Source organism: Roseibium sp. R5 (genome assembly GCF_055755305.1).
In genome coordinates this window covers 57,672-113,150 of record NZ_CM146910.1, presented here as the reverse complement: position 1 = coordinate 113,150, position 55,479 = coordinate 57,672, and the positions used below count along the sequence as shown (strand labels likewise).

At 58.2% G+C, this 55,479-nt stretch carries 55 protein-coding genes and 1 riboswitch (2 of these 56 running past the window's edge); of the genes, 31 read left to right on the top strand and 24 right to left on the bottom strand.

All coding sequences use genetic code 11. The features are described 5' to 3' along the window. On the top strand, nt 1-200 hold the final stretch of the coding sequence (locus tag AC0J4F_RS00555; protein WP_133948347.1) for a DUF983 domain-containing protein. It extends 202 nt beyond the left edge of the window; only the last 200 of its 402 coding nucleotides appear in the window; its start codon lies off the left edge, out of view; it ends in the stop codon at nt 198-200. A 15-nt stretch (nt 201-215) separates the two neighbouring features. After that, a complete protein-coding gene (locus AC0J4F_RS00550; RefSeq protein ID WP_473025107.1) occupies nt 216-980 on the top strand; it encodes an SURF1 family protein in 765 nt (254 codons plus the stop codon). On the opposite strand, the gene AC0J4F_RS00545 is transcribed toward AC0J4F_RS00550, so the two are convergent. Together AC0J4F_RS00545 and AC0J4F_RS00540 are read right to left on the bottom strand one after the other, a co-directional pair. Beyond that, nucleotides 977-1,459, bottom strand: coding sequence for a peroxiredoxin family protein (locus AC0J4F_RS00545; protein WP_133948343.1), 483 nt, complete (start codon nt 1,457-1,459; stop codon nt 977-979). The genes AC0J4F_RS00550 and AC0J4F_RS00545 overlap by 4 nt on opposite strands. A gap of 112 nt (nt 1,460-1,571) precedes the next feature. Further along, a complete protein-coding gene (locus AC0J4F_RS00540; protein ID WP_473025106.1) occupies nt 1,572-2,396 on the bottom strand; it encodes a protein-disulfide reductase DsbD domain-containing protein in 825 nt (274 codons plus the stop codon). Between the two features lie 173 nt (nt 2,397-2,569). Here AC0J4F_RS00540 and AC0J4F_RS00535 point away from each other — a divergent pair, with 173 nt between their 5' ends. The 5 genes from AC0J4F_RS00535 to AC0J4F_RS00515 all read left to right on the top strand — a co-directional run bounded on the left by AC0J4F_RS00535 (nt 2,570) and on the right by AC0J4F_RS00515 (nt 9,669). Beyond that, nucleotides 2,570-3,166, top strand: coding sequence for a YqgE/AlgH family protein (locus AC0J4F_RS00535; RefSeq protein WP_133948339.1), 597 nt, complete (start codon nt 2,570-2,572; stop codon nt 3,164-3,166). A gap of 203 nt (nt 3,167-3,369) precedes the next feature. Beyond that, complete coding sequence (thrC, locus tag AC0J4F_RS00530; protein ID WP_473025105.1) at nt 3,370-4,776, top strand: threonine synthase; 1,407 nt, start codon at nt 3,370-3,372, stop codon at nt 4,774-4,776. Nucleotides 4,777-4,780: 4 nt separating this feature from the next. Continuing rightward, on the top strand, nt 4,781-6,070 hold the full coding sequence (locus tag AC0J4F_RS00525) for a M16 family metallopeptidase (RefSeq protein ID WP_473025104.1): 1,290 nt from the start codon (nt 4,781-4,783) through the stop codon (nt 6,068-6,070). A gap of 16 nt (nt 6,071-6,086) precedes the next feature. After that, nucleotides 6,087-6,725 carry a GNAT family N-acetyltransferase gene (locus tag AC0J4F_RS00520; protein ID WP_133948333.1) on the top strand — a complete coding sequence of 213 codons (639 nt, stop codon included), beginning with the start codon at nt 6,087-6,089 and terminating at the stop codon, nt 6,723-6,725. A 97-nt stretch (nt 6,726-6,822) separates the two neighbouring features. After that, nucleotides 6,823-9,669, top strand: a complete 2,847-nt coding sequence (locus tag AC0J4F_RS00515) for an EAL domain-containing protein (protein WP_473025103.1) — start codon at nt 6,823-6,825, stop codon at nt 9,667-9,669. A 13-nt stretch (nt 9,670-9,682) separates the two neighbouring features. On the opposite strand, the gene AC0J4F_RS00510 is transcribed toward AC0J4F_RS00515, so the two are convergent. The 4 genes from AC0J4F_RS00510 to ispH are packed head-to-tail and all read right to left on the bottom strand — an operon-like array spanning nt 9,683 to nt 13,067. Then, nucleotides 9,683-10,609, bottom strand: coding sequence for a YegS/Rv2252/BmrU family lipid kinase (locus tag AC0J4F_RS00510; protein WP_133948329.1), 927 nt, complete (start codon nt 10,607-10,609; stop codon nt 9,683-9,685). A gap of 36 nt (nt 10,610-10,645) precedes the next feature. Continuing rightward, nucleotides 10,646-11,098: a ribonuclease HI gene (rnhA, locus tag AC0J4F_RS00505; protein ID WP_055671991.1), complete on the bottom strand. Its 453-nt coding sequence runs from the start codon at nt 11,096-11,098 to the stop codon at nt 10,646-10,648. Next, nucleotides 11,095-12,060: a homoserine kinase gene (thrB, locus tag AC0J4F_RS00500; RefSeq protein WP_133948327.1), complete on the bottom strand. Its 966-nt coding sequence runs from the start codon at nt 12,058-12,060 to the stop codon at nt 11,095-11,097. Before thrB ends, rnhA begins: the two co-directional genes overlap by 4 nt. Before the next feature lie 5 nt (nt 12,061-12,065). After that, nucleotides 12,066-13,067, bottom strand: a complete 1,002-nt coding sequence (ispH, locus tag AC0J4F_RS00495) for a 4-hydroxy-3-methylbut-2-enyl diphosphate reductase (protein WP_133949621.1) — start codon at nt 13,065-13,067, stop codon at nt 12,066-12,068. Between the two features lie 178 nt (nt 13,068-13,245). Between ispH and AC0J4F_RS00490 the strand changes: the two genes are divergently transcribed. The 6 genes from AC0J4F_RS00490 (at nt 13,246) to gcvPB (ending at nt 19,244) form a co-directional block, all read left to right on the top strand. Next, nucleotides 13,246-13,830: a hypothetical protein gene (locus AC0J4F_RS00490; RefSeq protein WP_133948325.1), complete on the top strand. Its 585-nt coding sequence runs from the start codon at nt 13,246-13,248 to the stop codon at nt 13,828-13,830. Between the two features lie 144 nt (nt 13,831-13,974). Beyond that, nucleotides 13,975-14,067: riboswitch (glycine riboswitch) on the top strand. A gap of 184 nt (nt 14,068-14,251) precedes the next feature. Continuing rightward, nucleotides 14,252-15,403, top strand: a complete 1,152-nt coding sequence (gene gcvT, locus AC0J4F_RS00485; RefSeq protein WP_473025102.1) for a glycine cleavage system aminomethyltransferase GcvT — start codon at nt 14,252-14,254, stop codon at nt 15,401-15,403. Nucleotides 15,404-15,430: 27 nt separating this feature from the next. Further along, complete coding sequence (gcvH, locus tag AC0J4F_RS00480; RefSeq protein WP_133948321.1) at nt 15,431-15,802, top strand: glycine cleavage system protein GcvH; 372 nt, start codon at nt 15,431-15,433, stop codon at nt 15,800-15,802. Nucleotides 15,803-15,805: 3 nt separating this feature from the next. Then, nucleotides 15,806-16,291 (top strand): OsmC family protein, encoded by a 486-nt coding sequence (locus tag AC0J4F_RS00475; protein ID WP_008196197.1) that lies wholly within the window; start codon nt 15,806-15,808, stop codon nt 16,289-16,291. A 17-nt stretch (nt 16,292-16,308) separates the two neighbouring features. Next, nucleotides 16,309-17,655 (top strand): aminomethyl-transferring glycine dehydrogenase subunit GcvPA, encoded by a 1,347-nt coding sequence (gcvPA, locus tag AC0J4F_RS00470; RefSeq protein ID WP_473025101.1) that lies wholly within the window; start codon nt 16,309-16,311, stop codon nt 17,653-17,655. Continuing rightward, nucleotides 17,652-19,244, top strand: coding sequence for an aminomethyl-transferring glycine dehydrogenase subunit GcvPB (gene gcvPB / locus AC0J4F_RS00465; RefSeq protein ID WP_133948317.1), 1,593 nt, complete (start codon nt 17,652-17,654; stop codon nt 19,242-19,244). Before gcvPA ends, gcvPB begins: the two co-directional genes overlap by 4 nt. Before the next feature lie 67 nt (nt 19,245-19,311). On the opposite strand, the gene AC0J4F_RS00460 is transcribed toward gcvPB, so the two are convergent. Then, the gene (locus tag AC0J4F_RS00460; protein ID WP_473025100.1) at nt 19,312-20,226 is read right to left on the bottom strand and encodes a hypothetical protein; all 915 of its coding nucleotides are present in this window, start codon (nt 20,224-20,226) and stop codon (nt 19,312-19,314) included. 194 nt (nt 20,227-20,420) lie between these two features. Next, complete coding sequence (locus AC0J4F_RS00455; protein WP_133948314.1) at nt 20,421-22,427, bottom strand: hydantoinase/oxoprolinase family protein; 2,007 nt, start codon at nt 22,425-22,427, stop codon at nt 20,421-20,423. 304 nt (nt 22,428-22,731) lie between these two features. Here AC0J4F_RS00455 and AC0J4F_RS00450 point away from each other — a divergent pair, with 304 nt between their 5' ends. Then, nucleotides 22,732-24,273 carry an acetolactate synthase large subunit gene (locus AC0J4F_RS00450; protein ID WP_133948312.1) on the top strand — a complete coding sequence of 514 codons (1,542 nt, stop codon included), beginning with the start codon at nt 22,732-22,734 and terminating at the stop codon, nt 24,271-24,273. Between the two features lie 23 nt (nt 24,274-24,296). On the opposite strand, the gene AC0J4F_RS00445 is transcribed toward AC0J4F_RS00450, so the two are convergent. Further along, nucleotides 24,297-25,169 carry a LysR family transcriptional regulator gene (locus AC0J4F_RS00445; RefSeq protein WP_133948310.1) on the bottom strand — a complete coding sequence of 291 codons (873 nt, stop codon included), beginning with the start codon at nt 25,167-25,169 and terminating at the stop codon, nt 24,297-24,299. Between the two features lie 134 nt (nt 25,170-25,303). Between AC0J4F_RS00445 and AC0J4F_RS00440 the strand changes: the two genes are divergently transcribed. The 5 genes from AC0J4F_RS00440 (at nt 25,304) to folE (ending at nt 30,053) form a co-directional block, all read left to right on the top strand. After that, nucleotides 25,304-26,371 (top strand): sodium-dependent bicarbonate transport family permease, encoded by a 1,068-nt coding sequence (locus AC0J4F_RS00440; RefSeq protein WP_473025099.1) that lies wholly within the window; start codon nt 25,304-25,306, stop codon nt 26,369-26,371. Nucleotides 26,372-26,496: 125 nt separating this feature from the next. Continuing rightward, nucleotides 26,497-26,979, top strand: coding sequence for a MarR family winged helix-turn-helix transcriptional regulator (locus tag AC0J4F_RS00435; protein WP_473025098.1), 483 nt, complete (start codon nt 26,497-26,499; stop codon nt 26,977-26,979). A gap of 19 nt (nt 26,980-26,998) precedes the next feature. Then, nucleotides 26,999-27,670, top strand: coding sequence for a cysteine hydrolase family protein (locus AC0J4F_RS00430; protein WP_473025097.1), 672 nt, complete (start codon nt 26,999-27,001; stop codon nt 27,668-27,670). Nucleotides 27,671-27,879: 209 nt separating this feature from the next. After that, complete coding sequence (gene tyrS, locus AC0J4F_RS00425) at nt 27,880-29,157, top strand: tyrosine--tRNA ligase (RefSeq protein WP_473025096.1); 1,278 nt, start codon at nt 27,880-27,882, stop codon at nt 29,155-29,157. A 353-nt stretch (nt 29,158-29,510) separates the two neighbouring features. Continuing rightward, on the top strand, nt 29,511-30,053 hold the full coding sequence (folE, locus tag AC0J4F_RS00420) for a GTP cyclohydrolase I FolE (protein ID WP_473026470.1): 543 nt from the start codon (nt 29,511-29,513) through the stop codon (nt 30,051-30,053). Between the two features lie 56 nt (nt 30,054-30,109). Here folE and AC0J4F_RS00415 read toward each other — a convergent pair whose 3' ends face one another. Genes AC0J4F_RS00415 through AC0J4F_RS00405 form a run of 3 tightly spaced genes read right to left on the bottom strand, consistent with a single transcriptional unit; the run spans nt 30,110 to nt 31,319 of the window. Then, a complete protein-coding gene (locus AC0J4F_RS00415) occupies nt 30,110-30,319 on the bottom strand; it encodes a tautomerase family protein (RefSeq protein ID WP_473025095.1) in 210 nt (69 codons plus the stop codon). Nucleotides 30,320-30,321: 2 nt separating this feature from the next. Further along, entirely contained in the window at nt 30,322-30,708 is a 387-nt protein-coding gene (locus AC0J4F_RS00410; RefSeq protein WP_133948298.1) for a nuclear transport factor 2 family protein, read from the bottom strand. Further along, entirely contained in the window at nt 30,705-31,319 is a 615-nt protein-coding gene (locus AC0J4F_RS00405; RefSeq protein WP_473025094.1) for a glutathione binding-like protein, read from the bottom strand. The genes AC0J4F_RS00410 and AC0J4F_RS00405 overlap by 4 nt, the downstream gene beginning before the upstream one ends. Nucleotides 31,320-31,461: 142 nt before the next feature. Between AC0J4F_RS00405 and AC0J4F_RS00400 the strand changes: the two genes are divergently transcribed. Continuing rightward, nucleotides 31,462-31,866, top strand: coding sequence for a winged helix-turn-helix transcriptional regulator (locus tag AC0J4F_RS00400; protein WP_473025093.1), 405 nt, complete (start codon nt 31,462-31,464; stop codon nt 31,864-31,866). A gap of 37 nt (nt 31,867-31,903) precedes the next feature. Here AC0J4F_RS00400 and AC0J4F_RS00395 read toward each other — a convergent pair whose 3' ends face one another. The 4 genes from AC0J4F_RS00395 to AC0J4F_RS00380 all read right to left on the bottom strand — a co-directional run bounded on the left by AC0J4F_RS00395 (nt 31,904) and on the right by AC0J4F_RS00380 (nt 35,641). Then, nucleotides 31,904-32,119 carry a hypothetical protein gene (locus AC0J4F_RS00395; protein ID WP_473025092.1) on the bottom strand — a complete coding sequence of 72 codons (216 nt, stop codon included), beginning with the start codon at nt 32,117-32,119 and terminating at the stop codon, nt 31,904-31,906. A gap of 382 nt (nt 32,120-32,501) precedes the next feature. Then, the gene (locus AC0J4F_RS00390; RefSeq protein WP_473025091.1) at nt 32,502-33,524 is read right to left on the bottom strand and encodes an adenylate/guanylate cyclase domain-containing protein; all 1,023 of its coding nucleotides are present in this window, start codon (nt 33,522-33,524) and stop codon (nt 32,502-32,504) included. Nucleotides 33,525-33,680: 156 nt separating this feature from the next. Beyond that, complete coding sequence (locus tag AC0J4F_RS00385) at nt 33,681-34,823, bottom strand: DNA methyltransferase (RefSeq protein ID WP_473025090.1); 1,143 nt, start codon at nt 34,821-34,823, stop codon at nt 33,681-33,683. Between the two features lie 140 nt (nt 34,824-34,963). Further along, nucleotides 34,964-35,641 (bottom strand): DNA-3-methyladenine glycosylase I, encoded by a 678-nt coding sequence (locus AC0J4F_RS00380; RefSeq protein WP_473025089.1) that lies wholly within the window; start codon nt 35,639-35,641, stop codon nt 34,964-34,966. Between the two features lie 188 nt (nt 35,642-35,829). Here AC0J4F_RS00380 and AC0J4F_RS00375 point away from each other — a divergent pair, with 188 nt between their 5' ends. Then, the gene (locus tag AC0J4F_RS00375) at nt 35,830-37,341 is read left to right on the top strand and encodes an AMP nucleosidase (RefSeq protein ID WP_473025088.1); all 1,512 of its coding nucleotides are present in this window, start codon (nt 35,830-35,832) and stop codon (nt 37,339-37,341) included. 232 nt (nt 37,342-37,573) lie between these two features. On the opposite strand, the gene bcmE is transcribed toward AC0J4F_RS00375, so the two are convergent. From bcmE to mutY, 4 genes are all read right to left on the bottom strand, one after another. Further along, nucleotides 37,574-39,088, bottom strand: a complete 1,515-nt coding sequence (bcmE, locus tag AC0J4F_RS00370) for a thiamine pyridinylase (RefSeq protein WP_473025087.1) — start codon at nt 39,086-39,088, stop codon at nt 37,574-37,576. Nucleotides 39,089-39,253: 165 nt separating this feature from the next. Beyond that, nucleotides 39,254-39,739 carry a bacterioferritin gene (gene bfr / locus AC0J4F_RS00365; protein ID WP_040451567.1) on the bottom strand — a complete coding sequence of 162 codons (486 nt, stop codon included), beginning with the start codon at nt 39,737-39,739 and terminating at the stop codon, nt 39,254-39,256. 247 nt (nt 39,740-39,986) lie between these two features. Further along, the gene (locus tag AC0J4F_RS00360) at nt 39,987-40,469 is read right to left on the bottom strand and encodes a fasciclin domain-containing protein (RefSeq protein ID WP_473025086.1); all 483 of its coding nucleotides are present in this window, start codon (nt 40,467-40,469) and stop codon (nt 39,987-39,989) included. Nucleotides 40,470-40,686: 217 nt separating this feature from the next. Further along, on the bottom strand, nt 40,687-41,769 hold the full coding sequence (gene mutY / locus AC0J4F_RS00355) for an A/G-specific adenine glycosylase (protein WP_473025085.1): 1,083 nt from the start codon (nt 41,767-41,769) through the stop codon (nt 40,687-40,689). 276 nt (nt 41,770-42,045) lie between these two features. On the opposite strand from mutY, the gene AC0J4F_RS00350 reads away from it, so the two are divergent. The 8 genes from AC0J4F_RS00350 (at nt 42,046) to AC0J4F_RS00315 (ending at nt 49,695) form a co-directional block, all read left to right on the top strand. Continuing rightward, complete coding sequence (locus AC0J4F_RS00350; protein WP_473025084.1) at nt 42,046-42,504, top strand: DUF721 domain-containing protein; 459 nt, start codon at nt 42,046-42,048, stop codon at nt 42,502-42,504. 169 nt (nt 42,505-42,673) lie between these two features. Next, nucleotides 42,674-43,309: a thioredoxin domain-containing protein gene (locus AC0J4F_RS00345; RefSeq protein ID WP_133948280.1), complete on the top strand. Its 636-nt coding sequence runs from the start codon at nt 42,674-42,676 to the stop codon at nt 43,307-43,309. A gap of 87 nt (nt 43,310-43,396) precedes the next feature. After that, nucleotides 43,397-46,855, top strand: coding sequence for a chromosome segregation protein SMC (gene smc, locus AC0J4F_RS00340; protein ID WP_133948279.1), 3,459 nt, complete (start codon nt 43,397-43,399; stop codon nt 46,853-46,855). Nucleotides 46,856-47,062: 207 nt separating this feature from the next. Continuing rightward, nucleotides 47,063-47,452, top strand: coding sequence for an AtpZ/AtpI family protein (locus AC0J4F_RS00335; RefSeq protein WP_209179418.1), 390 nt, complete (start codon nt 47,063-47,065; stop codon nt 47,450-47,452). 65 nt (nt 47,453-47,517) lie between these two features. Beyond that, nucleotides 47,518-48,267 carry a F0F1 ATP synthase subunit A gene (locus AC0J4F_RS00330; protein ID WP_133948274.1) on the top strand — a complete coding sequence of 250 codons (750 nt, stop codon included), beginning with the start codon at nt 47,518-47,520 and terminating at the stop codon, nt 48,265-48,267. Nucleotides 48,268-48,352: 85 nt separating this feature from the next. Next, nucleotides 48,353-48,580 carry a F0F1 ATP synthase subunit C gene (locus tag AC0J4F_RS00325; RefSeq protein ID WP_008191441.1) on the top strand — a complete coding sequence of 76 codons (228 nt, stop codon included), beginning with the start codon at nt 48,353-48,355 and terminating at the stop codon, nt 48,578-48,580. A 79-nt stretch (nt 48,581-48,659) separates the two neighbouring features. Further along, nucleotides 48,660-49,205, top strand: coding sequence for a F0F1 ATP synthase subunit B (locus AC0J4F_RS00320; RefSeq protein WP_133948272.1), 546 nt, complete (start codon nt 48,660-48,662; stop codon nt 49,203-49,205). Between the two features lie 10 nt (nt 49,206-49,215). Further along, nucleotides 49,216-49,695, top strand: coding sequence for a F0F1 ATP synthase subunit B (locus AC0J4F_RS00315; protein ID WP_133948270.1), 480 nt, complete (start codon nt 49,216-49,218; stop codon nt 49,693-49,695). A gap of 242 nt (nt 49,696-49,937) precedes the next feature. Here AC0J4F_RS00315 and AC0J4F_RS00310 read toward each other — a convergent pair whose 3' ends face one another. After that, nucleotides 49,938-50,399 carry a GNAT family N-acetyltransferase gene (locus AC0J4F_RS00310; RefSeq protein WP_473025083.1) on the bottom strand — a complete coding sequence of 154 codons (462 nt, stop codon included), beginning with the start codon at nt 50,397-50,399 and terminating at the stop codon, nt 49,938-49,940. 197 nt (nt 50,400-50,596) lie between these two features. Here AC0J4F_RS00310 and AC0J4F_RS00305 point away from each other — a divergent pair, with 197 nt between their 5' ends. Then, complete coding sequence (locus AC0J4F_RS00305) at nt 50,597-51,982, top strand: DUF3179 domain-containing (seleno)protein (RefSeq protein ID WP_473025082.1); 1,386 nt, start codon at nt 50,597-50,599, stop codon at nt 51,980-51,982. Between the two features lie 6 nt (nt 51,983-51,988). Here the strand turns inward: AC0J4F_RS00305 and AC0J4F_RS00300 are convergent, their stop codons facing one another. Next, nucleotides 51,989-52,666, bottom strand: a complete 678-nt coding sequence (locus AC0J4F_RS00300) for a ribonuclease HII (protein WP_473026469.1) — start codon at nt 52,664-52,666, stop codon at nt 51,989-51,991. Nucleotides 52,667-52,915: 249 nt separating this feature from the next. Continuing rightward, nucleotides 52,916-53,980, bottom strand: coding sequence for a PA0069 family radical SAM protein (locus tag AC0J4F_RS00295; RefSeq protein WP_473026468.1), 1,065 nt, complete (start codon nt 53,978-53,980; stop codon nt 52,916-52,918). Between the two features lie 176 nt (nt 53,981-54,156). Between AC0J4F_RS00295 and AC0J4F_RS00290 the strand changes: the two genes are divergently transcribed. Further along, a complete protein-coding gene (locus AC0J4F_RS00290) occupies nt 54,157-54,849 on the top strand; it encodes a glycosyltransferase (protein WP_133948262.1) in 693 nt (230 codons plus the stop codon). A gap of 325 nt (nt 54,850-55,174) precedes the next feature. Here AC0J4F_RS00290 and AC0J4F_RS00285 read toward each other — a convergent pair whose 3' ends face one another. After that, a protein-coding gene (locus AC0J4F_RS00285; protein ID WP_473025081.1) for a saccharopine dehydrogenase family protein crosses the window boundary here: on the bottom strand, nt 55,175-55,479 show its final stretch. 754 nt of this gene lie beyond the right edge of the window; the window shows 305 of its 1,059 coding nt (coding positions 755-1,059); its start codon lies off the right edge, out of view; the stop codon is at nt 55,175-55,177.

Sequence of the window (55,479 nt, the reverse complement as noted above, 5' to 3'; positions counted from 1 at the left end):
TCGTCGGCTTGGTGCTCTTTGTTGAGTTATCATTTCAGCCTCCCATTTGGCTCCATCTGATCCTTTGGCTGCCCCTGACCGTAGTGCTTGCGGGTGGCATTTTGCGCCCCCTGAAAGGCTTGATGATTGCCGTGCAATACCGGCATAAGGCAGAAGAAGGCCGTCTGGACACCGATGGCGATCAAACCGACCAGTTGTAAGAAAGAAACTTGCTAATGGGCCGCGCCCGTAAACTCATCATTCCCGCCGTTGCTGCTTTGATTGGATTGGCGATCCTGTTGAATCTTGGTTTCTGGCAAGTTCGGCGGTTGGCTGAAAAAGAAACGCTGATAGAACAAGTTGAAACTGGTTTGAAATCGGCCCCGGTGGCCGCGCCCGGCATAGCCGATTGGGAGGGGCTCGGTGATGAGGACGATTACCGCCGGGTCTCGGTCACGGGCCGTTTCCTGGACCAAACCGTTTTCTACTACATTTCGCTCACCGATCCGGTCGGCAAGTATGGCGGGCCGGGCGAACTCGTCTACAGTCCATTCGAAACGGCAGAGGGATGGACGGTCTTGATCAATCGGGGGTTTTTGCCCGACGGCGTTCCGGACGATATCAAGCGTGAAGCTCTCACTCCGCCACCAGGAGGCCTGACTCTGGTTGGTCTTTTACGGCTGAGTGAGACACCTGTCTGGACCACGCCGGCGCCGGACCTGAATGCGAAACTCTGGTTTGCCCGCGACACAGATGCCATGGCGGAGGCAATGAACGTCGGCGGAAACCTTGCGCCCTACAGCATCGACCTGGAAGCCGGGCATACGCCGGAAGGTGGTCTACCGCAGGCCGGTGAAACCCTTGTGCGTTTCAAGAACGATCATTTAGGATATGCGCTGACCTGGTTTGGTCTTGCAGCAACCCTCGTTGGGGTATTCTTGGCTTACGCGGCCGCCGTATTGTGGCCGCGTAAGCAGGAGCATTCAGCGAACGTGGATTAAAGCGCTTCCAGGATTGCTGCGGCGCCAGTCTTGGTCGCATCGCCCGGGCTGTCTTCGACGGCGATGAAGCTCACTTCGCCGTCTTTTACAATCAAAGCAAACCGCTGGGACCGCAGGTGGCCAAAGATCGGTGCCGGGCCGAGGCCGAGACCGGCCGCTTCCACAAACTCTGCCCCGGTGTCAGCGAGAAAAGTGATCGCATTGGCATTGGAGGCTTTCTGCCACGCGTCCATGACAAACACGTCGTTGACGGAAACGACAGCAATCGCGTCCACACCTTTGGATTTCAGTGTATCGGCATGCTCGACAAAGCCGGGCAGGTGGTTCATGTGGCACGTCGGCGTGAAGGCACCTGGAACACCAAACAGGACAACTGTTTTGCCGGACGTCAGGTCTGCTGTTGAAATTTCACCAGGACCATCGGAAGTCATGGTCTTGAATGTTGCATCCGGCAGCTTGTCGCCCACCTTGAGTGTCATGTCTAAATCCCCTTGTTAAAAAAACGCTGCCATTTATTCCGCAGCCCGCTGGAGAGATAGGGCTTCCAGAGCAGACCGTCGAGGGAGAGCTGAGAAATCTTTGCGAAAGAAGTTAGTTCAACCAATCCGGTTGGATCGGTGCAAGGTGTTCCAGCGCGTTTTCGCCGTCGGACAGAACCAAGCGCAGGCTCGTATCGGAGGCTGTTGTTTTCAGGCCCTTTGTCGACAAGTGCCAAACAGGGTTGCCTGTTTCACCTTCGGCCAGTTTCGGCAAAGCGATGTAAGAGCCTTCAGGCCCCGCCGCAAAAAGATCCGGAGTGCCCGCTGATCCGGTTTCAGCTTCGATCCTCAAACGCTTGCCATCGCTTTCAACAAGCATGACAGAGACGATATTCAGCCCGCCAGTTGGGGCGATGCCGGGCACGGCCTGCAAATCGCGTTTGATCAGTTTCGCAGAGAGGCTATCCGGTCGGGCATCCGGTTCAAGTTGAAGGGACAAAGTGGCTTCTCCCGGCACGCAAATGTCCTTGCAAACGCCAAAAAACAGCTCCAGCGAAATCTGCGCGGGCTTGGAGGCATCTTCCGGCGAGATCTTTAGCGGCAGGATAATGCCGTCGTGGTAGACGATGGAGTCTGAGAACCCATCGCTGTATCGCTCCGGAACCGGGTAAAGAACTTTTTTGTCCTGTATGTTGGACGTGTTCGTCCAGGTTATTTGCGGCGGTATGCCAGCTTCGCCCGGATAGCGCCAATAGGTGTGCCAGCCTGGTTCCAGTTGAAACTCCAGTCCCGCCCAGTAAGTGCCGTTTTCAGGTGGTCCTGCCGTGATCAACCGAACGGCACCACCTTTGACGATGACCCATTCGCTGGCCGCAGCAAAAGCTGCGGTTGGGAGTGTGGTTGCCAGAAGAAAGACGAGTGCCAGTGCTGATTTCATGGACTAACAGCTACACCAAAGCAGAAGGCGCGTCAGCATCGCACAACGCTCGAATGGTCATATCCTCGTGACGCGATTGTGAGCATGCGACTCAATCAGTCATTAACATGAAGTCCTATTGGGGCTATGCTGAGGAATGAAGGCGGTGGGCGTTGAACAGTAACGAGGTGCGTATGTCCGAAATCGGAGCAGCAGACACCCTGGAGGGTCAATTCCTGATCGCCATGCCCAGCATGGCGGACAGCCGCTTCGAGCATTCGGTCATCTATGTGTGCTCTCACTCCGAACAAGGCGCGATGGGCCTGATCGTCAATCAGGTGGCAAAACATCTGTCTCTTGAAGAGTTGCTGATCCAATTGGACATCGTGAATGACGATGATGCGATCCGCTTGCCATCTCAGGTGCGGGGCATGAGCGTTCATAAGGGCGGACCGGTTGAGGTTGAGCGCGGCTTCGTCCTGCACAGCGATGACTTTCAGCTCAATCAATCGACCCTTGCGATCGACAACGGGATCTGCCTGACAGCGACGCTGGAGATTTTGAGAGCCTTGGCCGAAGGCACCGGGCCGCGGCAGGCGATGCTTGCGCTCGGTTATGCTGGCTGGGCCCCCGGTCAGCTGGAAAATGAAATCCAGTCAAATGGGTGGCTGACTGCCCCGGCGGATCGAGACATCCTGTTTGATGCGAATTCGGAACAAAAATGGCACCGGGCCCTCGGCAGTCTCGGGATTGATCCAGCCATGTTGTTTTCAGACGCCGGACACGCCTAAGGCGTCACCGGTCAGCAGGATTGCCGGAAATCGGACACTTTTTTACCGACCTGTGGCTTGCGTCCGATTAGGATGGCGCGTAAGTCGCTAGACTGGCTTGCTTTGTTCCAAAGTTGACAAAATTCGGGTAGGGTTGAGGCTTACGGTCAGTGAAGGGCTCTAATGCCTCTAACCCGGCTGGAAACACTAGAGGAAGTGACGCGGTGAAATACAGCAGTACGCGCGGTGATGCACCTGTATTGGAGTTTTCGGACGTTTTGCTCCAGGGACTTGCCCGCGATGGCGGTCTTTATCTTCCAGAATCATGGCCGCAGTTCGATGCTGAGACCATCGCTTCTTTCGCTGGGAAATCCTATGAGGATGTCGCGTTTGCGGTGATCAACCCGTTTGTCGACGGGGCCATCCCGGATGCGGACCTAAAGTCGATGATCGCGGAATCCTATTCCGGTTTCCGGCACCCGGCGGTCACGCCCTTGGTTCAGACAGGCTCCAACACATTTATCCTTGAGCTTTTCCATGGCCCGACCCTGGCGTTCAAGGATGTCGCCATGCAGCTGCTTGGCCGGATGATGGATTATGTGCTGACGCAGCGGGGCTTGCGCGCAACCATCGTCGGGGCAACCTCGGGTGACACCGGCGGGGCTGCCATCGAAGCCTTCCGCGGCCGGGACCGGACGGACATTTTCATCCTCTTCCCGGATGGCCGGGTGTCAAATGTTCAACGCCGTCAGATGACAACGCCGACTGAAGCGAACGTGCACGCCTTGGCCTTGACCGGCAACTTTGATGACTGCCAGGCAATCGTCAAAGGCATGTTCAACCATTTCAATTTCCGCGACCGCGTGGCCCTGTCCGGGGTCAATTCGATCAACTGGGCGCGGATTTTGGCTCAGATCGTCTACTACTTCGTGGCTGGTGCCGCACTGGGCGCACCGCATCGCAAAGTGTCCTTCACCGTGCCGACCGGCAACTTCGGGGACATCTTCGCCGGCTATGCCGCCATGAAAATGGGCCTGCCGGTCGACAAGCTGGTGGTGGCAACCAACGTCAACGACATCCTGGCCCGCACGCTCGAGACGGGGCGCTATGAGAAAAAGGGTGTTCACCCAACGATTTCTCCGTCGATGGACATCCAGGTGTCGTCCAACTTTGAGCGTCTGCTCTCAGAGGTGAACGGACGTGACGGAGATGTCGTACGCCGGATGATGAACCAGCTGAACCAGTCCGGCAGCTTTACGATCGAAGACCGCCCGCTCGCTGAGATGCGTCAGCATTTCGCTGCCGGCCGGTGTGATGAAGAGGCGACCTCGGCAACCATTGCTGAGCTCTGGAAAGAGGCGGGTTATCTGCTTGATCCGCACACGGCAATCGGTGTGCATGTTGCCAAAGCGCACTCGAGCGGTGAAACGCCGATGGTTGTCTTGGGCACCGCCCATCCGGCCAAGTTCCCGGATGCTGTCGAAGCAGCAAGCGGCGTCCGTCCGGATCTGCCGGAAAACCTTAAAGACATGATGTTTGCCGAGGAGCGCCAGCAGGTTCTGGCGGCCGAGCAGGGCGCGGTCGAACAATATATTGAAAAACACGCCCGTGCCGTGGGGGCAGGGGTGTAACTGAATGAAAGTAGAAACAACAGTCCTCGAAAATGGCCTAACCGTTGTCACCGACCAGATGCCGCACCTGAAGACGGCAGCACTTGGTGTGTGGGTCCGCACCGGATCACGAGCAGAAAGCGCGGATCAAAACGGCATTACGCATCTTCTTGAACACATGGCGTTCAAGGGAACGAAGAGCCGGTCGGCACGCGGAATCGCGGAAGAAATCGAGGCTGTTGGAGGCGAACTGAACGCGTCTACGAGCATAGAACACACTAACTACTATGCGCGGATCCTGGCGGAAGACCTTCCGCTCGCGGTGGATATACTGGCGGACATTCTGCAGAACTCGACCTTTGAGGCGGAAGAGCTCGTGCGCGAGCAACACGTGATCTTGCAGGAGATCGGTGCATCCAACGATGCTCCGGAAGACCAGGCATTTGATTTGTTCCAGGCGACAGCCTGGCCGGAACAGGCAATTGGCCGTCCGATCCTGGGCACACCGGAAACCGTGCAAGGCTTCGGCCGCGACAGCCTCAACGACTATTTGGCAAGCCGTTACCGGGCACCGGACATGGTCCTGTCGGCTGCCGGCGCGGTGGATCATGATGAGCTTGTTTCACTTGCGCGCCAAAAATTTGGCGCTATCAACAGCGAACCGGCCGCCCCGGATCCTGATGCCCGGTATTCAGGTGGTGAAAAGCTTCTCAACAAGGACCTAATGGAAGCGCAGGTCCTGATTGGCTTTGAGGGCCGCCCTTACAAGGCCAAGGACTACTACGCCATCCAGATCCTAGCGTCCGTGCTGGGCGGGGGCATGTCGTCGCGCTTGTTCCAGGAAATTCGTGAAAAGCATGGCCTGTGCTATGCGATTTATAGCTTCCACTGGGCGTTTTCCGACACAGGGCTCTTCGGTATTCACGCCGCAACGAGCCACGAGGACCTCGGCGCCTTGATGCCGATGATTGCAGATGAGCTGGTGTCTGCCGCCCATACGATCACCGAGGACGAAGTGGCGCGCTCCCGGGCGCAGATCCGTGCCGGTTTGATGATGGCTCTGGAAAGCCCGGCGGCCCGGGCCGGTCAGATTGCTCGCCAGATCCTGGTGCACGGCCGAGTTCTGGCTCCGGATGAGATTTCGGCCAAGATCGAGGCCGTCACTGCGGCAGACATTCGCGAGGCAGCTTACAACACCTTCGTCGGCACAACGCCGACACTGACGGCAATCGGCCCGATCAACGGCATTATGACTGCCGATGAGCTGGCGGCGCGGCTTCAGCAGGCGCCGGTCCCGCAGGCTGCATCAATGTAATAGGGCGAGGACCGGCATGTCTCTCCTTCGCCCAGGTCCGCCTCCCGACGCCGAGCTTCTCATAGAGGCCGGCGCGCATTATCTGCGCCCTCCGATCATGAGCGACTTCAAGGCCTGGTGCTTGCTTCGCAGCGATAGCCGGGCCTTTTTGACGCCTTGGGAACCGTTGTGGCCGTCTGATGATCTGTCCAAATCCGGTTTCCGCCGCCGCCTGCGCCGCTATGCGCGCGATCGCAAGGAAGGGCGCAGCCTGACATTCCTCCTTTTCAACGCGCGCAATGACGATTTGCTGGGTGGACTGACGCTCAGCAACATCCGGCGCGGTGTCAGCCAGTCGGCAACACTTGGCTACTGGATGGGGGAGCGCCACGCGGGCAAAGGGCACATGTCGGCGGCCGTCGCCATGTTCTTGCCGTTTTGTTTCGACGTTCTGAACCTTCATCGCATTGAGGCTGCTTGCATTCCAACCAACACCCCGTCCATCCGGCTTTTGGAAAAGGCGGGGTTCAACCGGGAAGGATATGCGCGTAACTATCTGTTAATAAACGGAACTTGGCAGGACCATCTTTTGCTCTCCTGTTTGGCGGAAGACCACGCGGCGCGCCCGGATGCGGTGTCTCCGCTCGTCGAAGGAATTTTGAAAGACTTCTTGTGACATGTGCTCCAAACCGGTAGTTCTTCGCCCCATGTCGATTTCTGTGCCGGTCCATATTTTCAATCTGATCCGAAGCGCCATTTTAGTGGCCGCCGCAATGATGCTTTTCGTTGCGCCGCAGGCCGCCCGTGCGCTCGAGCCGATTTCGGTGCCCTTGGATATTGAGGCGCTGGACATCACCAACGCGATTGATATGCACCGGGACGCCGGAACCCGTTTGCAGGTGTCAACCGCGCCGGGTGCGGACGGAATTGTTCGGCGGATCGAAGTGCCATCGCGCAGCGGGGAAAACACCAACTGGGCTGTCTTCGCACTTGCCAACACCAGTGATGAACAGGTCGACCGCCTGATCGTTGCACCGAACTACAAGTTTGTGGGGTCCGATCTCTTCTGGCCGGATCTCGGATCCTCACGGATTGCAAGCATTACCCCGAGCCAGGGGATCGCGCCATCCCGCCAGAAGAGCCTAGAAGCCGATATCTTCCTGGTTACTTTGGACCCCGGTTCTGTCGTCACCTTCGTGGCTGAACTGACAACGCCGAACTTGCCGGAAATCCGGGTTTGGGAACCGGATGTCTACAAGGAAACGGTCAACGCCTATTCATTGTATCGCGGCATCATTCTTGGCATCTCGGGCCTGCTCGCCCTCTTCCTGACGATCTTGTTCGTGGTCAAGGGCACGGTCATGTTTCCGGCGACGGCGGCTTTGGCCTGGTCGGTCCTCGCTTATCTCTGCATTGATTTCGGCTTCTGGGGCATGGTCTTCAAGCTGGAAGGCGGCAGCAGCCAGCTGGCCCGGGCCTCGGCGGAAGTCATGCTGGCCGCAAGCTTGATCATCTTTCTCTACGCCTATTTGAACCTGAACCGCTGGAACATCCACTATTCCCACCTGGCGCTGACGACCTTGATCCTACTATTGGGGCTGCTTGGTGTTGCGGTGTGGGATCCGTCGATTGCAGCCGGTATTGCCCGTCTGTCTCTGGGCATCATCGGTGTTCTGGGGTTCGTCACAATAGCTGTGCTGGCGTATCAACACTATGACCGCGCGATCTTGTTGATCCCGACATGGTGTTTGCTGATCGCCTGGCTGATTGGTGCGGCCATGACGGTGACAGGCCGTCTGTCGAACGACATCGTCCAGCCGGCGCTGGGTGGTGGACTGGTTCTGATTGTTCTGCTGATCGGTTTCACGGTCATGCAGCATGCCTTTGCAGGTGGTGCAATTGCTCAAGGGCTCATCTCTGATGTCGAGCGCAAGGCGCTGGCGCTCACCGGTGCTGGAGACATCATCTGGGATTGGGACATCGACCGCGATAAGATCTACACGGGCAACGAAGTCGAAGATCTTTTGAATCTCAAGCACGGCACCTTGGAGGGACCTGCGCGGGACTGGCTGGAGATCTTGCACCCGCAAGACAGGGACAGGTTCCGGGCAACGCTCGACGCGGTTATTGATCAGCGACGCGGCAAGATCCAGCAGACGTTCCGCTTGCGGTCTGAGGACGGTCACTTCCGGTGGTTCCGCCTGCGCGCGCGGCCGATTGTGGGCGCGGATGGCGAAGTTATCCGCTGCGTCGGCACGATGCTCGATGTCACCGAAGAACGTACCGCTGAAGAGCGCCTGTTGCACGATGCTGTCCACGACAATCTGACCGGCCTTCCAAACCGCGAATTGTTTGTTGATCGCTTGCAAACCAGCGCGGTGCGGGCTCAGGCGGAAGAGACAACCAAACCAACCGTGCTCGTCATCAACCTGGACCGCTTCAAGCAGGTCAATGACAGTATTGGCCTTTCCGCCGGCGACAGCATTTTGTTGACCGTGGCACGGCGCCTGGGCCGTTTGATTGGCCAGCAGGACACGTTGGGACGCCTGTCCAGTGACCAGTACGGTCTGGTGCTCTTGTCAGAGAATGAGCCGGACCGGATCGTTGCCTTGGCCGATGCGCTGCGCAAGGCTGTGCGCGCGCCCATCACCTTTAGCGACCGCGAAATCTTCCTGACCTGCTCTGTTGGCATTGCCTTCTTTGAAGGCGGCAAGCAGGCGGTTGAGGACATGCTGACTAACGCCGAAATAGCGCTGAACCACGCCAAGCGCCTCGGGGGTGACCGCCAGGAAGTTTACCGGCCGATCCTGCGTCCACTGGGTAAAAACATTGTGGACCTGGAAGCAGACCTGCGCGAAGCGATAAAAAAGGAGACACTCGGTGTCTTCTTCCAACCGATCATACGGCTGGAAGATCAGGCGATTGCCGGGTTTGAAGTGTTGGCGCGCTGGAACCATCCGAAGCGTGGCAAGATTTCACCAGCCGAGTTTATTCCGATTGCCGAGCAATCGGGTCTGATCAACGACCTTGGCATGTACATGCTCGACAAGGGCGCCAGTCAGCTGGCCTTCTGGCAGCGCGAATTTCCGATGCCGCGTCCTTTGTTTACGTCCGTGAACCTGTCTTCCCGGCAGCTTTTGAAGCAGGATCTGATCAATGATGTGAAGGCGATCCTTTCCCGGAACTCGCTGGAGGTCGGGACGCTGAAGCTGGAGCTGACGGAATCACTCGTCATGTCCAATCCGGAGTATTCGGCAAAGGTTCTGGAGCGGTTGCGCAGCCTGGGTGCCGGCTTGTCCCTAGACGATTTTGGCACGGGCCATTCATCGCTGTCCTATCTGCAGCGGTTCCCGTTCGACACGATCAAGATCGACCAGGCCTTCGTCAAACCCGATGGGTCTGCCGCGCGTCCGGTACTGTTGCGCACGATCGTCGCCATGGGTCACGACCTCGGCATGTCTGTGGTCGCCGAGGGCGCGGAGAGCGAAAACGACGCGCTGGAGCTGTTCCAGCTTGGCTGCCAATACGCACAAGGGTTCTATTTCGGCGAAGCCGTATCAGCCGCGGAGGCCACGAAGATGCTGCGGAAAATGCCGGTGGCGGAGGCCGCTTCGGCGTAAACAGCCTCAGCCGTTAGGGAACAAGAATCGGAACCGAATTTGCCGCGGCCTGAATGTGCAGCGGGGTCACCGCGTACGGATCACCATCCACTTGCGCGGCAACTTGTCCCGGACTGGAAATAATCGCTTCCTGGAAGGCTTGAACAGTCGCGCCCTTGGCTTTGGAGATCCTGCCCAGCATCAACGCGATGCTGTATCGGATCGAGGACCAGGGGTCGTCGCGCTCCAATATCAGCATATGCAAACCAGGATCTGTCGCACCGCCTGGGCAGATGACAAACGGGCCGCCGTAATGCCGGGCATTGCTGGCAACGGCAAAGCGCCCGTCAACCGGCGCAGCGCCGTCCAGGGAGATCGTCAGCGGCGTCGCCTTGCGTGTCAGCCCGATCCGGATCGCGGTGATCACATAGGCAAATTTCTTCAAGCGCCGCTTCAGGTCCAGCGGGACCGCGTGGACAACTTCGGCGTCAAATCCGGCCGATGCCATCAGAACAAACGGACGATCATTGGCCAGACCATAGTGCAGCGGTTTGGTGCGCTTGTTCAGGATCATCCGGGCAATCTCTTTAGCGCCTTTCGGCAGGCCAAGCTCGAGTGCCAGAACGTTCGCGGTCCCAAAGGGGATGATCGCCAGGTTGGGGACGCGTTTTTTGTGCTGCAGCCCCGTAAGGGCTTCGTTGACCGATCCGTCGCCACCGGCAATGATCAACGTTTCCGCAGCCAATCCGGGTGCGGCACACACCTCGCCGATCTCACCGGCATGGGTTGTCAAACGCAGATCAACCCGGCAGCCGGCAGCTTCGAGATGGCCTTTGACATCCTGCAATTTTTGGCTGTTGTAGCCGCCCGATGTCGGGTTGGCCATGATAAGCACGAGGCCAGCCGTCTCCGGGGCCTCAACTCCGGATAAAACCGGAGCGGTCTGCAGCGAATCGATCACCCGAAATCCTTGCTCTTTGGCAGCGACGCTGAGTGCTTAACTGTTTTTCTTGAACGGTTCCATACCGCCGCGCGCCAATTCGTCTGCGCGCTCGTTGTCCGGGTGGCCCGCATGGCCTTTGACCCAGTGCCAGGTGACATCATGGCGTTCGCGGGCTGCGTCCAAAGCCTGCCACAAATCCGCATTCTTGACGGGCTTGTTCGCGGCCGTCTTCCAGTTCTTCCGCTTCCAGCCGTACATCCACTCGCTGATACCGCTGCGCACATAGGTGCTGTCGGTATAAAGATCGACGGCGCACGGGCGCTTCAGGGCGTTCAGCGCTTCGATCGCCGCTGTCAGTTCCATGCGGTTGTTGGTGGTCTCAGCCTCGCCACCCTTCAGTTCACGCTCATGTTCGCCGAAGCGCATGATGACACCCCAGCCGCCCGGGCCGGGATTTCCAGAACAGGCACCATCCGTGTAAATCGTCACGCGATTTTCCTGGCTCATCCTTCAAGCCCGTATGCGTTGGCGCTGTCGACGGTTTGGTGGAACCGCAGTTTTTTCAGGTATTCCATTGGGTCCTTCGGGGTAACAAGCGCGCCTTCAGGAACACTCAGCCAATCATAAAGACGTGTCAGCAGGAATCGCAGCGCAGCTCCACGGCAAAGTACGGGCAATGCGTCAAACTCGGCAGCAGTCAGCGGACGCACGGATGTGTACCCTTTGAGCATGGCCTTGGCCTTGGTGACATTGAATGCCAGATCTTGCTCAAAACACCAGGCGTTGAGGCAGATGGCGATGTCGTAGGCGAGGGCGTCATTGCACGCGAAATAAAAGTCGATAAGGCCGGACAGGCGGTCGTTCAGGAAGAACACATTGTCCGTGAAGAGATCGGCATGGATAACGCCAGCTGGGAGATCCTTCGGCCAGTTTTTCTCAAGGAAGTCCAGCTCAGTGGTGATCTCTGCGCCCAGTCCCGGATGAACGGTGTCGCAGCGGTCTTGGCTTTGTTCAAACAGCGGTCGCCAACCGTTCAGGTCCAGTGCGTTCTTGCGGGTCAGTTCATAATCGGCCCCAGCCAGGTGCATGGAGGCCATGGCCTTGCCGAGTTCCTCGCAGTGTTCCGGACGCGGCCGCTTGACCGACATTCCTTGAAGAAACGTGACGAGGGCCGCAGGCCGCCCGGCAAGCGTGCCAAGAAGCTCACCGTCTCGCGAAGCGACCGGAGTGGGGCAGGAGAGGCCCTTGCCGGCCAAGTGTTCCTTGAGCTTCAAAAAGAAAGGCAGGTCGTCAGGGTTCACCCGCTTTTCATAGAGGGTGAGGATGAAATAGGCCGTGTCGGTCTGAACGAGATAGTTGCTGTTTTCAACGCCTTCAGCGATGCCCTTGTAGGACAGAAGCTGCCCGACATCATACTGTGCGATGAAGGCGTTCAGCTCTTCATCGCTGACTTCCGTATAAACGGCCATTCTTGTTATCCGGTGGCTTTTTCAGTTTGGACGGGCATGTCCCGCAGTTCGCGCGGCAGGTTAAAGGCGATGGTCTCTTCGGCCGTCCGTACGATCTCGACAGTGACGTCGAAACGCGCGTCAAACGCGCTAATGATCTCTTCAACCAGTGTTTCAGGCGCAGAGGCTCCGGCTGTCAGGCCAAGGCTGGTAACGCCCTCAAAATCTGCCCAGTTGATCTCATCAGCCCGTTGCAAGAGGACAGCAACCCGGCAGCCTTCCCGCTCGGCGACTTCCCGCAGTCTTTGCGAGTTTGATGAATTGGGCGCGCCAACCACAATCATGGCCTCAACACCCGGGGCCACATGTTTCACCGCTTCCTGGCGGTTGGTGGTGGCGTAGCAGATGTCTTCCTTATGTGGGGCGACAATGTCCGGAAACCGGTCCTGAAGGACGGAGACAATCCCTGCGGTATCATCAACGGACAACGTGGTCTGCGTGATGTAGGCGAGCGGGCGGTCGCTGCTCTCGCGTTCGAACCGCCGTGCGTCGTCTTCGGTCTCGATCAGTGTAACTGTGCCTTCCGGGAGCTGTCCCATCGTGCCGATCACTTCCGGGTGCCCGGCGTGGCCAATCAGGAGAATGTCGCGCTCACGCCGGAAATGGATCTCGGCTTCCTTGTGCACCTTGGAAACCAGCGGACAGGTCGCGTCCAGGTAAAACATGTTGCGTTGCTGGGCATCGGCAGGCACGGATTTCGGCACGCCATGTGCGGAAAAAATCACTGGGCGCTCGGCGTGCTCCGCCGGGATCTCATCCAGCTCTTCAACAAAGACCGCGCCTTTAGCTTTCAGTCCGTCCACGACATATTTGTTGTGCACGATCTCATGGCGGACATAAACGGGCTGGCCGTACTTTTGAAGGGCCAGTTCGACAATCTGAATTGCCCGGTCAACACCTGCGCAAAACCCTCGCGGGGCGCACAGCTTGATCTCCAGAGATGGTTTGTTAGTCGCGGTCTGTGTCATGGTGCTCATTGAAAAGCCTGCTTTGGCGCAATAAGGGCTTGTGACGCTGTTCTGTCAACCCGGTTGACGTGCTTTCTGATATAGGTGCAGGGCCAACAAATACCCACCGCCATCTCGCCAAGTGGCCGGTCAACTGCTATGAAGCTGCGCCAAATACATAGTTTGCAACAGGTCCACGATGTTCAAGGCGTTCCAGGCACTGTCTCATGTCAACAGCAAGACCACGGTTTCGGTCGCATTATGTGCCGCTTTTCTGACAGGATGCGGCGCAACCGGAGATATCGCGGAGAACGTGATTTCGGGCGGTGCGGAACCGGTTCAGGTCTCCCGCGAGACATTTGCACCGCCAGTGCCGTGCCCGCCGCTGCAGATGAAAACAAATTCCCACCTTATCCGTGAATTTGTAAGGGGCAAGGACGGCGAGCGCGATGGCCTGATCTACCAGGCTCTGGTTGAGGATTCGGCGGTCAGCTGTTCCCAAGAAGCCGACGGCCAGCGCCGTTTGAAGCTCGGGTTCACAGGTGACGTAACGCCAGGACCGGCGTGGAGAGGTGGCGATGTTGTTCTGCCGCTGCGCGTGACGATCCCGGCGTCTTCCGATGCGGATCAAAAACCGCTGGTTTCTGAAGTGATCCAGATCCCGGTTTCCATCGAAGCCGGTGGCCGCGGGCAACAATGGACCTATGTGGATGAGAAATTCGTCATTCCGATGAACCAGGGCAGCAAAATCCAGTTTGGTTTTGACGAAGGGCGCCGGCGCTAAGCCAGGTGTCTGAGGGCCATCCCTATTGGCATCTGGCTTTCGCAATTGAACAGTTTGATTGCCGCATATTGACAAGGTGGTGTCGGCCACTCACAATCGCGGCGAAATTGGGGTCGTTCCCTGATGATCGTGTCTTTGGCACGAAATGCCACTGCGGGAGAGGCCAGGTGAGAAGATCCTGGCGCCGAAGGAGCAACCGCCCCGGAAACTCTCAGGCAAAAGGACCGCAGAGGCTTCAACGCTCTGGAAAGCAGTGATCTGCGCCAAAACTTGCGCGGACTGCTCACCGAAGGAGTAACCACCAGGCCGGTTTGGTTTGGCTGGGAAATCTCTCAGGTACTCGGACAGAGGGGGTGCAGACGAATCGAAACCGTTCGCGGCGAGGTTCGGGACTGCGCAACCCCTAACGCGAGGACCGTTCATGGCGGAAACCGTTGCAGACGAAGATCTGAAACAAACGCCTCTTCACGACCTTCATATCGAGCTGGGCGGCAAAATGGTGCCGTTCGCCGGCTACTCCATGCCCGTCCAGTACAAGCTGGGCATTATGGGCGAGCACCAGCATACGCGCGCGAAAGCGGGTTTGTTTGATGTGTCCCACATGGGCCAGGCGGTGCTTATCGGTCCGGATCACGAAACCACCGCCAAAGCACTGGAAGCTTTGACACCGTCCAACTTCGTCGAACTTGGTCATGGCCGTCAGCGCTACACGGTCCTGTTGAACGAAGACGGCGGCATCATTGACGATCTGATGGTCACCCGTCCGCTCGATCCGAACGATGACGGCCGTCTCCTGCTGGTGGTGAACGCAGCACGCAAGGATGTCGACTACGCGCACCTGCGGGCCAAGCTGCCGGAAACGGTCAAACTCGAAGTGGTCGATGACCGCGCTTTGATCGCGGTGCAGGGCCCGGAAGCTGTTGCGGCGGTTGCAGCCCATGCACCTGCTGCGGCCGAACTCGGTTTCATGTCCGCAGCTCCCATGGAATTTGATGGCATTGCGTGCCACATCGCGCGCGCCGGATACACCGGCGAAGATGGTGTTGAAATGTCCGTGCCTGCAGGAGCGGCCGAGGCAATTGCCCGCGCGCTTTTGGCAGATGACCGGGTCGAAGCGATCGGCCTTGGGGCCCGCGACAGCCTCCGTCTGGAAGCCGGACTTTGCCTTTATGGCCACGACATCGACGAAACCACGTCGCCGGTTGAAGGCAACATCACCTTTTGCATGCAAAAGCGGCGCCGCGAAGAAGGCGGATTCCCGGCTGCGGACCGCATCCAAAAAGAATTGGCCGAGGGAACAGACCGCATTCGCGTCGGCCTGCGGCTGGACGGTAAAGCCCCGGCACGTGAGGGCGCGGAAATCGCTCTGCCTGGTGGGGATGTCATCGGCATTCTGACCTCCGGCGGTTTTGCTCCGACTGTCGGCGCGCCGATTGCCATGGGCTATGTCCCCGCCGAACACGCAAGCGAGGGAACACAGCTGGAGCTGATCGTCCGCAACCGCCGTTTGCCGGCCACGGTCTCAGCCATGCCTTTCGTGCCCAACCGCTATTACCGAAAACCAAAAGCCTGACTTTTTTCCAGAAAACGGACGCAAAACATGACGACTTATTACTCAAAAGATCACGAGTGGATCTCCGTCGAGGGCGGCACCGCCACCATCGGCATCACGGCCTACGCCCAAGAGCAGCTCGGCGATGTGGTCTATGTGGAACTGCCGGAAACCGGCAAGGCCCTGTCCCAAGGCGATGAAGCTGCGGTTGTGGAATCTGTGAAAGCTGCCAGTGAAGTCTACGCGCCGATCGACGGCGAGGTCACCGCAGCCAATGACGTGCTGGCTGATGAACCCGCCAAGGTCAACGAAGATCCGGAAGGCGCAGCCTGGTTCATCAAGATGAGCGTTGGCAATGAAGGCCAGCTCGCCGACCTGATGGATGAAGCGGCCTACAAGGCCTACATCGAGACCCTTTGATCCATGGCGGGGCATTACTACACGGCGGTGGTCGAATGGGCGTGTGACGGGGATTACGCGGCCAACAAATATTCGCGCGGCCACATCTGGCAGTTTGACGGCGGTCTGAAGATCCCGGCAAGCGCCTCGCCGACCGTTGTGCCTCAGCCTTATTCGATTGAAGCAGCCGTTGACCCGGAAGAGGCGCTCGTTGCAGCGATCTCGTCGTGTCACATGATGTCGTTTCTGGATCTTGCCCGGCGCGCCGGTTACGTCGTTGCCAGCTACCGCGACAGCGCAAAAGGCGAGATGAGCCGGATTGCCCGCGGCAAGATGGCCATCACCAAGGTGGTGCTCAAGCCCGAAATCGTGTTGGTCGCCGACAGCGATCCCGATCCCAGCTGGATCACGGATCTGCACGAAAAGGCCCATGATGTCTGCTTCATCGCAAACTCGGTCAAATGTGAGATCGTGGTGGACCCGGAACCGGTCCGCACGGTCGCACCGTAAATCTGGAGCCGCAGACAATGCGCTATTTACCACTTACCGACACCGACCGCGGCGATATGCTCGCGCGCATCGGCGTCAATTCGATTGATGACCTCTTTACCGACATTCCAGAGGATGTCCGGTTCAAAGGTCTTCTGGATCTGCCGAAACGCGCTAGCGAAATGGAGGTCGAGCGCAAGCTCTCCGCCATGGCCGCAAAAAACACCTCGGCTGGATCCGTGCCGTTTTTTGTTGGCGCGGGCGCCTACAAGCACCACGTTCCGGCAACCGTGGATCATCTGATCCAGCGCTCGGAATTCCTGACGTCCTACACGCCGTATCAGCCGGAAATCACTCAAGGCACCCTGCAGTACCTGTTTGAATTCCAGACCCAGGTTGCCAAGCTGACCGCCATGGATGTTGCCAATGCGTCCATGTATGACGGTTCCACCGGCACCGGCGAGGCTGTTCTGATGGCCCACCGGGTCACCAAGAAGAACAAGGCGATCCTTTCCGGCGGTCTGCACCCGCAGTACCGGGACGTGGTCGAAGGTCTGTCCAACATGGCGGGCGATCAGGTCGTCAGCCTGCCGGCCGACCCAATGGGTACGGAAGACATTCTGTCCCAGATCGACGACGAGACCTCCTGTGTGGTGGTCCAGTCACCGTCCTTCTATGGCCAGCTGATCGACCTGAAGCCGATCGCGGAAAAGGCACACCAGCACAAGGCGTTGTTGATCGCCGTCTTTACCGAAGTGGTGTCGCTCGGCCTCATTGAGCCTCCCGGAACGCAGGGCGCAGACGTTGTGGTTGGCGAAGGCCAGTCCATCGGCAACGGCCTGAACTACGGCGGTCCATATGTCGGTCTTTTCGCCACCCGCCAGAAATACGTCCGGCAGATGCCGGGGCGCCTCTGTGGTGAAACTGTTGATGCGGAAGGCAAGCGCGGTTTCGTTCTGACGCTCTCCACCCGCGAGCAACACATCCGCCGCGACAAGGCGACGTCGAACATCTGCACCAACTCCGGTCTCTGCTGTCTCGCCTTTACGATCCACATGTCGTTGCTCGGCCAGAAAGGTCTGACGCAATTGGCGCGGATCAACCACGGCAACGCGGTGAAGCTGAAGAAACAGCTTGGTGCCGTACCGGGTGTGGACGTGCTGAATTCGGCTTACTTCAACGAATTCACCCTTCGCCTGCCGAAAGCGGCCGATGGTGTTGTTGAGGCATTGGCGGCCAAAGGCATTCTGGCCGGCCTGCCGGTCTCCCGCCTGGAGCCGGGCAAGGCGGATCTGGAAAATCTGCTGGTGGTAGCCTCCACCGAAGTCAACACGGATGAAGACCGCGCGGCCTTTGCCGATGCGCTGAAGGAGGTGCTGGCATGAGCATGAACACGCAAGGACGCCCGACGGCGGCAGGAGATGCGGGCGAGAGTTTCCGCCCGAAAACCTTCACCGGAAACCGCGGCCTCGACATGGAAGAGCCGTTGATCTTCGAGGTGGGCTCTCTGGAAAACTGCGGTGTTGATCTCGACGAAGGCGATCTGCCTGAGTTTGAGCTTGGTGGGCACGCCCGCCGGGCCGAGATCGGTCTGCCGGGTCTCGCAGAACCTGAGGCCATGCGCCACTACGTGCGCCTGTCGCGCAACAACTATGCGATCGATGCCGGGCTGTATCCGCTTGGCTCGTGCACTATGAAGCACAACCCGCGCCTCAACGAGAAGATGGCCCGCCTGCCGGGCTTTGCCGATGTGCACCCGCTGCAGCCGGTGTCATCCGTCCCGGGCGCGATTGAGCTGATTGACGAGCTGGCCCACTGGCTGATGGTATCCACCGGCACGCATGCGGTCGCCATGAGCCCGAAAGCCGGTGCCCATGGTGAGCTTTGCGGCATGATGGCGATTAAGGCGGCGCACACCGCTGCCGGCCGGACCCCGGAAATTGTTCTGGTTCCTGAAAGTGCTCACGGCACCAACCCGGCAACCGCCGCGCTGCTCGGCTACAAGGTTGTCTCCATTGATGCCAAGGACGACGGTACGGTCGACCTTGAAGCGCTCAAGACCACGATCGCGGAGCACACCGGCAACATTGCCGGCATCATGCTGACCAACCCGAACACCTGCGGGCTGTTCGAGCGGGACATCAAGGAAATCGCCGACCGCATCCACGAGGCCGGCGGGTTCTTCTATTGTGACGGTGCGAACTTCAACGCCATCGTCGGCAAGGCCCGTCCGGGGGACCTCGGCGTTGATGCCATGCACATCAACCTGCACAAGACCTTCTCAACGCCCCATGGCGGCGGTGGTCCGGGCTCCGGCCCGGTGGTCCTGTCGGACAAGCTGGCTCCGTATGCCCCGCTGCCGTTCATCCGCAAGACGGACGATGGCTTGGAGCTGGTTGAAACGGAAGCTGCCACGAACGACGGCGAACAGCCGTTTGGCCGCATGACCGCGTTCCAGGGCCAGATGGGCATGTATGTACGCGCGCTCAGCTACATGATGAGCCACGGCTCGGATGGCTTGCGCCAGGCCTCTGAAGATGCGGTCCTCAACGCGAACTATGTTCGTGTCGGTCTACAGGATCTGATGAGCCTGCCGTTCGGCGAGCGGCCGTGCATGCACGAGGTTCTCTTCGACGACAGCTTCCTGAAGGACACAGGTGTTACCACGCTTGATTTCGCCAAGGCGATGATCGACGAGGGCTACCACCCGATGACCATGTACTTCCCGCTTGTGGTGCATGGCGCGATGCTGATCGAGCCGACTGAATCGGAAAGCCGTGCCTCGCTTGACCTGTTCGTTGCCACCATGCGTGATCTGGTCATGAGCGCCAAACGCGGTGAGACACAGCGCTTCTCCGGAGCGCCATATCTCGCCCCGCGCCGCCGCCTGGACGAAACGGGCGCAGCCCGCAAGCCGATCCTGAAATGGACCGAGCCGGAACCAGCACAGGTTACGCCGGAAGCTGCGGAATAAAAGGCAAAATGACAAAAGGCCCGGTTCTGCCGGGCCTTTTCATTTCGCGGAACTACGGGCCAGGCCTTCAATTTGACTGAGGTTCTGCCGCAGCCGGAGTGCTGTTCTCGGGTGTGTCTTCGGGGTCAAACCACAAGCTGTCGTTTTCAAAAGGGGTCGCCGCGCTCAGTTCGGGATTTGCAATCCTGAAGATCTTCCGTTGGTGAAGATTGGCCCGCTGGATGTCGTCCTCGAAGAACTCCCAGAAAAGTGTGTCAAAGGAGCCATCGGCGATCATAGCTTTCAGCCCGGTCTCGAGCCGCGCTGCCAGATCCGGTCGTTTGGGGGTCACAAATATGTACGTCGGGTGCGGGATGTACAGGGCAATCGAATTCTCAATGGCCAAGTCCGGAAAATCGGCCTTCGCATTGTGGTATTCATGATAGATTTCATCGATCCCCCGGCCGAAGGTCTTGAACCGGTCTGCGGCGAGCATCTTCATAAGCCCGGCTTTGTTGTCACCTTCAACCACATTGAAACCGGCCGCTTGCAGTTGAGGTGTTGTCGACCATTGTGCCCCGGATCCGGTTGAGAACTTTTTGAAGTCCTCCAAAGTCTCGGCTTTATCCAGTTCAGCCTGGCTGCTTTCATTGATGAAAAAAAGCCGGTATCCCTGCAAGCCCTTGCGAAGTGGTATCCGGATAGTCAGCAGGTTTTCTTCCCAAGAAGGCTTCGTGCCAATGGCGTCGTATTCAATGATTTCCCCAGAGATGAGCTCCAGAAGACGGCGGTCTCTGGATAAGGCTGGTCTTTTGGAGATTTTCAGTTTCGCCGCATCAGGAGCATCTGTGCGGTGCAGTATTTCGGCGAGGAGCTTATCAACATAACCATTGTTGTTTTTGGGTGCCGCTTCAGTTGCAGCTTCTGCCGGGAAAGAATGGATTATCGTTAGGCCGCTCAAGGCGAGGCCAGTTATCCCCCATTTTGACAAGTTCCGAAGCATTGTGTTTCCAGCGTCATCCATTCAGATATCGGGGCGAGATCGTAGGTCTAAGAACCTGTAGTTTCTGTTAATTTTCCATCTTTCCAGATGAGGTGTAAGAAACTCCCAAAGTCCTCCACGCAAGCTGTCTGCAACGGGTCCACGTTTGCAGTCCAAAAGTGGTACGGTCAATCTCCTACAAATCGCGCCAGCTACTAAACGGCGACGCGCGGCCGACCGCTGGCTTCTACAACAATCTCCGCCTCAATGAACATCGGCCGGGATTCGATCTCGACCGAGCGCACGTCGCGTTTCGCAGAGACCTGGATGCCGACGGCACCGGCGTCCTTGGCAGCCTTTTCGGCCTCTTCGCGAAGAACGGTTTCAAGCCGGTCCAGAGCGGCTCCGGTTTCTGAAAAATCCTCCGGTCCTGTCTCCAGATGCACCCGGTAGCGCCCATCGGCCGGTGATGTCACCGTACCGCTGCGGCGCAGGGTTATGCGTCCAACCACGGCACCGATGGCGTTGGCCACCCCGGCATGCTCGGATAGGAGCATCGGGCACCGCAAACGCCTGCCGACTTCCGGATAGTAAGTCGGAGCCGAAGCACCGAGGCCGACCACCTCCACGTTCAGCCGTGCTTGCAGATCAACAAAACCGGCATGGCCGGAAAGTCCAGCCTGCAACAATTCATGGCGTGCAAGGGTGCGCGGGTTGTCCTGAAACCGGCCGCCTTCCTCTCTGAAGGCCACTTCGAGCAGCGCATCCACGGTCTGCTGCGTCAGCTGGTCAATGATCATCTGCGCAATGGCGTCCGCGCTTGAGGCAAGCACCTTGCCATCGCCGCGCCTGCGCCGCGCAAGCTTCTTAAGCGCAAGGCGCGCCGCCTCCGCATCCCAGGCATCGAGCAGTCCGAGGACATGGGCCGCATCGGAGGGAGTTACCCCGGACACTTGCACCATGCCGCGATCAATCAGGCGTCCAAGCGTGGCATTTTCCATGCGGTTTCGAACGATGGAAGAAACAGGATGAATGTCATCTCTGATCCGTTCCATCAACTCGCTCTCACGGTCGTTCAGATCCTGCCCGGCCATCGCGCCGCCGATGCGGCGGACAAACCGGCCATCGTGCTCGCTCGGCAGATCCGAACGTTCCTGTTGTTCCAGAACCGGCACCACTTTCTCTGGAGCAAGATGAGCAATCAGGGAGACGGGGAGTACGCGCTTCGGGCCAAGGTGGAGGCCGCCGGTCAGGCCCGTGTCGAGAAAATGGACCTGGCTGTCGCCGCCAAGGCCGATCGTGCGCATGGCGACGGCTTCAACCATCGTGCGGAACGATCCCACCTGCGCGCCATCGGGATCGATCGCCGGGCGTCCCTTGCGGATCAGGGCGATGTCTGTCGTGGTTCCGCCGATATCGGACACCAGGGCCGTATCAACTCCGGTGAGCCAGTGCGCCCCGACAACCGAGGCCGCGGGTCCGCTCAAGATTGTTTCGATCGGCCGTACCTGGGCGTCTGCTGCAGACATCAGGGCGCCATCGCCGCGCACCACCATCAGTGGCGCATGGATGCCCAACTGAACAAGAGCATCCTGGGCCCGTCCGATCAGGAGGTCGATCATGCCGATCAGGCGGGCATTAAGGAGCGCGGTGAGCGCCCGTTTGGGTCCATTGAGCTTGGCAGACAGAGTGTGCGACATCGTCACGGGACGGCCCGCAATCTCCGCTATTTTTTCAGCAGCCGCGTTTTCATGCGCGGGGTTTCGGGTGGCAAAACGCGCAGCAACGGCAAGCGCCGTCACGCCTGGATCAAGATCTTGCAGAAATGTGGCGAGCGCCTCTTCATCGAGTAGGGCCGCCTCGGAGCCTGCATGGTTGTGGCCGCCGCGCAAAAGTAGCACTGGATCATCCTTCAAGGCTGCGCTCAAACCGGCCTGCTCAAGATCCTTGGCGTCAAATCCGATTGCGATGAGCGCCACCCGTGCGCCCTGGTCCTCGACCAGTGCGTTGGTGGCCAGGGTGGTGGACAGGGACGCGAGCTCAATCTCGGCAGGGTCGATTTTCGCCTGCACCAGCACCGATCGGACGGCCTCTCCAATACCTTCGGCAAGGTCGTGCCGGGAGGTGAGGGCCTTGGCGGAGGCAATAACCGTTTCTTCACCGCGCAGAATGACCGCGTCGGTATAGGTTCCGCCCGTATCGACCCCAAGGCTGTATGTCACACCACGTTCCTCTGCCAAATCCAGTTCGATCGGGAGCGAGCATCCGCCGTCCCAAATGGAGCGCTCCGATGGATACCGTTTCCTCAATTGTGTCAAACAAAAACCGCGCGAACGAACGCGGCACTGTCTGTTTGAGACCACTGCAGCTTGTGTGCAGTGTTGGAAATATGACTGATGAAACAGTCTTGCTCCCAGTGACTGCGTCTAAGGGGATTTTTTGATTGCCCAGAGATCGCATTGCCCGATATGGGTAGGATCATTCATGTCTTTCAAATTGCTTTGAGATTTCAAGAGGGGGCTATCCATGAACGGTGCAGAAGCGCTGGTGAAAACGATGCTGGCGTCCGATGTGTCGGTGTGCTTTGCAAATCCGGGCACGTCCGAAATGCACTTCGTGGCAGCCCTCGATACCCATCCTGACATGCGCTGTATCCTCTGCCTGTTTGAAGGCGGGGTGACGGGTGCTGCCGATGGCTATGCCCGGATGAGCGGTAACGTTGCCGGGACCCTGCTTCATCTCGGGCCCGGCTTTGGCAATGGCTGGGCCAATCTGCACAACGCCCGCAAAGGCCATTCCGGCATCGTCAACATTGTTGGTGATCATGCCGGTTATCATCTCAAGCATGATGCGCCGCTGCAGGCCGATCTCGACGGAGTGGCCGGATCTGTTTCCCATTGGGTACGTCGGGCGACCGACAGCACCATGGTAGCAAGTGCCGGGGCTGAGGCTATCCGGGTTGCGCGCGGTGGCGAGATCGCGACCGTAATCCTGCAGGCGGATTGTGCGTGGGGAGATAGTCAAACTGGCCCGGCCAAAGCCCAACCTCCGGCTCAAAAACACCGGCCGGACAAGGATCGCGTTATGGCAGCGGCCAAAGCCTTGAGCGAACCCGGTGCAGCTCTTTTGGTGAGTGGCCCCGGACTTTACGGAGAGGGGGCGGAACTGGCCGGCAAGATTGCCGCCAGAACAGGCTGCCGGTTGCTGGCGCCGTTTTTCGCACCGCGCATTGCACTCGGCGAAGGCGCCGTTGCCTTTGAGAGCTTGCCTTACAATGCCGACCTCACCGCCGAGTTCCTTGCTGGCCAGAAACGGATTGTCTTGGTCGGTGAAGATCCTCCGGTCAACTTCTTCGCCTATCCCGGCAAGCCGTCAACGCCGGAGCCGGCGGGCTGCGCGCTGGACCGGCTCTGTTATGGCGATTGGGATGTCTTGTGGACCCTTGAGACGCTGGCAGACGCGGCCGGCGTTGATGGCGGTGAGACAATCAAGCGGATTACCCGCCGTGTTCCGGATATCGGACCGGGCCGTCTGACGTCCGAAGGGATCGGTCGGTGCCTGGCAAATGCCCTTCCGGACAAGGCCATTGTCGCAAATGAGGCCATTACGGCCGGTGCCGGGATCTGGCCAATTGTCCATACTGCTGCGGCCCATGACCGGATGAACAACACTGGTGGTTCGATCGGCCAATGTCTTCCCAATGCCGTTGGCGCAGCGGTTGCCTGTCCCGACCGTCCCGTGTTTGCGGTCTCAGGCGATGGCTCTGCGATGTATCAAGTCCAGAGCCTGTGGACCGCGGCCCGGGAAGAATTGGACATCACGGTCGTGATAATTGCGAACCGGGGCTATCAGATCCTGCATTTCGAACTGGAAGCGCAAGGGGCGCCGAAGCCCGGACGCAACGCCAGTGCGATGTTTGATATTGAGAACCCGTTGCTCGACTGGGTGGCGCTGGCCGCCGGTCATGGGGTTCCAGGTGTGCGGGTCGACAGTGAGGAAGGGTTAGCTGAAGCGCTGAAAACCGCATCAAACACCAAGGGGCCGTTCTTGATTGAGGCTGTTATCTGAGGAGCCGCCAACAGGTCCTCGGTTCAATCCATTTGACCTGTCAGCAACTCCCGCAGGATTGGATGCGGAAACGACCGTGTTACGGTGACCGCGTAAAACGCTTCAAAGATCTGAAGATCGAACGGGGCGCTCTCTAGGAGACCCGAGGCGATTTCGTCGGCCATGACGACCGGCGGGGCAATGGCGATGCCGACATCGGCCCGAGCCAACAACCGGACCATGGCCATGTCGTCCACATCCGCCACGATGCGCGGTGTTATGCCAAGCCGGGCCACCAGACTGTCGAAACCTGTCCGGATCGAACTCTCGTCAGGAACAATCAACGGCTCGTCGCTTAAGAGCTGATGCAGCGTCTTTCCGGCAATCCGCTCCGGCGTTCCGTGAATGGTGACCTTCTGTTCAGCCAGCCGGTGCGCCGTGAAGTCTCCGGACAGGGAGCTGTCCGGCGGATCCGTGGTCAGGACAATGTCCAGCGCCAGTGACTCCAGTGCCTCCAGCAGGACTGAGGCGCTGCCGGACCGCAGGGTGAAGTCGACTTCTCCGCTGGACAGCAGCGGCTTTAGAAAGCGGATCTGAAAGTTCCGCGAAAGGGTCGATTGTGCCCCGACCCGCAAGGGCGGGGTGGATTGGCTGGAGCGCTGCAGGGTTGCGATCAGTTCTTCTCCGGTCCCGAATATCCGATCGGCATGATCGAGCACAATCCGGCCGACCTCGGTCAAAACAAGCTGACGCCCGGACCGCTCAAAGAGATCATGGCCGAGCCGGGCCTCAAGTTGACGGATTTGAGTGGAAAGCGCGGATTGTGACAGGTTCACCCGCTCAGCAGTCCGGGTGAGGTTGCCCTCATGCGCCACTTCCCGGAAATAACGCAAGTGGTGGTAGTTGAGGTTGTCCATCGGTTTCCAGCTCGCTCAAACCATCAATAGTTCTACTAAATAGAACGATAAATAATAAAACATATATTTTTTATTCTCTTCGAACTGCGTCATAAGCCCCCGGACCACGCTTTTTGACGACAACCGAGGCCGGAATGGACATTTTCTTTGAAGTAATCACGACGCTTGCAGCGCAATTTCAAAAGCCGACGCTGGCGTTTTTGATGGGCGGCATGCTGATTGCCGCAATGGGCAGCAAGCTGGAAGTGCCGGAGCCGGTCTACAAGTTCGTTGTTTTGCTGCTGTTGTTGAAGGTCGGTCTGGGTGCCGGGATTTCTGTCCGCTCCGCGGATGCCATGTCGCTCGCGGTTCCGGCGATCTGTGCCGCGCTCTTAGGCGTCGTGATTGTTGTCTTTGGCGGCAAGATCCTCGCAATGTGGCGGGGCGTTTCCAATGCCGACGCTATGGCAACGGCTGGTTTGTTCGGCGCGGTCTCGGCCTCGACGCTTGCCGCTGGCATGGCGATGCTCGACAGCGAAGGCATCTACTATGAAGGCTTCATCGGCGCGCTTTACCCGTTCATGGATGTTGCAGCGCTGGTCACCGCGATTTTCCTGGCGCGGATGAGTGCCGAGCGGCGGGCGGCCGGCACTGTCCAGTCTGACGGAACGGCAACTATGTCGACCGGTGGCGGCGGCTTTGGACTTGGCGGCGGTTTTGACAGCCAGCTCGCCAAGGGCATCATTGTTGACACGATCAAGAGCCCGGCCATCTCTGCCCTGCTGCTTGGTATCGGCATTGGCCTTCTGGCCCGGCCGGAGGCGGTCTATGAAAGCTTTTACGAGCCGCTTTTCCGGGGTCTTTTGTCCATACTGATGCTTGTCATGGGCATGGAAGCCTGGGCCCGGTTGTCGGAGCTGAAAAAGGTCGCTCATGCCTATCTTATATACGGCCTGACGGCGCCACTGCTGCACGGCTTGCTCGGGTTCGGCATGGGGCTTGTTGCGCACCATTCCACAGGGTTCTCTGCCGGCGGTGTCGTGCTGCTCTCGATCATGGCGGCCTCAAGCTCCGACATCTCCGGTCCGCCGACGATGCGGGCGGCCCTGCCGGAAGCCAATCCGTCAGCTTACATCGGGTCCTCGACAGGGCTTGGGACACCGGTCGCGATCCTCAGCATCCCGCTCTTCATCACCCTCGCGGAGCTGGTCATCGGGTTTTAGCAGCAGTCTTTAGAGGAGTGACCTGGCGGGCGTCCCAATGAATACTGGGACGCCCGCTTTGTGTTCAATAGGTACAGTAGAATTTAAATTGACAACGAATATGTCAATATGACAAATATATTGTCATGATAAAAGCGCGGCAGCAGAACTCTGATGAACTCTATGAGGTGATCCGGTTGATCCGGCCGGTGCACCGGCGATTGGCGCGGGCCGTTGAGGCAAAGCTGGATGGCACGGGCGTATCGGTCGGCATGCGGGCCGTCATGGAGGTGCTGGAAGAGACCGGGGCGTTGTCTGTACCGGAAATTGGCCGGACGCTGTTTCTGGCCCGCCAGCAAATTCAGCTGATGGTCAACGAATTGGAACAGCTCGGGCTTTTGGAGCGGCGCCCCAACCCTGCGCACAAGCGTTCGCCGCTTTTTGCTCTGACAGGGCGCGGCCAGGATGTTTTTGGCGAGATCCGCTCAAAGGAAAACGATGAGATCGATGCCGTCAGCGCGCATTTTTCCAAAGAGGAGGTTCAGGCAGCCCAAAGGGTTCTGTGCGCTATGCTCGATCACTTTGCAGAATTTGAAGACGACCCCGACCGTCCGCGCGGCCTGGAGTGAGCGCATTTAGGAGTTCGATATGTCTTTTTTGACCTTAGCCGTGAGTGGTCTGGGTGCCTTGGCCCTGTGGGCCGCCGGCTATTTTTTCTGGGTTGTCTGGATCTCGAGCAAGGCCACGACGGGGAAACTGATCGACCGGGCAACGCGCCCGAACACAGCCTTGCTGGTGATTGATGTCCAGGAAGATTTTACGCGCAATAGCCCGAGACCTTATTCGGAAGACGCGCGGGCTCGCGGCATTGCCCGCATCAACCGGGAAATCGAGGCAGCGCATGCAGCCGGTCAAGAGGTCATCCTGATCAAACAGGTGTTTCGCCATTGGCCGGCCATTCTGGCGATGAAGCTTTTGATGGGCGGCATTGGCACGCCGGGCCGCAAGGGGCTGGCGTTCGATGAGGATCTGAAGGCAGGCAATGCGCCGGTTTTCGAAAAGCCGATCGGCGATGCCTTCTCTAATCCGGAGCTGGACGCCTATCTCGCCGGGAAAAATGTCGGTCACCTTCGCCTGACCGGCCTCGATGCCTGCCAGTGCGTTCAATTCACAGCCAAGGGCGCGCTCAATCGGGGGTATGCCATCGACATTATTGAACCGGCAACCATGACTGTGACACCCGAAAAGTGGGGGACGTTCAAGAAAGAACTCGAAGCACTTGGCGCGCAGGTTATCAGAGACGCCGAACAAGCCGCTTGACATTGTCTCAAAGCTCGCGCATCTAAAATACCATGGTCAAGTTGAGCGCATCCTTCGTGTATTTTTATTACGTCACCGACATACCGGCGGCTGCGTAGGATCTTGCTCTGACAAATCAAACCTAAAAAAGCCGCCGCGTCAGGCGGCTTTTTGGTTTTCAAGATACCGGCCCCTGGCGGGAACTCCCCAAAAGACCCAGGAAGCCGAAAATGACCAAACACATGATTGAGGCCGGAAAACCGGCGACAAAGCTCAAATCGGAAGCCCTTGCCGTGCTTCTGGAGCGTGGGCTCGTGCATCAGTCCACCGATCTGGAAGCCCTCGACCAGCGCCTCAACGACGGTCCGATCACCGCCTACGCCGGATTTGATGCAACGGCGGCCAGCCTCCATGTCGGTCACTTGATGCCCTTGATGACCTTGCGCTGGCTGCAGAGGCTGGGGCACCGTCCGATCGTGGTTCTGGGCGGGGGCACCAGCCAGGTTGGCGATCCGAGTTTCCGAAAGGACGCCCGACCGCTTCTGGAGGAACGCCAGATCGCGGCCAATATGGCAACCATCCGGCGCTCGGTTGAACGTCTCGTGGATATGGACGGCCCGGAAGGGGCGCTGCTGGTCGACAACGCGGAATGGCTGAACGAGTTCCGCTTCCTGGAATTCCTGCGCGATTATGGCTCTCAATTCACCGTCAACCGGATGATGACCTTCGACAGCGTCAAGTCGCGGCTCGATGCCCAGATGCCGCTGACGATCCTGGAGTTCTGTTACATGATGCTGCAGGCCGTGGACTTCCTGGAACTCGCCAAACGACACGACTGCGTTCTTCAGGTCGGCGGCTCAGATCAGTGGGGCAACATCGTCAACGGTGTCGAGCTTGGCCGCAGAGACGGGCGCAAGCTGCACGGGCTGACCGTCCCGCTTCTGACAACGGCCAACGGGTCTAAGATGGGCAAAACCGCGTCGGGCGCTGTCTGGCTGCATCCGGAGCATCTGTCGCCGTTCGGCTTCTGGCAATTCTGGCGCAACACGGCGGACGCCGATGTCGGCAAGTTCCTGCGTCTCTTCACCGAACTGCCGATGCGCGAAGTGGAGCGTTTGTCGGAGTTGCAAGGTGCGGAGTTGAACGAGGCCAAGAAGATCCTTGCAACGCAAGTCACCGCCATCGTTCATGGCCCGGAAGAAGCACGAGTGGCTCTGGAGCAGGGCGATGCCTTGTTCTCCGGTGATGCCGATTTGACCGAACCAACCCACACAATGGCCCTGTCCGTCTTGGCTGAAGGGGTTGGTCTTCTGGAGCTTGTGGTGGCAAGCGGCTTTGCCGCTTCCAATGGCGAGGCCCGGCGGTTGGTTGAGGGCGGTGGTGTGCGCCTCAACAACCGGGTGGTTGATGACGCGCGTCGCCGGATTTCTTCCGGCGATCTTGGTGCCAATGACCGTCTGTCCCTGTCCGTCGGCAAACGCCGCAAAGCGTTGATTGGGTTTGAATAACTTAAGTTTGGTGGGTCACAGCACGATGGGTGACCCGCCATCACTGCAGATTACAATTTTTCCTCGTCAACTTGTCGGCACAGCATTTTGAACGCGTTGATTTTCTGAAGAAACGGCGAGCGGCTGCGATTTTCTGAAAATCTCAGGCACATAACGAACGCGCGGATCAATCAGATGTCTTTCAATTACAATAAGTAAAGTTATAACATTACTAACGTGAGGTTTTCGATCTGGAGTAAAGAATGTCATTGGTTGAAGCCATTGAAGGTGCATCGTCGGCAAACACGCACCACAAAAGCAACAGCGCGCACCGCCGGCCAAAACGGGAGGATGCCGAAGCGGCGGTCCGTGTGATGATCGAGTGGGCAGGGGATGATCCGGACCGGGAAGGTCTGGTCGATACGCCAGCCCGGGTTGTGCGGGCCTATGAAGAGTTTTTCGAAGGGTATCAGACTGACCCAGTCGAAATGCTTCAGCGCACCTTTGAAGAAACAGACGGTTATGATGACCTGATTGTTCTGAAAAACATGCGGTTCGAATCCCACTGCGAACACCACATTGTGCCAATCATCGGCAAGGTGCATATCGCTTATCTTCCTGCCGGGCGTGTCGTCGGCATCAGCAAGTTGGCGCGCGTCGTGGAAGTCTTTGCCAAGCGCCTGCAGATCCAGGAAACGCTGACGGCTCAGATCGCGGATGCCATCAACACGGCTCTGAAACCACGCGGCGTTGCTGTCGTAATGGAAGCCGCCCACATGTGTATGACCACCCGCGGGATCAAAAAACCAGGCGTTTCGATGATGACCCGCAGGATGCTTGGTGAGTTCTCGACAGATAAAGAACTTCGGCGGGATTTTCTGAACTCGATTGCCGGACCGCAGGAAACATTTGGATAGACAAAAACCTTGGGCTCCAGTTGTTACTGGAGCCCAAGGGGTGGTTTCGGATGGCACTAGGATCCAGTTCGTTTGGCCCTGAACTCGGTTACCGGCACACCAGCGATGCCCCAGTTCTCGAGGGGGACCTCCTCGATGACGACAAACGTCGTGGCGGGCTCCTTGTTCAGAACATCAACAAGCAGATCGGTTGCGCCTTTGATCAGCTCGGCTTTTTGGTGCTTGCTGACACCTTCATCCGTCACTTGAATATGGACATAAGGCATCTTTAAACGCTCCCGGATTGTCGTGGGATGATCTGAAAAATCTTCGCCATGATCTGCCAGCGCCCACCGTCACGCACGAAGGTCAGAAAATCGACGAAGTCATTGTCCCCGATCGAGCAGCGGACACGGGCGAAGGCAGTGTTGGCTCCAGCCAGCTGGATCTCGTCAATTGCGTCTGTGCGCACTTCTCCGCGCGAGGCCGGGGATTGGCGTGCGGCAACCACCGGAACATATTCATCCATGGTCCGGTGAAGCAGCGGCGCTTCGTCGGCTGTGGCATACACCGCCTTTGGGTGAAACACTGTCTGCAAGAGGTCCGTGTCGCAGCGGTACAGCGCTTCGAAGTAATCCGCGATCACCGCCTGAAGTTCATTGAGGGCGGTGCTCATGCGGCCAGCCCTTCTTCCTGCAGCGTCCGCTGCGTGGCGGGCCGGGCCTTGATCCGGTTCACATAGTCTGCCGTGCGTGGCCACTCGGTCAGCGCAACTCCGATAATGTTCGACCAGTTCAAGATGACGAAGGCATAGGCATCGGCAACGGAGAATGTCTCACCGAGAAGATACCCGCCGTCATCCGAGAGCATGCCTTCGAATTGGGAAATCTTCTTCTTCAAAACGGCGAGATTGCGCGCACTTTCCTCTGCCGTAAAAGTTTTGCCTGAGAAATACGGGCTGAAGGCCTTGTGCAATTCGGATGTCAAAAAGCTGAGGGCCTCCAGCATCCGGTATTTCTGAAGTGCAGAGGTTCCACCCTGGCCCCCAAGCTGGGGAAACCGTTCGGACAGCCAGGTGAGAATGGCGACGTTTTCGGTCAAGACCGCGCCATCTTCAAACTTCAAGGCCGGAACGTAGCCCCGAGGATTGATCTGCGCGTAGGCCGCGCCGCTTTCGGTTGTGCCGGCATCCGTATCCACCTTTTCAAGCGTGTAGGGAACGTCTGCCTCGTTGAGGAGAATATGCGCTGCCATGGAGCAGGCGCCTGATTTGTAGAAGAGTTTCATCGGGTGGCTCCTTCTGGTTCCGATCACCGGAAGATGCTCACCTTGGTTTCTATTGACAATATGGTAACTGATGGTAACTCCTATTATGAAGTTACCGCGAAGAAACCTGTTTGCACGCTGGCCGTTGGTTGGAGATCTCGCTATGGCACTGAAAATGCGAAAGAATAAAAGCCCGCAACCACCCGCGCCTTGCCTTCTGACGGAGTGCATGCAGGTGATTGCCGGGGCGTGGGCCCCGAACGTCATTTGGTGTCTGAGAGCGGGACCGAGGCGGTTCAGCGAGCTTCGGGCTGACATACCGCCGGTGTCGGCGAAGGTCCTGTCGGCACGGCTCAAGGAGCTGGAGGAGCGGGACGTGATCGTCCGCCATGTCCGCCCGACATCACCGCCTTCCGTTGAATACGAGTTGACCGAGGTTGGCCAGGAGCTGATCCCGGCCTTGGAGGGAATCGTCCGTGTCGGGCACAAACTGAAGATCCGCAGTGGGTACTATCCGTCAGAAGCGGAGGCCGATGCGAACCTGGCGCAAGCGCTGGAGCCGGCGTGAGTGATTAATGGCAGCGCGTCATGTCCGGCGGGAAAACTTATCCACGCTCTGCAAACCAGCCGTATACTTCCTCCCGTTCCTGTCCCACGGGGCCGAGGCCGGACCGTCCGTTCGAGGTGGCAGGAACCGGAGGTTGGGCGCTTTTTTGAGGTAACGGATCAAGAAACGCGCCGTCAGCAATCAGATGGTTTTTGGACTGCTGCCGGGTTCCAGACGGGGGCAGGTCAGACCGGAAGAGTTTCTCAAGGATCATCGGGCGCTGCCAGGGCCTGGTGTTTGTCCGGGAAAGACAAGACTGCTGGCCGGGAACAGCCTTCGGGCAGGCGTGCTGCCTTGCCAATCCTACCCACTCCTTGCTTCTCGCCCGGCAAGTCCGGTGCGCCTGCCGTCCCGTTCGTTTCGAACGGTGTTCTGATCGCCAAAACGCCGGAGGGAGACCTCGCGGCGGGTTTTGTGCTGGTGATCTCAGTTTATCACTGCTGTCCCGGTCTCCGTGCCAGGATCGACCGATTGAGGTTTGGTCCCGGATCAGGTCCGGCACAGCAAAACTATTCAAATCTGCAAACGGTCTCCCTGCGCGAACGGGAGTGAAGACCCGGGGTCTATTCGCCGCCCGATTATCTGCAGCTTGTCATCTAGCCGTGTAGATCCACAGCCCAAAGCGTCAGCTTGTCCTGTTTTCCGGCCGCTTCATAAGCAGGCAGAACGCGTTTTGGCGTCCTGAGGGTATCTGGAAGTCTTTTGACGAGATCGTCCGACAAAACGATCTGTTCGCCCAGATCGCGGGCAGCGCTTTCGATCCGGGCGGCGGTGTTCATGGTGTCGCCGAGCAGGGCGATTTCTTTTTTCCAATCGCCGATTTCACCGGCCGCCACCTGTCCGCAATGGATGGCAACGCGAATGCGCGGTTCCGTCTTGTATCTCATCCTGTAAAACGACGCCCGGCGTTCCAGGATGCGATGCATGCCAAGCGCGCAATTGAGACTGGCACCATTCTTCACACCCTTTTCAAGTGGCCAGGTCACAATCACAGCATCGCCGATGTAGCGGTGAACATCGCCGCCGGTCTTGTAAATCGGGTCTGCAAAATCCTGCGCGACATCGCTCAAAAATGTATGGAATTGAAGTTCTCCAAGGCGTTCTGCAAGTGCGGTTGACCCGACAAGATCGGTAAACAGCACCACACGGTTTTCAAGTCTTGGGCGGGCATACCGGCCAGTGATGAGTGCAGTGGTGGCTTCCGTCCCCAATAGGCGGGAGATTTCAATGCCGCTGGAAAACGCAAAGGCGATCGCCGCGGAAATCGCAAAATTCTCAATAAAATGCGCGTCGAGGTGCTGCCACGGCTGGCCGAAGAGCCAATTGGGCAAGCTCATGCCTGCCAAGATGCAGATGCACCAAACGATTGTCCGAAGAAGCAGGAGCTGCCAAAGCGGCATCTGCCGGGCCATTCTCAGGCGGGAATTGGAGAAAACAAAAAACTCGGAGCAGGAGCAGCTGAAGCCGATCAGGACACCGGTGAGCATGCCAACACTAACATCCGTGAAAAGACTTTGCTCACTTGCGCGAAGCAAGCCGATAAACAGCCCAACGATGGCTGAGGCCAGCGAGATCCAGGCAATCGCATGCAGTGTTCTGATCTGCCAGTTCTGAAACATTGCAACATCTCACATGGTGTCCGCCTATGTGTATAGGCGTTTGCCAGGCAGAAGAAAAACCCCGCCATCCCTTTCGGGAGGCGGGGCCAAGGGAAGATCTCGCGGGGAACGCGAAGGTCTTTTCTTCCTGCTTGTTAGCTCGTAGCGGCTACAGCTCTAATTGGCCTGCAGCCGGGATCTGATTTCCTTGCGAAGCTCGTCGATCGGCGACTTCTTCGACCCTTCTTTCGTATGCCAGAAGGTCCAGCCGTTGCAGGCCTCCTGGCCCTGCACCAATGCGCCCACCTTGTGGATCGAACCGGTGTGGTCGCCGGATTTCAAGGAGCCGTCTGCCCGGACGATCGCCAGATGCTTGCCCTTGGAACAGGTCAACTCGGCGCCCGGCTCCAGCATGCCGTTTTCCAAAAGCGTACCGAACGGGATGCGCTTTTGGGCCCGCTTGCCCTGCTGCATCTCAAGCGCTTTTTCGTCACCCGGCTGGATTGCCGCGATCCGGGCTGTTGCCGCATCGATATAGTCTTGCTCGCGCTCCACACCGACATAGTTGCGGCCGAGTTTGCGCGCGACAGCACCTGTGGTCCCGGTGCCGAAGAACGGGTCGAGCACAACGTCGCCCGGTTTGGACGAGGCGGTCAGCACCCGGTAGAGCAGGGCTTCCGGTTTCTGGGTCGGATGCACTTTCTGGCCATCCTTGCCCTTCAGCCGTTCCGAACCGGTGCACAGCGGCAAATGCCAGTCGGAGCGCATCTGCAGATCTTCATTGAAGGTCTTCAGCGCGTCGTAATTGAAGGTCGGCTTGGCATCCTTGGATTTCGTCGCCCAGATCATGGTCTCGTGGGCATTGGTGAACCGCTTGCCGCGAAAGTTCGGCATTGGGTTCGACTTCAGCCAGACGATGTCGTTCATGATCCAGAAGCCGAGATCCTGGAGGATCGCACCCACCCTGAAGATGTTGTGATAGGAGCCGATCACATAGAGCGAGCCGTCCGGCTTCATCACCCGGCGCGCGGCCAGCAACCAGGCGCGGGTGAAGGCGTCGTAAGCCTCAAAGCTCTCGAACTGATCCCAATGATCGTCGCAGGCATCCACCTTGGATTGATCCGGCCGGTGCAGGTCGCCGCCCAGCTGAAGATTGTAGGGCGGATCCGCAAACACCAGGTCGACAGACCGGGACGGCAGCTTCTCAAGGGCGGCCACGCAGTCGCCCTTCAGGATCGTGTTCAGCCAGGAAGCGTCAGCTTCCGTCGAAGATGTTGGATGGGGTGCCACAGGGGACACCCCGGTACGCAGTACTCTCATTGCGACGCAATACCTCACGCAATTTCGAGTGTCATGGTTACCGCTTTTGGTAAATCAGGCGTTAAGCCGTCAGAACAAAAATTACCGTTGAATCAATGCTTTGTTTACAATGGTAAAACCTAAATGAGAAGTTAATGGGCTCAGCCGACCGAAAACGCCAGAATTCTGCTGATTTCATTGAGAGAACGACCGGAAGTTGATCGCCAATGGTTAAAGGCTTCCTGAATTGCAATCAGATTTTTTTTCGACATGGACTCATTCCCAATGACATTTTCACGGATTAGAGCGTTAACCACGTCGCGGGAGAGGATAAATGTCTCCTTTCCCATGAAGCGAAGCGCATACTGACCGGAGTTGCCGCCAAGCCGGCTGCCGCGCTTCTTCAGGATGTCCATCAGGCCGATTTGATCCTCGACAGGATACCGTGCAAAGAACTTCGAAGCACTGCCGTGGGCTTCGGCCAGATCCCGGAGAAAAATCGCATTAGCCTGGACGGACTTTATCTTCATGGCATTGCGCACAATGGCCTTGTTGTTGAGAAGCGCCTCAAAGGCTTCATCCGGCAGGAAGGCGAGGCGGGCCGTATCAAAACCTTCGAAGGCCTCTTCGAAGCCCGGCCACTTCTTCTCAATCACTTTCCAGGAAAATCCGGCCTGAAAGATCGTTTTGGTGAACATGGACAGCCAGCGGTCATCGCCGATCGTCTCCAGTTCTTCCGGTGTCTGGGGGCCATTATGTTCGGCCATTAGGGCTGAGAGTTGGTCGGCACCGCCCTTCTTCTCGATTGCCAACGCTTCGATGTCTTCAAAGGATTTCATAAAACCGTCCCGGCAAGTTTCTAAATTCAACCAGATAAGGGGATATCCCTATCACAGGGAAGGATGCTCTCGTGTGTGCGAAAATAATTTCTTCGTGTGCAAAAATATTCATTATCTGAAGCTGCACCTATTGACCGCGCGTGCATCTGGCGAGACTGTTCAAGGATAACAAAAATAAGGATGACAAAATGACCAACTCGATCCACAGAGCCTTTCAACAACCGGCCCGGCCGACCCGCATGGCGCCATCGCACCCTTTGCAGGTTTTCAGCGATCCCAAGGAAGCTGTCGCGCGGTTGATTGAAATTTTTGAGGCGAACACGGCCTTCTTGAGGAAGCACTTCCAGGCTCTTCTCGACGGGGAAGAGCCGGAACATCGGGTGCGGGCCTTTTATCCGCAGGTTCAGATCGTCACCGACAGCCATATTCGTCATGACAGCCGCTTGTCCTACGGTTTTGTCTCCGGGCCGGGGCGCCATGTTGCAACCATCACCCGGCCTGACCTGTTCCGCCATTATCTGGAGACACAGCTGTCGCTTCTCATGAAGAACCACGAAGTGCCGGTTCTGGTTGGCGATAGCGATATGCCGATCCCGCTGCATTTCGCCTTTTATGACGGAACGCATGTGGAAGGTGGCGCCGCGGCGGCGAGCCTCGATCGGCCGCTGGCAGACGTCTTTGATCTGCCGGACCTGACCGTGATGGATGATTCCATCGCCAACGGAACGTATGAACCAGCCGATGGCGAAATGCCGCTGGCCTCTTTCACGGCACCGAGGGTTGATTACTCCCTCCACCGCCTGCAGCATTATACGGCCACCGCGGCGGAGCACTTTCAGAACTACGTGCTCTTCACGAACTATCAGTTCTATATCGATGAATTTTGCCGGATGTCTCAGGACTATCTGGCGGATCCGGATAGCGGCTACGAGGCCTTCGTTGGGCCGGGCAATCTGCTGACAAAGGCCGGCGAAACGGCGCCTTGCAGCGGTACAGAACCGGCAAAGCTTCCGCAAATGCCGGCCTATCACCTGAAACGGGCCGATGGCAGCGGCATTACAATGGTCAATATCGGTGTTGGGCCATCCAACGCGAAGACGATCACCGACCATGTGGCTGTCCTGCGCCCGCATGTCTGGTTGATGCTTGGGCACTGCGCGGGGCTGCGCAACAGCCAGACTCTCGGGGACTATGTTCTTGCGCATGGGTATGTGCGTGACGACAACGTTCTCAATCAGGATCTGCCGATTTGGGTGCCGATCCCGCCGCTCGCAGAAGTGCAGGTTGCCCTCGAAGATGCAGTTGCCGAAATCACCGGATATGACGGATATGAGCTGAAGCGTGTAATGCGGACCGGCACGGTCGTGTCGCTCGACAACCGGAACTGGGAGCTTTGGGATCAGCCGGAGCTGGTCAAACGGTTTTCGCAGTCGCGGGCCATCGCACTCGATATGGAATCGGCGACCATCGCCGCCAATGGCTTCCGCTTCCGCGTGCCCTACGGAACGCTTTTGTGTATTTCCGACAAACCGCTTCATGGTGAGCTGAAGCTGCCTGGCATGGCGACGGATTTCTACAAGCGCCAGGTCGCTCAGCATCTCGAAATCGGCATTCGGTCTCTGGAGAAGATGCGTCAGATGCCCGCCGACCGTCTGCATTCGCGGAAACTCAGAAGCTTTGCGGAAACCGCGTTTCAGTAGGCACCCCGCTGGTTTCGATCTAACGAAAGCTAGAAGCGAGACAAACTCATTCCTCTCAGTTGTCATCCTCGGCCGTGTGCCGAGGATCCATTTTTCTTCAATAAGTTTTGGATGTTCGGAACAAGTCCGAACATGACGCCAGAGGAGAATTTGACTTTGTCACCAAGCAAAGGCCCCGGATTATGTCCGGGGCCTTTTGTTGCCGGTATTCTGACGACCGGGGCCTGCGAATTTAGTTGCGCATGTAGCGCTTCAACGCCGGTCCGGACTGAACCATCGTTGTTGCTTCTTCGCCCTGGACCTTCTGTGGTAGGGGCGATGCCTGGACGCAATTGTTGCAGCCGCAGGCCGAATATCCTGGCCAGGCAGGTGGAGACTGATTGGTCCAGGAGCCGATCCAGCCGCCTGCCGATTGGCACAGCGGGGTGCAGATGGACGGCGCCTGCGAGTTGTCGCCCGGAAAGTCGGTGCTCTCCAGATCGCAATGGCCGCTGAAGTCGCCAAGGACGGCCGTTTGAACGGATCCGCCGAAACTGTGAAAAGCAGTCCGGTCAGTCGTCGGCATGCTGACCAGTTCCGTTGTCTTCGCATTCAGGATGTCGGACATTTGCTGGTACAGCGGATCAACCGAGCTCAAGGCATTGAGCACACTGGTCCGCGCGGGGAAGAGATAGGACAGCTGCCCATTGGGAGGCGCGATGGCGTTCTGCATTGTCGCTTGTTCGGTCATGATGTTCGCAAGCACAAACGGTAGCGTTCCGTTGTTGGCGAGGAACGGTGAGTTGCTGTTCACACCGGCAACATCTGCGTAAAACATGTTTGGAGAACTGGTGTTGTCGGTCCAGGGAAACGCACGGAGTTTCAGGTTCTGCCGGGTGGCATTCGACATCTGTGACATGCTTTCAGAAAAACCGATGGACGTCCGCCCATAGCCTTCACTGAAATATCCGGCCCGGACATACTGGTCCTCCACGCCTTGCAGCGGTGGCACGGCTCCGGTCAAGGCGTTGTAATAGCTCGCGGTCTCCGCTATGCCTGCAAGAGATTGGACAATCGAGGGATCCAGCTGGGTCATGGATGGCCAGTTGCCGGAATCGAGATACCCCTTGACCATGTAATTCACGCCAATGGTCGTCTTGCCGGACATGTTCATCATGGCGCCCGACATGCCGAAGGGGACGGGGCTGATATAGATCCCGGCCGAATTGACGGTCTCAAAGTCCGACAAGGTGGTCACACCCGCCATGCCTGAATCGCCGTTCCGGTAGAACATGATGTTCGTACAGCCCAGCATGGGCAGGGCGTACATGTCGTTGTTGGGAAGTTTCAAAGCTGTGTCGGCGTAAGGCACGAAGTCCGTCGGGTTGCTAATTTGCGCCGCCGGGATCTGGGTTGTTTGGGTCTTCCAGTACTCCAGATACATTGCGTCATAGACAAAGACGTCGATCGGCGTCTGTTTGCCGCTGCCATTGGTATAGACCGGATTGGAATCGTACCCGCCGTCCCAGACATTTTCATCTGCGATCAGATAGAGCTTCTCCGTCTGCCCCGCCGACTGCCACGCCGAACAGATGGCGGACGTGAACGCGCCCATGTCCGGGACATATGGATAGACCGCCGCGGAGATACAGGTTTCGCCATCTGTGCAGATCGCATCGCAGTTCTGCGCCGACGCTGCGGTCGAAAACAATGCGCCGATGACCAGTGCACTTTTCAAGATGACGATAGTGCGGAATTGCTGATGCATGACTTCACCTCCAGGCAGTCTTAGTGGAGGGAGTGTCTCACGATGCCGTAACGTTATGCAACTTATAATTTAGTAGAGAGTAATTACTCGTTAAACCCGTGTGGAGCCAACAAAAAACGCGGCCCCGAACAGAGCCGCGTTCCAATATTTGGGCTGACGGTATCCTTACTCGGCTTCGTCCGCAGAGGCTGCGTTCAGCATGCCGTAGCGCTCAACGCCGATTTTCTCCAGAAGCTCAAGCTGGGTTTCGAGGAAGTCGATGTGGCCTTCCTCGTCCTTCAGAAGCTCTTCGAAAATCGCCATGGAGACGTAATCGCCTTCTTCCCGGCAGACTTCACGTGATTTGGAGTAGGCGGTCCGGGCATCGTATTCACCGGCAAGATCTGCTTCCAGAACTTCCTTGATGTCCTGGCCGATGCGCAGCGGCGCGACCTTTTGCATGTTCGGCAGGCCTTCCAGGAAGATGATCCGGTCAACCAGCTTGTCGGCATGTTCCATCTCTTCGATGGATTCCTCGCGTTCCTTTTTCGCCAGTTTCGCATAACCCCAATCGGCCAGCATGCGGTAGTGCAGCCAGTACTGGTTGATCGCGCCCAGCTCCAGGAACAGAGCCTCGTTCAAACAGGCAATAACCTTTTCATTCCCTTTCATGGCCGTCACTCCTTGTAGCCGAGATTTTCTGTACTTTAGAATTATTCTACACTAGGTGTCCAGTGTCTAAATCATGTTTTTTTTCAGAAATTTGCGAGCTTCTGAATGTAGGGAGAAGTCTCTGACGGACTGCGCAAAATCGGTTGATCGCATGGCGCTGGAACAGCCTGCCGCAAAAAAGCAAAAGGCGCAGCCGGTAAAGCTGCGCCTGTTGACTTACCAGAGGAGGGGTAAGATGCCGGGGATATTAGGAGGCCGGCAGGATCACGCTGTCGATCACGTGGATGACGCCGTTGCTGGTTTCGATGTCGGCGGTGACAACGTTTGCTTCGTCGACTTTTACACCGTCTGTTGCGTCAACGGCGATGGTATCGCCCTGAACAGAGGCAACATCAGCTTTCTTGCCTGCGATATCGGAAGACATCACTTTGCCCGGGACCACGTGGTAGGTCAGAACAGCGACGAGCTTGTCCTTGTTTTCCGGCTTCAGCAGGTCTTCTACAGTGCCAGCCGGCAGTTTCGCGAAGGCTTCGTCGGTCGGAGCGAAAACAGTGAAGGGACCATCGCCTTTCAAGGTGTCGACCAGGTCAGCGGCCTGAACGGCGGCAACCAGAGTGTTGAAGGTGCCTGCGCCGGCGGCAGTGTCAACAATGTCTTTCTCGGCAGCTTTCGCAGCGGAAAACGGCAAAACGAGAAGTAGAGCAACTGCGAGTTTCTGGATCAGTTTCATGTAGATGACTCCCTTGCTTAAGTTCAAGCTAAAGATCAGCGTTCCCGGAAATGATGTTCCGGGGGATTAAACTTGGATGCAGTCTTTGCTTGCAACGTGAACACTTACGGGAGGCGTGCGTAAACGGATGAGGAAAAAGTCTTTCCTGACTTTTCCAAGAAAAGACGTGATCTGATCGCTGTGTTGGAGCGTCGCGTGCGCCCGGCAATTATTGTCTTCAGTCCAGCGCCGCTGACAAAACCTTGCGCATGACTGTCGGCAGGGCTTCGCCGGAAAGCGTGTCCGGAGCGGACCACCAGCCGGTGTCTGTGCCAAGCGGATCGTTACCGGACATCTCTGCCCTGAAAACGGTCAGCTTCAAATGAAAATGGGTGAACGTGTGTTTCACCTCACCAACGCGCTTCTGCCAATCTGCGTTAAAGGGCGCATGGGAGAGACTGCTGTCCATGTCGAAATCTTCGGACCAGACAGAACCAGGCACTTCGGTCATCCCGCCAAGCAGCCCTTCCGGCGGACGGCGGCGCAAGAACACGGCACCGCTTGTTGCGTCAACGGCGACGAAGGCCGCACCGTGCCGGGTCGGTTTTTTCGTCTTCGGGGCTTTCCGCGGCAGGGTTTCCGCAAGGCCAGCGCGGTGGCTTTCGCACTCCTCCCGCCAGGGACACAGGGCACAGGCGGGTTTTTTCGGTGTGCAGATGGTCGCGCCAAGATCCATGACAGCTTGCGCGAAGTCTCCGGGGCGGGCGTCCGGGGTCAGATCCGCCATCACGGCTTTGATTTCCGGCTTGGCCGCGGGCAAAGGCGTTTCAATCAGTTTCAGGCGCGACAAAACACGTTCGACGTTGCCATCAACAACGGCGGCATGGCGGTCGAAGGCAATCGTGGCAATGGCCGCGGCCGTATAAGGGCCGATGCCCGGCAGCTTCAAGAGCTCGTCTTCCGTGTCCGGAAAGCGGCCGTCATACTCGCTGGCAACGAGGTCGGCGCATTTTTTCAAGTTTCGCGCCCTGGAATAATAGCCCAGCCCTGCCCAGGCTTTCATGACGTCTTCTTCATCTGCTGCGGCCAGATCCTTGACGGTCGGCCAGGTGCTGGTGAAGGTTTCGAAATAGCTCTTCACGGCAGCAACTGTGGTTTGCTGCAGCATGACTTCCGACAGCCAGATACGGTAGGGATCCGGCACTTCGCCAAGACGCCGGTTTTCCGGGCTCACCCGCCAGGGCAGAGTGCGCGCATGCCGGTCGTACCACTCCAGTAGACTTGATGAAAGAAGACTTGGTGATAGGTGGGTTTCAGCCATGGTTTGCTGCACGCCGGTATGCGCCAAGATGCTGCTGATCAACGGTGATTTGCGTCTGGATAGCTTGGGGACAATTGCGGTGATAAGCCGGCGCCAAAACCTGTGTTAAAGTAATCGTCTTCATTTTGTCTTATTCTACTGGAACACAACAGACTTCGAAAAGCGCATCTGCGCGCCGCGTAAAAGGTCAGGGCAGGCATCAGGAGGTAGGCCATAACCGCGTCGAAGGCAAATCGAAAGGGTGCAAAACTGCTGGCCGATTTGGTCGGCAAGGCGATGACCCCTGCCTGCAAGAAACGCGGCTTCGCCTCCATCGATATCATTGCGTCCTGGGCCGATATCGTCGGCGAGCGCTATGGCACCCGCGTCCAGCCGGATCGGCTGATCTGGCCGCGGCAACCGGAGCTGAGTGACCCGGAACGCCCGCCGCAACCTGCAACTCTCGTGGTCCATACAGATGGCCCCACTGCGCTGATGCTGTCTCACGACAGTCCGCAGGTGATTGAGCGAATCAACACATTTTATGGCTGGGCCGCCATTGGCCGCATCAAGATCCAGCAAAAGCCGGTCGCCGTGAAACGCTCCAGCACGCGCAAGGTGCTGAGGCCATTGACCCGGTCGGAAGAGCAGCAGCTCGATGCGAAACTCGAGACGGTCGAAAACGATCGTCTCCGGGAAGCATTGAAGAAGCTGGGCGCGCAAGTCATCGCCCGGAACGCCGGCACAGCCGCCTGATCGCTTTTGCCCTCACGCAGTAATAACAACACTGTGACTTTGCCTGCCAATATGTCCACGCTGCCGCCACATTTGCCAAGCTGTGTTGACCTTGAGGGCCTGAAAGGGCACATGGAACAGCAATGGCGCCGGAAGGTGCAGGACATCAATTTGTGACAGGACGATCTTCGTGACACAGACCCGCAGACAGTTTCTCAAAACCACCGCTTTGACCACGGCCGCGCTCGGGCTCGTATCTGCTGCGCCCGCATGGGCCCAGTCGGTCGACGAAGACGAGCTCCTGAAGCCGGGTCCGCTGGGGGACAAAACCCTGGGCGATGAGGCCGCACCGGTCACGATCATCGAATATGCGTCCATGACCTGTGGACACTGCGCTAATTTCCACGAGCGCACCTGGCCGGATCTGAAGAAAGACTACATCGAGACTGGCAAGGTCCGCTTTATTTTCCGGGAGTTTCCGCTCGACCCGGTTGCCTCGGCCGCCTTCATGCTGGCTCGCTGCGCGCCGCAGGAAAAATACTTCGACATTGTGGACATCATGTTCGAAGAACAGCGCGCCTGGGCGTTCACCGACAACCCGTACCAATCCCTGCTCGACTTTTCCAAACAGATCGGCTTTACACAGGAGTCCTTTGAGGAATGCTTGACAAACCAGGGTTTGCTTGACGCAGTAAACGCTGTGCGTGAGCGCGGGGCGAACGAGTTTGGGGTGAACTCGACGCCGACATTCTTCATCAACGGCGAAAAGCACTCGGGGGCGCTTTCGATTGAAGAGATGGGCAAGATCATCGAGGAAAACCTCTGATCCTGCAGCAAAGCTGCGGGCCACGCGCCTGCATCTGCAATCTGATATGACGTTGTCGGCGTCCGGACCGGAGAGGTGCGGGCGCCGATGAGGTTTTCAAAGCTCCGCATTGCCGGGTTCAAATCCTTCGTTGAGCCGATGGAATTTATCATCGGCAACGGCCTGACCGGGGTTGTCGGTCCCAACGGCTGTGGCAAGTCCAATCTCGTGGAAGCCCTCCGATGGGTGATGGGCGAGAACTCTTATAAGAACATGCGCGCGTCCGGCATGGATGACGTGATCTTTTCCGGAAGCCTCAATCGCCCGGCCCGCAACACCGCGGAAGTGACGCTGTTTCTGGAAAACAACGATCGCACGGCCCCGACCGCCTTTAACGATGCCGATCTTCTGGAAGTCAGCCGCCGGATCGAGCGGGAGCAGGGCTCCAACTACAAGATTAATGCCAAGGATGTGCGGGCCCGCGACGTCCAGCTCCTGTTTGCAGATGCCTCCACGGGCGCGCGCTCACCCGCAATGGTCCGGCAGGGGCAGATTGGCGAGCTGATTGCCGCAAAACCGACATCGCGCCGCAAGATCCTGGAAGAAGCCGCTGGAATTTCCGGTCTGCATTCACGGCGCCATGAAGCGGAAATCCGCCTGCGCGGGGCCGAACAGAACCTTGAACGCTTGGAAGACGTGCTGGTGCAGATCGACAGCCAGCTCGACAATCTGAAACGCCAATCGCGTCAGGCTTCGCGCTACCGCAATCTGTCGTCGGAGATCCGCGGTGCCGAAGCTGCCATTCTTTATATCCGGTGGACAGAAGCCCGGGATGCCCTGAACTCAGCAGAAAAACAGTTCACTGAGGCGCAAAGCCAAGTCAACGAGGCGACCGGCCTGCAGGCGGAAAGTGCGCGCATTCAGGCAATCGCCGCGCACAAGTTGCCCGAGCTTCGGGAGGACGCAGCCAAAGCCGGAGCCGCGCTTCAGCGGCTCGTTATCGCCCGCAATGATTTGGATGCCGAAGAGCGGCGCATCAAGGAACGCTTGCAGGATCTGGAGCGCCGCTTGGTACAGCTGGCCGAGGATATCCGCCGCGAACAGTCCATGGTCTCGGAAAACGACGAAGTTCTGGAACGCTTGGCAGAAGAGCGCGCCGAACTTCTGGAAGAAAACGAGATGGTGCAGGACCGCACCGAAGCGGCCCGGGAAAAGGTGGCCGAGGCCGAAGACATCGTGCGCGGCAAGGAGGCAATGCTCTCCGAGCTGACGGCCGCCGAAGCGCGGGCAACGGCGGAACGCCAGCAGCTGGAACGCGCCGTTGCCGAAAGCCGCCAGCGGGCGGACCGGCTGATGACACAGGCACAGGAAGCTCAAACCGCGCTCGGTGCTCTCATCGCGCGCATGAATGAACAAGACGGTGTCGCGGAGCACCGGGAAACGCTGGAGTTTGCAAGCGAAGAACTCGCCGAGGCTGAAGCGGCCGTCGAAGAAGCGGAAGCTGCCACTGCAACGGCACGGGATCAGGAGCAGGCCGCGCGGTCCCCCTTGAGCGATGCCAAGGCTTTGCTGCAAGGCCTTCAGACAGAGGCACGGACCCTTGAACAGGTATTGAACGTGCACAGCGAGGCGGATCATACGCCGGTCGTTGAGCAAATCACCGTTGAGACCGGGTATGAAACAGCGCTGGGCGCAGCGCTCGGCGAAGATCTCGATGCCTCTCTTGATGAAGCAGCCGCTGTCCGCTGGGGCAGTGCGATTGGAACGGACGGCGATCCGGCTCTGCCCGGCGGTGCCAAACCGCTGTTGGATGTCGTAACCGCACCCAGAGAACTCCATCGCCGATTGTCTCAGATCGGTTTGGTGTCCCAAGACGACGGTCCACGCCTGCGATCTGATCTGAAACCCGGTCAGCGCTTGGTGAGCCGGGAAGGGGATCTCTGGCGATGGGACGGGTTTGTCGTTGCGGCCAATGCACCAACCCCGGCAGCACAACGTCTGGCGCAGAAGAATCGCTTGGCCGAATTGGATGACGAAATCGAGACCGCGCGTCAGGCCGTCGAACGTCACCAGCTGGATCTGGAAGGCGCTGCAAGCCGGGTCCGGCGGTCCGTGGAATTGGAACAAACCGCCCGTGGCAAGGTCCGGGATGGTCAGCGGCAGGTCACAGCGGCGCGCGAAGCCTTGGCCGCTGCGGAGCGGTCCATTGCGCAGCTGGCGTCCCAGAAGGCGGCTGCGGAAGATCGGGCTCAGCGCCTGAATGAAGAAGCAGAAGAAGCGCGGGCTTATCTGGAAGAAGCACAGGAGCAGTTGGAAGCAGCTGCCGAGGCAATCGGCTACGCCGACCAAATCCGGGATCTGCAAACGGAGGTCTCCTCTGCGCGGACAGCACTTGCAGAAGCGCGGGCGGTCTCGGAAGGCCTCTCCCGGGAACAACAGATGCGCGACCGGCGCCTGGAGGCGATCGCCCGGGAATATGACAGCTGGAAGTCCCGCGCGGCCAATGCGACCCAGCAGATCGCGGTTTTGAGCGAACGTCGCGATGAAGCGGAAGAAGAGCGGGCTGAGCTGATCGAGGCACCCGAAGACATTGAGATCAAACGCCGGGAGCTGTTTTCTGCGATCGCAAACGCCGAAGACGCCAAGAAGGAAAAGGACGATCAGCTCAGCCAGGCCGAGCTGGATCTGGCCGATGTCGACCGGGCAGCGAAATTGGCTATGGAAGGCCTGGCTGGCGCACGCGAGCAAAAGATTCGCGCCGAAGAGCGCCTTGATGCTGCACGGGAGCGGAAAGACACCCTGGAGCGGCGGATCGATGAGGACCTGGAAGTTCCGGTCGTGGCTCTACCGGAAATTGCCGACCTGAAGGAAGGCGCGCCATTGCCGGATCCGGAGGCGATGGAGAAGAAGCTGGATCGCCTCAAGGCCGAACGCGAACGTTTGGGCGGGGTCAACCTGCGCGCAGAAGAAGAATTGCGCGAGATGGATGAGCAAAAGACCACTCTGACGTCTGAGCGGGACGATTTGATTGAGGCAATTCGTCGCTTGCGGACCGGGATTTCAAATCTGAACCGCGAGGCGCGGGAGCGCTTGCTGGCCTCCTTCGAGGTGGTCAATGGTCACTTCCAAAGGTTGTTCACCCACCTCTTCGGTGGCGGCACGGCTGAGCTACAGCTGGTCGATTCGGACGATCCGCTGGATGCCGGACTTGAGATCATCGCGCGACCTCCTGGCAAGAAGCCGCAAACGATGACCTTGCTGTCGGGCGGTGAACAGGCGCTCACCGCCATGTCATTGATTTTCGCAGTTTTTTTGACAAATCCAGCGCCGATTTGCGTGCTTGATGAGGTCGACGCACCGCTTGATGATGCCAATGTGGAGCGCTATTGCGATCTTCTTGATGAGATGGCGCGCAATACGGATACCCGTTTTGTGGTGATCACCCACAACCCGATCACCATGGCCCGCATGAACCGTTTGTTCGGTGTCACAATGGCGGAACGAGGTGTCTCGCAGCTTGTTTCGGTGGATTTGGAGACCGCGGAACGATTCCGCGAAAGTGCCTAATTTTCAGCCGAACCGCGTTCCTTCGTAAGTTTCCCGTAAGACTTAGGTCATGGAAAATGTGAAGAAGGGCGAATTTGTGTTATAAATCAGATAAATAGCTGAAATCTTAGTGTTCTTGACAGGGCAATGGCCCCCGACTATGGTGCGCGCGGCTTGAGGGGGTGTCCAAAGGCTGGGTCTCACGGCTTGACGGGGGCGGGGAACAACATGAGTGGCTCTTCGCAAAACGGCAATTCAGATGATCTGGACAAGGGTGCCTCCGAGGCGGATCTGTCGGAACGGCGGGACCGTCTGAACCGGAAGCTGGACGGCCAGCGCAAAGCTGAAGAAGCAGAACGCGCGGCCAAGAAGAGCGACAATTCCGGCTACGCACAGGCAATGAAGCTCTCTTCGGAGTTCATTTCCGGTGTGGTTGTTGGAGGCGGTTTGGGATGGTTCGTTGACCAATGGTTTGGGACAAAGCCCTTTGGGTTGATCGTGTTCCTGCTGATTGGTTTCGCGGCGGGCGTTTTGAACGTGATGAGGGCTGCCGGGCGTATCGCCGAGCCAGGTCAACGTTACAAACGCGAGAGTTCTGACGACGGCGGGTCCAACTGAAGTTGTGCATCTGGGCGCCTTGCGCACCCACGAATAGAAATGATTTGAGCGAAGAAGGCTGACCGGTGGCGAACGATCCGATCTCGCAGTTCAAAATCCAGACCCTGTTTCCGATTGAAGTCGGCGGAATGGATTTCTCTTTCACCAACTCTTCGCTGTTTATGGTTGCGACCGTAGCAGCAGCTTCTGCCTTCCTGATCTTCTCCACGTCCGGCCGCGGCCTTGTGCCGAGCCGCGTGCAGTCGGTCTCGGAAATGGCTTATGAGTTTGTTGCAGGCATGCTGCGAAGCTCGGCGGGCACAGAAGGCATGCGGTTCTTTCCGCTTGTGTTTTCGCTCTTCATGTTCGTCCTTGTGGCAAACCTCTTCGGCATGTTCCCGTACTTCTTCACGGTAACCAGCCACATCATCGTAACGTTTGCGTTGGCGATGCTTGTGTTTCTGACTGTCACGATCTACGGCATCATGAAGCACGGAACCAAGTTCTTCCACCTGTTCGCACCATCAGGCGTTCCGCCGGTGTTGCTTTTGATCGTTGCGCCGATCGAGGTTGTGTCCTTCCTCTCGCGTCCGATCAGTCTGTCCGTCCGTCTGTTCGCAAACATGCTGGCCGGTCACATCACCCTTAAAGTTTTCGCCGGGTTTATCGTGTCCATGAGCGCCGCTGGCGGCGTAGGCATCGTCGGCGCAATCCTTCCGCTGAGTATGACAGTCGCGATCACCGCGCTGGAGTTCCTCGTCTCGTTCCTGCAGGCCTACGTCTTCACGGTCCTGACCTGTATGTACCTCAACGACGCCCTTCATCCGTCACACTAAGCGAAACGTCTCATGCGGCGGCCCAACCCGGGTCGCTGCCTGAAGAAATCTGAAATCTGCAAAACACTACTTAGGAGCACGTGTCATGGAAGCAGAAGCAGCAAAATACATCGGCGCTGGTATCGCATGCCTCGGCATGGGTGGTGCAGCGATCGCACTCGGCACCATCTTCGGTAACTACCTGAATGGCGCTCTGCGCAACCCGACTGCAGCTGATGGCCAGTTCGGCCGTCTGGTTTTCGGCTTCGCCGTTACCGAAGCTCTGGGCATCTTCTCCCTGCTCATCGCTCTTCTCCTCCTCTTCGCTGTCTAATTCTCTTTCGTTTCAGAGAGTTTTGACGCGACTCCGGGGGCGGCGTCTGCGCCGCCCAACCGGATTTTGGAGATAGGATATGGCAGGCAACGCCGAACATAATACGGAACTCGGAATTCCGGCTGAAGAGCACGGTGCCGGCTTCCCGCCGTTCGACGCAACGACCTATTCTTCGCAGCTCCTGTGGCTGGCCATCACTTTTGGCTTTTTCTACTGGATCATGAAGAACGTCGCTGTGCCTCGGATTGCAGGCATCCTGGAAGACCGCAAGGACCGCATTGCCGGTGATCTCGGCGAGGCCAACCGCCTCAAAGACGAGACCGACGCGGCGATCGCGGCCTACGAACAGGCACTTGCTGAAGCGCGCAACAAGGCACACGGGATCGCAAGCGATACCCGCGCCAAGTTGAAGGCGGATCAGGAAGCCCGCCGGGAAAAAGCCGAAGCGGATATTGCCGAGAAGCTGAAAGCAGCTGAAGCTCATATCGCCGGTATCAAGACCGAAGCGCTGTCCCAGATTGGTGACATTGCCGGAGACACGACCTCGGCGCTCGTTGAGCAGCTGATGGGCAAGGCTCCGACAAAAACCGATCTGACCAAAGCGCTCAAGTCGGCGATGAACTGAGGAGACCGTCATGGACGCATCATTTTGGGCCCTGGTCGGTCTCGTTCTCTTCTTCGTCCTGATTGCCTACCTCAAGGTACCGGGCATGATCGGCGGAGCGCTGGACAAGCGCGCTGACGACATCAAGAAGGAACTGGAAGAAGCACGCAAGATGCGTGAAGAAGCCCAGGAACTTCTGTCTGAGTATCAGCGCAAGCGTCACGAAGCTGAAAGCGAAGCCGAAGCAATCGTTGCGGAAGCCAACGCTGAAGCCGAGCGCCTGACCGTTGAGACGAACCAGGCACTGGAAGAGATGATCGCTCGCCGTTCCAAGGCTGCGGAAGAAAAAATCGCTCAGGCCGAGACCCAGGCAATTGCCGAAGTCCGCGCCAAGGCTGCCGACATCGCTGTCGCAGCTGCTGAGGAAATTCTCTCCGCCAAGGTCAAGGACAAGGTGGCAGACGACATTCTCGCCAAGAGCATCACTCAGGTGAAGGAACAGCTGAACTAATCTTCAGCACATCCGGAAACAGTTCTGAAAAGCGGCCTTAGCGGGCCGCTTTTTTTTGTCTGCGTCAGCCGAATGAAACTCTATCCGCGTTTTTGTCCGCCATCCCTGCGAAGGCAGGGATCCAGTAATCCGAGCCGGTACGCTTAGTTTCACTTGTGTGCAGATGTGGCTTCTGAGCCCCTGCCTTCGCAGAGCCGGCAGGGGTGTTTGAGCTTGCTGGCTGACCTATCTCAAGGAGACCCCTAAGCCCGTTCCTTCTCCATGACCACCAACGGTGTCCGGCCGTTCTCCATCATCTCGCCGGTCACCTGATAGCCAAGGCTTTCATAAAGCCGGATGTTGCCGGAGCTCAACTTGCCGGTAATCAGCCGGTAGGAACCGGCGGAGGGAAACTTCTGTTCCGCTGCGATGAAGAGCTGCCGGCCAATACCCCGTCCCTGATGTTCGGGAGCCACAAACAGCCGGCCGATATGACATGTGTCGGCCTCAGCGCGGACCCGGACCGACCCGATGATGTCGGATCCCTTCCGGGCGATCAGAAAAACATGCGTGGTAAAAGCAGACTCTGTATCGGCGAGGGCCTCAACCATCGGGGCGATCTGCATGTCGCCGTTTAGCGCTGCTTCTTTGTGAAAGGCTATTTTCTGAAGTTCGAGGATTTGTTGCGCATCGCTTTTGTCTGCGACTGTGATTTCGACGTCCATTTCCCTCTCGCCGGATTGTGATCTCAAAATCTTCTGATGCGTCGTGATTCGATAGGATTGGCCACTCAAGCCATCCTCATCGGGTTACGTCGCCTAAGGCAATTCACTTGAGGTGATACCAAGCAAGGCGCCGGTCATGCAATGCCACCGCGGTCCAGTCGGCGGGGTTGATTGGGGTTTTCAGGAAAGGCGCCGCCATGAAATCGTCTCATCGAGCTTTTGCACATATCCTTATTGCAGCGCTCATACCGCTGTTGTCACTTGTCGGCGGCGGACTTGCCCAAGCTCAGGAGCGCGCGCCCCTTCCAGACTACGTGATTGAAAAATTCGGCACCCCTCCCGCGATACCGGATGGCCCGCTGTCCGAAGATCTGAAACGGGCCGTGAAAATGGCGCTTGTAGACCCGGTGACCCATGCGGGTTGGGGACGGGACCAAAGCCTGGCGCTCGCCGAGGTCGCTGCATCCAAAGATCCGCGCCTGGTCTGGATCATCAGTGATTTGATGCGGTTTGCAACCGGCCCGCAGCTGAACCAGGCCTTGAGCGAAGCCGCGTCCGAACTGCTGGGCAAACAGATCCCGCTGCGCAACAGTTGGGGCGTGGTGACCGATCATCTCATGGCCTGGGATATTCCCGCACCGCCCGATTATCTTGCCTCCAAGCGTGAGATCTTCACAACGATCGTACCCGGCTGGGACCGGATCTTTGTCGAGGGCGATATTGATTGGCGGCTGGTGTCCTGGGGCGGGGTCCTGATTGATGACCGCCCGTATGACCAGACCGACAATCAGTGCAACTGCATTCCGGCCGTGGACAATCCGGAAGTCAGCAGCGCTGAAGACGCAACCTGGCTCAAGGACAGCGATATCGTTTTTGGGATCGGTGTGAACGGTGACTACCGCGCCTATCCAAGACGGATCATGGAAGTGCGCGAGATGGTGAATGACACCCTCGGCGGCCGGACACTGGGTATTCCATACTGCACCTTATGTGGCGCTGCGCAGGCCTATCTGACGGATGAGCTGCCGGAGGGAATTGAGCGGCCGGTCCTGAGAACCTCCGGGCTGCTCATTCGGTCCAACAAGGTGATGTATGACGTCAACACCTACTCGGTCTTCGATACGTTCCTCGGCACCGCGGTGACTGGCCCGCTTGCGGAGAAGAACCTGAAGCTAAAACAGGTCAGCGTCGTGACGACTGATTGGGGTACGTGGAAGAAGGCGCACCCGGAAACAACCGTATTGGTGGAAGCGCTAGCGCTTGGCCGGGACTTCGATTTCCGCAATGGCCGGGACGCCAATGGACCAATCTTCCCGATCGGTGATGTCGATCCCCGGCTGCCCGTGCATGAGGACATCATCGGCATAGTCACGGCGTCCGGACAGCCGGTTGCTTTTCAGCGCAGCAAGGCTTTCGCCGCTCTCAAACAAGGGACCGAGATCCGCGTTGAGAATGTACGTCTGGAACTGGATGCCGGTGGTATCCGGGCTGTTGGTGAGGATGGCGCGGACCTTGGCAGCCATGAGGCGTTCTGGTTCGCGTGGTCTCAGTTCTACCCCGGTACAGATCTTTGGGACGGCTGATTAACCCTATCCGGGAACTCCGGCGGCCAGCCGGACGGGCTTGAAGCTCATCCGGTGGTGCGCCGTTGGCCCCAGGGTATCCAAGGCTGCTTGGTGTGCTGGAACGCCGTATCCCTTGTGCTGAGCAAAGCCATAGCCGGGGAACTCGGGTTCCAAGGCGACCATCATGCGGTCTCGCAGCACCTTGGCGACGATTGAGGCCGCGGCGACACACAGGCAGCGGCCATCGCCCTTGATCAGTGCCTGCCCAGGCTGCGTGAGGCCAGGTGGCACATCGCGGCCATCGATGAGTACATATTGCGGCACTTTCGGCAGCCCGTTCACCGCCCTCACCATGGCGCTCAGTGTCGCCGCCCGGATGTTCAATCGGTCAATGGTGGCAGGGGAGGCACTCGCCGCGCACACCCAGCTTGTTTTGAGGATTTCACCGAACAGGGTTTCCCGTTTGGCCTCAGTCAGCTTTTTGGAATCGTTCAGTCCGGCCGGCACATTTGCATAGTTCAGGATAACCGCCGCCGTCACCACAGGACCCGCCCATGGTCCGCGACCAGCCTCATCGACCCCGCACAGCATGCCGTCAAAGGACTTGGCGTGTTTTTTCTCGATTTTAAGGTCGGGACTGTCTGGGAATGCGAGGTCGAAGAGGGAGGGTGTCTTGGTCATGGGCGCAGAATGTGGGGCCAAATCCAACAAATCAAGCAAGCTTTGCCCGGCCTATCTATTTGGCGGCAACAGATGGCGGGTAAATCCAGCTTCTGGGTTCCTTGCCTGCTTTACTGCTGTCATCCCCGACGCAGCAATGCGGAGATCGGGGATCCAATCGTTTCTAGAGCATCTGAAAGAGTCTAACGAAGCAGCGGCGCGTGGAGCGGCGAGTAGATCCCGGCTCGGAGGCCGGGATGACAGCGGAGAGCTGGGCCTCCTTTTATCCGCTCAGAACAAGTCCAGCTGCACGCCGCCTTTTTGCGGCTGGATAAAATGCTCGGTGGACAGCTTTTTCCTGCGCAAATTCAGGCCGAGCCGTTTGGCGGTGAGCGAGAAGCGTTTGGCAATCTGGTCGGCATAGGGGCCGCGCCCGCGCATGCGCTCGCCCCATTTGGCGTCATAGTCCTTGCCGCCGCGCATGGAGCGGATCAGGTTCATCACGTGGCGGTAGCGGTCCGGGCGTTCCCGCAAAAGCCAGTCGCGAAAGAGTTCCGACACTTCCAGAGGCAGGCGCAGCAGAATAAAGGCCGCTTCGCTGGCCCCGTGCTCAGCAGCTGCCTCCAAAAGGGTCTCAATTTCACTGTCCGTCAGCGCAGGTATGATGGGGGCCATCATGACGGAGGTCGGAATGCCAGCCTCGCTCAAGGCTTTGACCGCTGCGAGACGCTTGTGCGGCGCGGATGCGCGGGGTTCCATGGCGCGGCACAGCTTTTTGTCGAGCGTCGTGATCGACAAGGCCACCTTGACCAGATTGCGCTCGGCCATCCGCGACAGAATGTCGATGTCCCGTGTCACGAGCGCTGATTTGGTGACGATGGCGACCGGGTGGCCGCAGGCCTCCAGCACTTCCAGGATCTCCGGCATCAGCTTGTAGCTGCGTTCCATCGGCTGGTAGGGATCGGTGTTGGTGCCGATGGCAATGACCTTGGGCTGATACCCCGGCTTGGAGAGCTCCCGCTCAAGAAGCGCTGCAGCGTTGGGTTTGGCAAAGAGCCGGGTTTCAAAGTCCAGCCCGGGTGAGAGGCCCATAAACGCGTGGCTGGGCCTTGCAAAACAATAGATGCAGCCATGCTCGCAGCCACGATAAGGATTGATCGAGCGATCGAAGGAAATGTCCGGTGACTCGTTGCGGGTGATGATCGTCCGCGCGCGTTCTTCCTGTACCTCTGTCTTGAGAGGTGGCAATTGATCGAGGCTGTCCCAACCGTCGTCAAAGGCTTCTTTCGATAAGGGTTCGAACCGCCCCGAGCGGTTCGTTGCGGCCGCACGCCCCCGGCGCCGGTCGGCCGCCATATGGCTCAGATCCGCCGTATCGGGCGCCAATTGAGCAGAAGCAGAAGAAATAGGGGGTGCAAGTGTCATAGACTGCCGACTCTTTATGAGAACAATACAAGAACATTATCTAGAATCCGGCGCCGAACAAGCCCCTTCTCTCGCACTTTCGAAAATTTCATGTCATAGAAAGGGTCATGATTAGTGTCATAATTCCGACTGAAAACGCAGAACTCGACCTTGTTCACGCACTGGCTGCCTTGGTGCCGGCTGCCGCCGAGGGTGTTGTTCGGGAAGTTGTCGTTGTGGACGGCGGATCGACCGATAACACGGCGATGGTCGCCGACGCGGCAGGCTGCACGTTTGTGACGCGCAAAGGGCCGCGCAGCGAGCGCCTCGCACATGGCGCAAGTGTTGCCAAACGCGGCGACTGGCTGTTGTTCCTGCAGCCTGAAACTCTTTTGGAAAGCGGTTGGCATCACGAAGCGCAGGCGTTCATCGAGCGGGCGGGGCGCACCCCGAAAGGGCCAAAGACGGCTGCAGCCTTCCGCTTGCGCTACGAGGCCTTCGGGCTTGGTCCCAGGTTGTCGGAAAAGGCAGCTTCAGTGCGCAGCCAGCTGCTTGGCATGCCCTACGGCAATCAGGGCCTTCTGATCTCCCGCCAGTTCTACGAAAAGCTTGGTGGCCACCGGCCGTTGCCCGAAATGGAAGATCTGGACCTTGCAAAACGCATCGGCCGCAGCCGCATGGTGTTTTTGCGCGCGGCAGCCGTATCCGCGGGTGAGCCGGGCGCAGCTGGCCATGCCAGCGGCCTGCGCCAGGCTCTGGCGCGCTTTGCCGTCGGCGCCCTTCGTGTTCCAACAAGCCTTGCGGTCAAGCTACACGGGTAATCGGCAGCCAGTACAGATCGCTTCAGACTTGCGAGTCCCACCGTAATATCGGTGCCGAGCCGGGACCGAAGATGCTTCGTGTCTGATCCCGGATCTCCGCGTTGCTTCGTCCGAGAAGGCACCTCGATCGCGTTGCGGTGCTGACTACAGTGAAGCAAGGCTTCCTTAGACAGTAGAAAGCAGACAAATGGTGCCATCCGTGCCAAAGCAGGGATCCAGTATTCTGAGGCCTTAAGGTTTTTTCGTCCCTGGCGGTGGTGATTACTGGGCCCCTGCCTACGCAGGGGCTCATGTTGAAGAAGGGCTTTGGTCTGGGGAAAGGGACTTACGCTGCGTAGAGCGAACCGGTGCGGGTTTTCAAAAACGCATCCAGCGGAATGTCTTCCTGCTTCAGGAAACCGGTTGCCGGCAAGGCGCCGTCCCGGACCATCTCGATGACTGCAACGACAGAGGCTGATGTGGTCCAGGCAATCGCCGTGCGCATCTGGCCGCCGATCTCTATCGGTTTGTAAGCCCGCACGAATTCCTCCCGGCGCGGGCGGCCGTCGATGGTGCCTTCGGACGCCACATGCACATAGACGACATCATTGTCGGTTGGTGGTTTGGCGTGCACCAGAATTTCCCCGGCTT

What these genes read in the sequence shown, in the direction of transcription:
- AC0J4F_RS00550 (WP_473025107.1), top strand. Translation starts at nt 216, where the DNA reads ATGGGCCGCGCCCGTAAACTCATCATTCCCGCCGTTGCTGCTTTGATT.
- AC0J4F_RS00545 (WP_133948343.1), bottom strand. Translation starts at nt 1,459, where the DNA reads ATGACACTCAAGGTGGGCGACAAGCTGCCGGATGCAACATTCAAGACC.
- AC0J4F_RS00540 (WP_473025106.1), bottom strand. Translation starts at nt 2,396, where the DNA reads ATGAAATCAGCACTGGCACTCGTCTTTCTTCTGGCAACCACACTCCCA.
- AC0J4F_RS00535 (WP_133948339.1), top strand. Translation starts at nt 2,570, where the DNA reads ATGTCCGAAATCGGAGCAGCAGACACCCTGGAGGGTCAATTCCTGATC.
- AC0J4F_RS00525 (WP_473025104.1), top strand. Translation starts at nt 4,781, where the DNA reads ATGAAAGTAGAAACAACAGTCCTCGAAAATGGCCTAACCGTTGTCACC.
- AC0J4F_RS00520 (WP_133948333.1), top strand. Translation starts at nt 6,087, where the DNA reads ATGTCTCTCCTTCGCCCAGGTCCGCCTCCCGACGCCGAGCTTCTCATA.
- AC0J4F_RS00515 (WP_473025103.1), top strand. Translation starts at nt 6,823, where the DNA reads ATGATGCTTTTCGTTGCGCCGCAGGCCGCCCGTGCGCTCGAGCCGATT.
- rnhA (WP_055671991.1), bottom strand. Translation starts at nt 11,098, where the DNA reads ATGAGCCAGGAAAATCGCGTGACGATTTACACGGATGGTGCCTGTTCT.
- thrB (WP_133948327.1), bottom strand. Translation starts at nt 12,060, where the DNA reads ATGGCCGTTTATACGGAAGTCAGCGATGAAGAGCTGAACGCCTTCATC.
- ispH (WP_133949621.1), bottom strand. Translation starts at nt 13,067, where the DNA reads ATGACACAGACCGCGACTAACAAACCATCTCTGGAGATCAAGCTGTGC.
- AC0J4F_RS00490 (WP_133948325.1), top strand. Translation starts at nt 13,246, where the DNA reads ATGTTCAAGGCGTTCCAGGCACTGTCTCATGTCAACAGCAAGACCACG.
- gcvT (WP_473025102.1), top strand. Translation starts at nt 14,252, where the DNA reads ATGGCGGAAACCGTTGCAGACGAAGATCTGAAACAAACGCCTCTTCAC.
- gcvH (WP_133948321.1), top strand. Translation starts at nt 15,431, where the DNA reads ATGACGACTTATTACTCAAAAGATCACGAGTGGATCTCCGTCGAGGGC.
- AC0J4F_RS00475 (WP_008196197.1), top strand. Translation starts at nt 15,806, where the DNA reads ATGGCGGGGCATTACTACACGGCGGTGGTCGAATGGGCGTGTGACGGG.
- gcvPA (WP_473025101.1), top strand. Translation starts at nt 16,309, where the DNA reads ATGCGCTATTTACCACTTACCGACACCGACCGCGGCGATATGCTCGCG.
- gcvPB (WP_133948317.1), top strand. Translation starts at nt 17,652, where the DNA reads ATGAGCATGAACACGCAAGGACGCCCGACGGCGGCAGGAGATGCGGGC.
- AC0J4F_RS00460 (WP_473025100.1), bottom strand. Translation starts at nt 20,226, where the DNA reads ATGCTTCGGAACTTGTCAAAATGGGGGATAACTGGCCTCGCCTTGAGC.
- AC0J4F_RS00450 (WP_133948312.1), top strand. Translation starts at nt 22,732, where the DNA reads ATGAACGGTGCAGAAGCGCTGGTGAAAACGATGCTGGCGTCCGATGTG.
- AC0J4F_RS00445 (WP_133948310.1), bottom strand. Translation starts at nt 25,169, where the DNA reads ATGGACAACCTCAACTACCACCACTTGCGTTATTTCCGGGAAGTGGCG.
- AC0J4F_RS00440 (WP_473025099.1), top strand. Translation starts at nt 25,304, where the DNA reads ATGGACATTTTCTTTGAAGTAATCACGACGCTTGCAGCGCAATTTCAA.
- AC0J4F_RS00435 (WP_473025098.1), top strand. Translation starts at nt 26,497, where the DNA reads ATGATAAAAGCGCGGCAGCAGAACTCTGATGAACTCTATGAGGTGATC.
- AC0J4F_RS00430 (WP_473025097.1), top strand. Translation starts at nt 26,999, where the DNA reads ATGTCTTTTTTGACCTTAGCCGTGAGTGGTCTGGGTGCCTTGGCCCTG.
- tyrS (WP_473025096.1), top strand. Translation starts at nt 27,880, where the DNA reads ATGACCAAACACATGATTGAGGCCGGAAAACCGGCGACAAAGCTCAAA.
- folE (WP_473026470.1), top strand. Translation starts at nt 29,511, where the DNA reads ATGATCGAGTGGGCAGGGGATGATCCGGACCGGGAAGGTCTGGTCGAT.
- AC0J4F_RS00415 (WP_473025095.1), bottom strand. Translation starts at nt 30,319, where the DNA reads ATGCCTTATGTCCATATTCAAGTGACGGATGAAGGTGTCAGCAAGCAC.
- AC0J4F_RS00410 (WP_133948298.1), bottom strand. Translation starts at nt 30,708, where the DNA reads ATGAGCACCGCCCTCAATGAACTTCAGGCGGTGATCGCGGATTACTTC.
- AC0J4F_RS00405 (WP_473025094.1), bottom strand. Translation starts at nt 31,319, where the DNA reads ATGAAACTCTTCTACAAATCAGGCGCCTGCTCCATGGCAGCGCATATT.
- AC0J4F_RS00400 (WP_473025093.1), top strand. Translation starts at nt 31,462, where the DNA reads ATGGCACTGAAAATGCGAAAGAATAAAAGCCCGCAACCACCCGCGCCT.
- AC0J4F_RS00395 (WP_473025092.1), bottom strand. Translation starts at nt 32,119, where the DNA reads ATGATCCTTGAGAAACTCTTCCGGTCTGACCTGCCCCCGTCTGGAACC.
- AC0J4F_RS00390 (WP_473025091.1), bottom strand. Translation starts at nt 33,524, where the DNA reads ATGTTTCAGAACTGGCAGATCAGAACACTGCATGCGATTGCCTGGATC.
- AC0J4F_RS00385 (WP_473025090.1), bottom strand. Translation starts at nt 34,823, where the DNA reads ATGAGAGTACTGCGTACCGGGGTGTCCCCTGTGGCACCCCATCCAACA.
- AC0J4F_RS00380 (WP_473025089.1), bottom strand. Translation starts at nt 35,641, where the DNA reads ATGAAATCCTTTGAAGACATCGAAGCGTTGGCAATCGAGAAGAAGGGC.
- AC0J4F_RS00375 (WP_473025088.1), top strand. Translation starts at nt 35,830, where the DNA reads ATGACCAACTCGATCCACAGAGCCTTTCAACAACCGGCCCGGCCGACC.
- bcmE (WP_473025087.1), bottom strand. Translation starts at nt 39,088, where the DNA reads ATGCATCAGCAATTCCGCACTATCGTCATCTTGAAAAGTGCACTGGTC.
- bfr (WP_040451567.1), bottom strand. Translation starts at nt 39,739, where the DNA reads ATGAAAGGGAATGAAAAGGTTATTGCCTGTTTGAACGAGGCTCTGTTC.
- AC0J4F_RS00360 (WP_473025086.1), bottom strand. Translation starts at nt 40,469, where the DNA reads ATGAAACTGATCCAGAAACTCGCAGTTGCTCTACTTCTCGTTTTGCCG.
- mutY (WP_473025085.1), bottom strand. Translation starts at nt 41,769, where the DNA reads ATGGCTGAAACCCACCTATCACCAAGTCTTCTTTCATCAAGTCTACTG.
- AC0J4F_RS00350 (WP_473025084.1), top strand. Translation starts at nt 42,046, where the DNA reads ATGACCCCTGCCTGCAAGAAACGCGGCTTCGCCTCCATCGATATCATT.
- smc (WP_133948279.1), top strand. Translation starts at nt 43,397, where the DNA reads ATGAGGTTTTCAAAGCTCCGCATTGCCGGGTTCAAATCCTTCGTTGAG.
- AC0J4F_RS00335 (WP_209179418.1), top strand. Translation starts at nt 47,063, where the DNA reads ATGAGTGGCTCTTCGCAAAACGGCAATTCAGATGATCTGGACAAGGGT.
- AC0J4F_RS00325 (WP_008191441.1), top strand. Translation starts at nt 48,353, where the DNA reads ATGGAAGCAGAAGCAGCAAAATACATCGGCGCTGGTATCGCATGCCTC.
- AC0J4F_RS00320 (WP_133948272.1), top strand. Translation starts at nt 48,660, where the DNA reads ATGGCAGGCAACGCCGAACATAATACGGAACTCGGAATTCCGGCTGAA.
- AC0J4F_RS00315 (WP_133948270.1), top strand. Translation starts at nt 49,216, where the DNA reads ATGGACGCATCATTTTGGGCCCTGGTCGGTCTCGTTCTCTTCTTCGTC.
- AC0J4F_RS00310 (WP_473025083.1), bottom strand. Translation starts at nt 50,399, where the DNA reads ATGGACGTCGAAATCACAGTCGCAGACAAAAGCGATGCGCAACAAATC.
- AC0J4F_RS00305 (WP_473025082.1), top strand. Translation starts at nt 50,597, where the DNA reads ATGAAATCGTCTCATCGAGCTTTTGCACATATCCTTATTGCAGCGCTC.
- AC0J4F_RS00295 (WP_473026468.1), bottom strand. Translation starts at nt 53,980, where the DNA reads ATGGCGGCCGACCGGCGCCGGGGGCGTGCGGCCGCAACGAACCGCTCG.
- AC0J4F_RS00290 (WP_133948262.1), top strand. Translation starts at nt 54,157, where the DNA reads ATGATTAGTGTCATAATTCCGACTGAAAACGCAGAACTCGACCTTGTT.